Raw genomic sequence first — 57,671 nt, forward strand, 5'->3', positions numbered from 1 at the left:
GCCGGAGCACGGCGGCGGGGACGCGGGTGCAACCGCAGCCGCAGCCGAGATGCTGCGGCTGCGGGGGCTCCTGCTCTCCGGCGGTGCGCCGGAGAGCCCCACGGCCTCGCTGCGCCGGTCGGCCGAGGCCCCTTCCAGCCCTGACGCAAGCGGGCTGGAGGCGGGGATGAAAGAGCTGCGCAAGCTCATGGAGGCTTGGGCAGCCTGGCGTCAGCGGCTCGAACGGCTGACGCAGGAGCGTGATGCCAGACGGGCAGAGCTGGAAGCCTTGACCGGACAGGAAGTGGTGCTGGCAGAGGCACTGGAACAGGCGGAGCGCTCATTTCAAGAGACAGCTGAACAATACGAACGGTGGCTGCAGGAACGTTGCCTGCCGGAAGGACTCTCCCCTGACGGACTGCCTGACATTTTCCTTGCTGTTGAGCAGGGGTTCGAGCTGCTGCGGCAGGAGAAGAAGCTGTCGCTGCGGATAGCAGAGATGGAAGAGGAATGCCACGCGTTTGAAAGGGAATGCGATGAGCTGGCAAAGCAATCGAATACAGGGATTGATCCGGGTTCAAGGTTAACGTGGCTGGAGGCAAGAAAAATAGCATGGGATCAGCTCAAAGCAGGGATGTTGCGCCGGGAGGATCTGAAGTCAAATGTGCTGAAACAGGAAGAGGAGCTTGCAGTCAGCCGCACGGAATTGAGCCGTTTGAAAGAGAGTCGCGAGGGACTTCTTCAGGAGGGCGGAGCAGCGAGTGGGGAAGATTTCTTGCGCCGGGCGGCTGCCGTTCAGCAGCGAGCCGAGCTGTTACGGTCTATCCGGCAATGGGAGCTTGCCATGTTCACCGGTTTGGATGCTGAAGGAACATCAGATGTTCTGGAGCTTCTGGACAACGGGGATCTGACCGAGCTGAGCCAGCAGCTTTCGATTCAGGAACAGGTTGTTCAAGGGGCAGAGGATGAATGGAACCGGCTGCTTCAGCTTCGCGGCAAGCTTCTGCAGGAGCAGGCGGGACTACAGGAACGCTGCCTCGAAGATTCACCGCTCCAGCAGCTGGAGGAACAGCGTGCTGCCCTCCGGGAGCTTGCGGAACAATATGCGATAACGGCATTGACAGCTGAATTGATCGGAAAGACCCGCCGGATTTACGAGCAGGAGAAACAGCCGCAGGTTCTGCTGCTGGCTTCATCCTTCTTCGAGCAGTTGACGGGAGGGGAATACCGGCGTGTTGTGATGACGCTGGGGGCTAAAGAGCTTAAAGCAGAGCACCGGACCGAAGGGTTGCTGAGCAGCGGACAGCTTAGCCGCGGAACTGCGGAGCAGTTGTATCTTGCACTTAGGCTGGCTCTGGCCGAGACGATGACACGGCAGGCACCTTTGCCGCTGCTGTTTGACGATTTGTTCGTGAATTTTGATGAACAACGGCTTCATGCCGCACTTGAGCTAGTAGGTAAGTTGTCTTCCACCCGGCAGGTTGTGATGATGACCTGCCACCGGCATGTAGCTGAGGCGGTGTCGGAGCGGATACCGACAGCAGCCATTATTTCCGTGTAATGCGTGTTGCCGGTTCAACGGGTACATATCTGCCGCTGGTATCCTCAGGGGCGGACGGTAGTCGCGGTGGCGGGAAGAGCGGAGTGCGGATCAGCATGAAAGTCCACACCAGTGACAACCCGCCGAAAATCGGATAGAACAGCGATAGCAAGGAGCTGAAGCCGAACTGGCTTAAAGCATAGCAGATCAGCATCACGAGTGGAGTAATCAGGGCCGGAGCGATCGGGAGATGCTGCTTAACCTGCATCGTGACTCCATAAATATCGGCTACAAAGGTACTGAAGATCTCAAGGAATATAAGCAGCAAATACACGGTCTGAACTACAGTTCCGAGTTGAAAGGCAATGCTTCCCATCGGAATCTCGAATTGAAGAATCCCCGGCATCTGTGCACTCATCGCAAAATGTGCCGTCAGCAGCATGAAACCGATACCGATTCCACCTAATATGCCTCCGAGCTTCAAAGCCTTAACGTTTCTGGTCTGGCGGGCAAGGGGAACAAGTACGGCTTGTGCCATTCCCAAATTAAACGCTGTATACAGCAGGGGCGACATCCAGGTTCTGAACAGGCTCCGTTCGGTATCCAGCAGCAGAAAGCGGCCTGCCTGCGGAAGATGAAGTGTATTAAATACAATAATGAGAGACAGAGTAAGCATAAGCGGTACAACAATGCTGTTCATTTGCAGAATTCCGGATATTCCCCTTTTTAAAAGCAAGTAGGCACCAGCCAGGGTTAGCAGCAGACCGGTCTGAAAATGAAGTCCAAGATGCTCCTCAAAAATTGCTCCTGCACCAGCGAGCATGATGCTGTTGACGCCGATCAGGATGACCAAGGTAAATAGGCTGATCACCCTGCCTGCATTCTCGCCAAACAGATGCCGGTTGAAATCCTCATAGGAGTCAGCCTCGATCCGGTGTGCGACAAGCATCATTTTAGTTCCCAACCAGATAAACAGTATCGTAGAGAGCAATATGGTCAGAACTGCCCACCGCCCGTACTGCGTGAAGAATTGGAGAATCTCCTGACCTGTGGCGAAACCGGCTCCTACAATGGTGCCGATATAAGTAAATGCGATTTGCAAGGTGCGGATCGAAGTCTTCATAGCATGGATCTCCTCCTTAAAGTATTCGCAGGAATGCCTTGTGCAGTCCGTATAGTACAGGTTATGATGTTGGACAGAAGGACATGACTTCCGTCTGTCTCATTAATCGGAAGGTCTGCAATTATAAAGGGTATTGGAGGTTTGGATTCATGGAATTATTAAAACAGCGGATTCTCGCAGAGGGAGTCGTCATTTCGGATCAAGTGCTGAAGCTTGATGCTCTGCTCAATCATCAGGTTGATCCTGCGCTTACAATGGAGATGGGACGGGAGTTCGCCCGGAGGTTCGCGGAAAGCGGGGTTACCCGCGTAGTGACCGTAGAGTCCTCGGGTATTGCCGTAGCATTTGCCACTGCGTTTGTATTGAATGTTCCACTAGTGTTTGCCCGCCGCAAGAAGACCTTGCTGGCCGATCCGGATTCGTTATGTGAACGTGTACCTTCCTTCACCAAAGGGATTGTGACGGATATCATGTTATCCCGCCAGTTCATTAACGAAGATGACAAAATCCTGTTTATTGACGACATCATTGCGAACGGCGATGCCGCTCGTGGCTTGATCAAGATCATCCAGCGTTCGGGGGCAGAGCTTGTGGGCCTCGGGGTGGTTGTTGAAAAAAGCTTCCAGGCAGGAGCACGCACCATCAGAGAGCAGGGCATCCGTCTAGAGTCGCTGGTACGGATTATGTCCCTAACTGATGGGACTATTGTCTTTGATGAATAGGGACTGGTAATCATCAGAATATGGCCTATTTTCGAAACAACTGCTTTTCACCCTCTAACTTTTCCTTTATAATAAAAGGTAGACAGAAGAGAGGAGGCGTCACAATGGGGAATGAACCGGTGACACAGCAATTTTTTATTGATAAATTAACCGAGGCCAAGGATCACTTTGAGCGCGCGCTGGACTGCAAGCACACTGAATTTGATGACCTTTATCCCTATATGATTGAACATCCTCAGTTCTTTTGGTACAAACGCTATGTAGCCTGGTCTGAACTGCTGACCATTAAAGGGCTTTGTGAGGAATTGTCCTTCTCTTGGAGAGAGAAGTTTACAACCAAGCAAGTGGAGTATCTGGAGCAACGAGTGATGTCTGCTAAAGTTCTCGATTTTTGGTTTGAGAAGAATGAAGCGTTGATATAGGAGAGCCGGGGAAGAGAATATGATCTCTTTCGTTGATTACATGAGACCCAATGATTACTCATTGTGGTCTTTTTTATTCTGGACAAGATAAGTGTAAGGGGGTATATATCATGATCAGCGATGAACAACTGAATGCCTACCGGATCTCCGGAGAGAAAATACGTGTGGTGCGCGATGGACTGGAGAGCAATGATGTCAAAGGAATTGTGCTAGCCTGGGATGAAAACCAAGTGATGATTCGCCGTCCGAATAAGCGGGTGGTGAAGCTGGACCGGAATTATATATTTCAGCCCTTTAGCGAACCTAGACCAGATATCCTAACGTAGTTGGTATGGAATAAGCAAAATTAGCTTTCTATATGCTGTCTGTTGCACTCTGTGCAGCAGAATAAGCTTGGAACACCTGATTTTCGCTATCTGTTGCACTTTGTGCAGTTGAATTTCAATAAATGGGTCATATGGGCGTAATCTGCTGTATAAATTGCAACAGAATCGCCAAATGGGCGGATATCCCGCCAATCTATTGCACTAAATGCAATCAGCGATATCGAAGCCTATAGCCGACTAAAACTAATGAATGGTTAGGCGATTTTGGCCGATAAATAATGGTTAAAAACATATCAAACCACAACAGCTCACCGCCGTATGAATAACGGACAGTGAGCTGTTGTGGTATGAAATGCCTGAATTTAGTTACAGGGACAAGGACAATTGTTCTACATGCTCATCGCGGCTTACGATGGAGAACTCGGTTGCAAGACCGAGGTATGCACGCATCCGCAGCATCATCTCCCGGCGGAATCCGGGCCACTGTATGTTCAGCTCACCGGGGATGCTTCTGCAGGAGTATTTGGCTTCCACACCATGCACATCCTGAGTAATAGTTGTAATTCTCAACTTGTGGGAATCCAGTTCACGCTTGACTTCCTGAAGCATGACGGCGGTCTTCTTGGCACCGCCCGAGATCATCTCCATGTACAGCTGTGGAGTCTTGAACAAGCCGCTTTGGCCGATGACACGGCAATCGCGTTCAAATACTTTATGGATAAATGTAAGCAGCAAATAGCTTCTGACAAGGGACAGTTCTTCTTGGGATACATGTTGTGCTGTATCTGGAGTTTTTATTGTGGTAGTCGCCATACAAATCACCTCGTTATTTAGTATGCGAACCTTTGTTCTTATTATACATGGAAACCATGTATGAAAGCAAGAATTATACAGAAAAAAGTTTAAAATAAAAAATATTGACGATTGTATCTGTGGGTGGTATGATATATCTTGTCGCCGCCAAAAGCGGAGTATTAAAAATATGCGGTCGTGGCGGAATTGGCAGACGCGCACGGTTCAGGTCCGTGTGGTAGCAATATCGTGGAGGTTCGAGTCCTCTCGACCGCATTACATTATCAATAACAGGTTTCTGAACTGCTTCCGGGCAGATTGGAAACCTTTTTTATTTGTTCAACAAATTCCACAAGCCGATACATAAAACATCCCCTCTTTATTANTACATTATCAATAACAGGTTTCTGAACTGCTTCCGGGCAGATTGGAAACCTTTTTTATTTGTTCAACAAATTCCACAAGCCGATACATAAAACATCCCCTCTTTATTATGAAATAGCTGGTAATTCATCAGCACTTCACATGAAGGGTGGATGTTTTTTTGATAACGCAGATGTCCGTGAACTCTTTGTTAATAGTTGGACGAAGCTGATTCACATAATAACTTTTTCCTAGGCAAACAATGAGAACAGATCATTTAAGGGGAGTTGAGCTTATGTTGAGAAGAGATGTACTACAAAGGGCGGCTATCTGTTGCATGGGAATGATCGCTCTGTTGATGGCATCCGTATCACCAGTTACGGGAGTAAGCGAGGCGGAGGGGGTTAATACTGTCAGCCCACAGGCATCTAAAGGAGACAAGCAGCCCCCGGATAATGAACGTGTAACGGTAGATAAGGCACATTCCCCACGAAGCCGGGTCGCTGTAATCATTGACGACTTTGGCAATGGCATGCGGGGTACGGATGAAATGTTCAAACTTCCGGTTAAGCTCACGGTAGCCGTTATGCCGTTTCTGTCCACAACCAAGGAGGATGCAATTCGAGCACACAAACGCGGAGACGACGTGCTGCTGCATCTTCCGATGGAGCCGCGCCACGGCAAACCTGAATGGCTGGGTCCGGGGGCGGTATTGTCGCAGATGAGTGATGATGAAGTACGCAAGAGGGTGGAGGCAGCCTTGGATGATGTTCCATATGCTATCGGTATTAATAATCATATGGGCTCGAAGGTCACCAGTGATGAACGAGTGATGGATATTGTGTTATCGGTCTGTAAGGAACGGGGATTGTTTTTTGTGGATAGTAAGACGAGTTACCGCTCTGTGGTAGGCAAGTTGTCTGCTCAGAAGGGACTGCCGCGCGTGGAGAATCAAGTCTTTCTTGATGATAATCACACCGCGGGTCATGTACTAAAACAAATGCACCTTGTTCATGAAAAAGCAATGAAATCCCGCTACTGCATCACGATCGGTCATGTCGGCATTCAAGGCAAAGAGACTGCCGCCGGAATCCGCGGCGGCATTAATGAAATGAAAGACAGTGTTGAATTTGTGGGAATTTCTGATCTCCTCAAAGAAGAATTGAAATGGAAGGCGGATCCTACACTTCCGTAAGATATACTCTAATGCCTCTGGAGATCGCCTCGGCTATTGCCTGTTGTCCGAACGGTGAGCATAACTTGGCCCGGTCCGCCGGACTGCTGATAAATCCCGCCTCGACGATTACTGTTGGGGCGGTTATTGTATTGAGCAGATAAAAGGGTTTGCCGGGTTTGACTTCGCCTTTTACACCATACAGACCATTTAGTTCACCTTGAATTGCCTTAGCGAGCATGAAGCTACGCCCTTCCTTTTGGCGGTACAATACGATCGGCCCGTGCGGTGAAGATGAGGGCGCCCAGTTCACATGAATGCTGACGACAACCGTTGTCGGCAGAGTTTCTGCGAGTTCTTTACGCTGGGCAAGATCGCGCATATGGCGTGAAGAGCTGCGCAGCCAGCGGTTATCATCACTAGGCGCATAGTCTCCGAAGCGGTTTAGAACTGTGTTGAAGCCGTCACTGCGCAGCAGAAGGTACAGCTTGCGGGAAATATCAAGCGTCAGGTCCTTTTCCAGCAATGTACCGTAAGAGGTGCCGCCATCAATGCCGCCATGTCCGGCATCGATAAGGATCACACGTTGTCCCTGCCCCAGTATAGTATGGGGTGCATGGGGTATGCTTACTTCCTTTAAAGCGGCTCCATTAACACTTGGTGTGAAGCTCATATAGGCCAGCATTCCGGACGTAATACATAGAAAGCTCAAGCATCTTAGAGGAATATGCTTTCGCCATATTTCTTTTATCTTCACATGCAACGCCTCCTGTATCGGTGATATTTTGTTAGCGTGTGTGAATGTGGTTTAAAGTATACAAACTAGAGGTGTTTGTTTAGATAGAGGCCAATTGGTGCAGACTAATTACATGGAAATCGGGAACTGAAGTTTGAAGTAAAGACTCGATTGGAGGTGGGGATATGGCTTCGGGTGGAGATGAACTTGTGAAGTATATAACGGAGAAAGTTGTAGTGTATATAGAGAGTCCGCGTGACCAGCGAAAGCGTGACGAGGTACCAAGACAACCCTGGTCCCAAAAATGGTTCGGTATGATGCCTCTCGGGATCTCAATCTGGCGGAGTAAATGGAGCCGGAACAAGAAGGATTCACTTTAGAATTGCAAATAACCCTCCACTGCCTTACAGGATGGAGGGTTATTTGAGTTGTCTGATGTTTAATTAAAATCCTCTATGTTGTTCTTGTCTGAAGATGGTGCTGCGTGCAGCGAGCCTTTCTTCTGCAGTAGAGAAAGAGGCAGGAAGCGATTGCCCTGCGGTCCTGCGGCTGCATAGGCAATTACCTTTGTTTGACTTTGTGCTGACTTCAGTCCCTGGGCATCCCCTGGTGTGACCCATAATTGATAACCTGTGAGTGTCAACGGGGCACCAAAGTCTTCGTTAGCCGCTGAAGACTTGAATACAAATCGTCCAACGTGCTGCAGTAGCGCCGGATACAGCTCATCCTTAATTAACGGCTGCTTAGGGCTTGTCAGCCACAGCAGATTATCATAAGGATCTGAGGAGATTCCACTCCGATAAGCCGCTTGTGGCATGGACAGGTTCTGTATTGGCGCGATTTCAGTTTCTTTGTCCGCACTGTGGAGCATGAGTTCCACTTTGCTGGTATTCCATGGTAACACTTCAGGCAGAGCGGCGTTCATATATACTTTTTTACCTTTTATTACCACTTCCCATAGTGGAAGCAGCGGTAAATATAGAGGTGTCAGTTCAATAGATCCTGAATAATTGGATGTTATTATTCCTGACTGCACCAGAGTCTGGCGCAGATCGGTCAGGCTGTATGGAAGTCCCTCATTACCAGCCCCGTATTCGCTAACAACATATCCCCCGTCTTCTTTTGCGGCAATAATGAGATAGCCTATCCGCTGTTCTCCCTTCATAACATTAACAAGCCAGCCATGAGTGCCTGGACCAAGAGGGTAATAACGGCCTTCAGCACCATTCCAGTTCTTGAATAGAGAATCTTTGGACAACTTCTCCATTGTAAGTCTGACAAAGCTCTCAAGGGTGTCCGGAGCAGCCGATGCTCGCAGCTCTAATCCGGTAGTAGCAACTTTGGGAATTAGTGGGGAGGCACCAGTTGCGTCCAGTCTGGATGGAAAACCTAACCCGGAAACAGCAATCACCAGACCAAGAAGCAGAAGGGGCAATATTTTTCGCCCGTTACCGGCCCTCTTCTGTCGAGTCCTTATTGTCATTTCAGACATTCACCTCACATTTATTTCTCACATATATTGTATGGGACAAGCGCCAAAAAGGGTGTTGCTTGCTGTCGCGCTTCTCCCATGTGTTTCTCTTGTTATTTTGCCTGCTTTTAGCGAGCGGGGTCAGATCTTACGTATTTCATGTGCTTCGCAGATGGAATAAACCGTAGGTCACTGCAGAAACTGTAATTCTGGGTTCGTATTGCCAGATGGTTTCGTTGCGGCGTCTGGTGTACTGCTCCTGTACGAGCTGACGTTTCTCTTCATCGGGTTCTTTCAGAAGATCCTCATAATACACGTCGATAATGGCCAGCTCTAACTGTAGGCGTTCCCGTGCTTCCTCAGCCCAGGAGAAATCCATTTCGGAAAGGCGGGAGGTCAGGTGTTCTTCCAGCTTGTCTGTACCTGTTGTGAGCGAGAACTGATAGGGCTGAATGTGCACGTTCTCCGGCAGACGGGGGGTAAGCTGTAAGGTATCTGCTCCGATTCTACCTGAGAAATCCTCGATGATTGCCCCGCTGGCGAGCGATATCCCGAGAAAGTTCAACTGCTCACATTTCAAGTCACAGCTCATCTCGACCTTAAAGCATACACCCAGCCATGGTTCATAAGATGCGGAGAATAAGGTGTTTCGCTGCCGGCTTGCAGGGACCTCGAAGAGATGGAGACATTTGCCCTCTTCCCGCGCAGCCGACCAGATTTGCCGCAGCCGTCTGCTTCCATAGGTCACATCCTCCCGGCGGACGAGGCCCGGGCCGATCCTGGGAACCATAGGGGTAACGCCAAAATAACGTGCCAGAATGCCATCCTGCGGATTCGGCAGGGCTCCGGGCAGAGAGACATTAGGTGATGAAACATTGGGTGATGCGCCAGCAGGTGGCGCCAGCACCGCTGAATCCGTCGGTTGCCGTATCCGGGCAGCGGGATCGTCATATTGCTCCGGATCAAATACAAAAGTAAATGACAACGTCTCGGGTTCCACTCCGGTCCGCTCTACAAATCCCCAATAATAAGGACGATCCGTCAGCATGCGGTCCGCACGCGGTGACAGCTTCACCGTTACATGATGAGGGGATTGCTCCAGTATGGTGCTCTCGGTAGCTTCAAGATAATCCACTACTTGCGTGCGGATTTCTTGCAGGGATAAGGTCATGACGAAATATCACTCTCCCGTTGTATGCCTTCGGTTAGCTCACTCAGAGACTGACCGATGTCATCGACTCTGCTGCGGAGCTCTTCATCACTACTTGCTTCCAAAATGATTTTATAGAGGCTTTTCTCCAGAGATTCCTTTTTCTCGAATTTCTCCAGAATGACATCCAGTCCGCCAATGACCATTTCGAACATGTTGATCTTCTCGTGCAGCAGATGCAGGATATGTTCCTCAATGGTGCCCAGGGTGGACAGATTTGTGATGATGACATCATTCTCCTGACCCAGCCTGTGTACGCGTCCGATCCGCTGCTCTACCCGCATGGGGTTCCAGGGCAGATCGAAATTGATCATATGGTGGCAAAATTGCAGGTTGATGCCCTCACCGCCTGCTTCTGTCGCTATCATTACCTGTGCACGACCGCGGAATAAATCCATCATCCAGTCTTTTTTGCCCCGATTCATTCCGCCGGAATATGGCACGCTCTGTAGTCCATGCTCCCGGAAGAAATTCATTAAATACTCCTGGGTCGCGCGGTATTCGGTAAAGACGATTACCTTCTCATTGAGCTCTTTAATAAGTGATAGTGCTGTCTCGGCTTTAGTATTGGTTTTAACGGTCCGGATCAGCTGTAACAGCTCAAACATCCGCTCCCGTTTGGGCGAATCCTCCGGCAGCTTTTTCATCAGATTGACCAGTGTTACAAATACGGCATCCCGGCTGCTACAGACCTCGCGTTGCAGGGTAACGAGAGATAGCATACTGGTGAGATTGCCGCCGGATTCCTGATATTGGTCTTTGACAAAAGAAGTGACGGCATCATATAATACCTTTTCCTCTGAAGAAAGCGTGAGCGGGATATTACGGACCTTTCGTTTGGTGAATACCATCTCGCCTTCGCCGCGCCGGTTGCGGATCATGACCTTGGACAAAGCGCCTTTAAGCTGCTCTTCATTCTTAGGAACCCGTTTATCCACAACAAAGTTCGCGGCGAAATCGTTTTGATTCCCGAGTTGCCCCGGCTTCAGCAGCGTAATCAGATTAAACAGCTCCCCAAGATCATTCTGGACTGGCGTTGCGGTCAGCAGCAGGCAGTATTTTTTGCGAAGCTGTTGGACAAACACATAGTTCGTGGTCTTCTTATTCTTCAGCTTGTGTGCTTCATCGATAATGAGCATGTCGTATTCATTGCCAAGCAGCATCTCCTTGTGCGGATCGCGTTTAGCCGTATCCATAGATGCCACAACGATGTCGCTTTCCCAGGAATAAGCCTTTTTCTGGGCAATGGCGGAGATTCCAAATTTGGAGTTCAACTCGCGTACCCACTGCAGCACGAGAGATGCTGGGACTAGGATCAGAACCTTGGAGACCAGTCCGCGCACAAGATACTCTTTTAGAATCAGCCCTGCTTCAATGGTCTTGCCGAGCCCAACCTCATCTGCCAGAATAGCCCTGCCCGACATTTCGAACAGCACCTTATGCGCGGTATCAATCTGGTGGGGGAGCGGAGAGAGGCCTTGGAGATGCTTCATGCACTGAAGCTCGGAGAAGCTTGTGACAAGCGCGGACCGTTCACCCTCAATAGCAAGGCGTGATAGTCTTAAATCTCCCCAGGGCCCGCCTTTATTCAGCCTGGACTCCAAATCCTCAAGCCAACTGCGGTCAAAAGATAGCGGAACGGGTAATATAGGGGCTGGATTCCCAGCGTTTCGGGGTGGAGAATTACGGAATAATTGCGTCATGCAAGGGCCACCTCCAGTGCTTGAGTACATACCAATACGTAGAAGTAGTATGCGCGAAAACGAGAGGATTCATAACTTAACTTTTCTTTTAATCTAATAAAAAAGGAAGTAAGAGTGAGAAAAAGGGAGAAGAATTAATGATATTTGGGCAGGATGGCCCTATTCTTCAAAAACACCTGTGATACAATATGTGGTATAGTTTAAAGGCTGATGTATACAATATATTGTGACAAATGTTCAAAAACTTGATTTGAAACGTGGTTTTTAGGGTTATTTGTTATTGACAAGAGAGAAGCGTTAATTACAATCGCGGGAGGTTATTTGATTGAGTACAGTAGAACGGAAGCAGCGCCTCGAGGGCCTGAGTGAGAAAATATTCCTGGACCGTTATGCCTGGAAAGATGCGGACAGCAACAATGCCAAGGTAGGCGATGTGGTTCTCGTACTGACCAAGGATGATCCTAAATTTCCGACTAAGGAAGTCGGCGAGATTGTAGAGCGGAACGGCCGGATCGTAACAGTAAAAACACGTCGCGGCGAGTACGTGCAGTCTGATGTCGAGAAACTTACGCTTAATATAGAAAAAACACCTGAGGAAATGTGGGACCGCTTGGCGGCTGCCATGGCTTCGGTGGAAAAAACTCCTGAGCTACAAGAGGAGTGGACGGGTAAATTCCGCAGCATCCTGGATGACTGGAAGCTCGTGCCGGGGGGACGGATTGCAGCAGGTGCCGGAGCCAGTGAAGAGCTTACACTGTTCAACTGTTATGTAGTACCTTCTCCTAAAGACAGCCGTGGCGGCATCATGAAGACCTTGTCTGAAATGACCGAGATTATGGCTCGCGGCGGCGGTGTAGGAATTAACCTGTCGTCGCTGCGTCCACGCCGTGCGATTGTTCGCGGGGTTAACGGTTCTTCCAGCGGCTCCGTATCATGGGGCGGATTGTTCAGTTATACGACCGGACTCATCGAGCAAGGCGGCAGCCGCCGCGGTGCTTTGATGCTGATGATTAACGACTGGCATCCGGACGTGGTGGACTTCATTACCGTGAAGCAGACCATGGGACAAGTAACCAACGCGAACTTGTCCGTTTGCGTAAGCAACAGCTTTATGAAGGCGGTCAAAGAGGATCTGGATTGGGATCTCGTATTCCCGGATACTACAGACCCGGATTACAATGAGCTCTGGGACGGAGATCTCGATAAGTGGAAGGCCGATGGCCGGAGTGTGATCCACTATCGTACGGTAAAAGCCCGCGACGTGTGGCACACCATCATCGAATCGGCATGGAAATCGGCTGAGCCGGGTGTCGTATTTATGGAATACTACAACCAAATGTCCAATAGCTGGTACTTCAACCCGATTATCTGCACGAATCCTTGTGGTGAGCAAGGTCTGCCGGGCTGGGGTGTCTGCAATCTGTCGGCTATCAATCTCTCCAAATTCTATGACGAGCAGAATCATGATGTGGATTGGGCAGAGCTGGCAACAACGACGCGGTATTCCGTTCGTTTCCTTGACAATGTTATCGATAAGACGCCTTACCACTTCCCGGAAAATGAAGCTAATCAAAAGCTGGAGCGCCGTGTAGGTCTCGGTACGATGGGACTTGCTGAGCTGATGATCAAGCTGAATATCCGTTACGGCAGCCCGGAATCCCTGGAGTTCTTGGACAAGCTGTACGGGTTTATGGCCCGTGAGGCTTATCTGGCTTCTTCCGAAATTGCCGGTGAGAAGGGTTCCTTCAAAGCTTTCGATACCGAGAAATATATGCTGAGCGGATTCATGAAGAATATTGTTGATGTATATCCGGAAGTCGGAGAATCCATCCGCAAGCACGGAATGCGCAACGTTACCGTTATTACCCAAGCACCTACAGGCAGTACGGGAACAATGGTGGGAACCTCCACCGGTATTGAGCCTTACTTCGCTTTCAAATATTATCGTCAAAGCCGTCTCGGCTTCGATGAGCAGTTCGTGCCAATTGCCCAGGAGTGGCTGGAAGCCCATCCGGGTGAAGAATTGCCAGAGTATTTCGTAACTTCAATGGATTTGTCAGCTAAGGATCACATCCGTGCGCAAGCCGCCATTCAGCGCTGGGTGGACAGTTCCATCTCTAAAACAGCGAACTGCCCTTCCGACTTTACTGTGGAAGAAACTGCAGAGCTGTATGAAATGGCCTTTGATCTGGGCTGCAAAGGTGTAACCATCTACCGTGACGGCAGCCGTGACGTACAGGTTCTGCAGACCGATAATAAGGAAGAGAAGAAGGACGCACCCGCCCAGGAAACGGCGGCGGTTGAAGCTATCGAAACAGCTGCTCCGGCAGTGGCTGACACTTCCGTTGCAGCCGCACCAGCACCGCAAGCAGGCTCGAATGTGCTGGATAAACAATACAAGAAACGTCCGCAGATTCTGCGCGGCGCAACCTATAAGATTAACACGCCATTCGGCATGGCTTATATCACGATCAATGATCTGGACGGCACTCCGGCCGAAATCTTCCTGAACGTAGGTAAAGCCGGTTCTGACGTATTCGCCATGGCGGAAGCCCTGGGCCGTGTCTGCTCGTTGTTCCTGCGCTACGGGGATCACGGCGAGAAGGTCGAACTCCTGATCAAACACCTCAAAGGCATCGGCGGCTCCGGCGCCATCGGCTTCGGCGCGAATCGCGTAGAATCTATCGCGGACGCAGTAGCGAAAGCCTTGGAAACTCATGTCCTGAACAATGCGCAGGATGACCATGTTCCTGCTCCAATCGCAGCTACACTGGAGCTTGAGGATTTCAATGATGCGTTGAATGCTGAACTGAAGGCCAGCCTGCCGGCTGCTGACAGTCACGTTGGTCATGGCGCACACAGCCATGCGAAAGCTTCCCGCGACCTCTGCCCATCCTGCGGCAGTGCCTCGCTGGTGAACATTGAAGGATGTAAGACTTGTAGCAACTGCGGATATAGCCGCTGTGGATAATAATTAAGGGAGCCCATGGGGCTCCCTTAATTTGTGATGGATCATGAAAACTGCGAAATTATATGCAAAAGAAAGCAGTGCCTATAATTAATTGAATTGGTGGACAAAACCCTAATTAGAGCGTCTCAACCAATTTCTGAATCTTAGAGTGGGAAATTAAATATATAGGACCCATTGTGTCTATTTTGCCGTCCTTTACACGCATAGCGCTCTCCTGTTCTGCTGCATAAACATCAATCTCTTCAGACAAGGGGAATAGGTAGCCTTGAACAAACGTGGCGTAGTCGCGTTTAGCATGAGATTCATAGGCAAAATGATTAATGCCAATACCATCATAAATAGTACTTGTTTCGACTTCATAGCTAGTGTTTTTCAAGCTTAACCATTTTGCAGCCATATTTATAGCACCGGCGCTGGCACCCATTATAACGGCATTGCTATTCTTAATAACATCTGATAATTCATATTCCGCCAAAAAATCGTTCTGCAAAACAGGATCTCCACCGCATAAAAAAATGACAGAAGCGTTGTGAATGAATCGCTGGGCCTCTTCCTTTTGAATTCGGTAATCAATGAAATGATATTCATCAAAAATAATGTTAGCCTCTGTTAACCATGTTGCTTCAGAAACATCATCAATGTTAATTTGCTTACCTTTATAACCAGACGGTTGAGCGCTAATCAGAACTAGTGATTTTCTATCTTTTATATCCTCATGCAACCATTGGACCAGCTTCTCTGGAAAAAAATCATTAAACCAACTGAGATAGTAGTGAGTACTCAAACTTAATTACCTCCATATGTATTATTTATTCAACCATTTCGCTTACATTCCCTAGTACACTTTCATAATGCTCAATATAATTATTCAAATGAAATTTCTTGAAATATGCCTTCATTAATTTATCAGCAATAAAAAGTGCATTATCTCTAGTATCAGCATTTCCGGTTATTAATGTGGGGTGCTCTTGATTGCGAACTTCTATTGTGATTGTTCTGAAATCTGAATCGGCAAACAGTCCACCATAAAGCTCATTGTAAGTTATCATACTCATAGGATCGACCGTTGGATCAGAAGAGTTCCTAGAAACGAATGTATTAAAATCCATATGATAAGACATAAGACCGTCACCGCTTTTATGAAGTAACATATTAAGTTCTGTTCCGTTTTGAGCATCATTTGGCGCGCCATCACCAGTAATTTCTTCAGTTCCAACATTATATTGTAGCCCTTTCAACGTGCGTTCGATTTGTTTTGAATGAGGCCGTGTGATAATCAAACTGCAGCCACCCCATATTAAAGCGATAACACAACATACAACAAGCCATTTTTTCATGACTATACCTCCGGCTAAGATGTAGATCGGAGGGATTATATCATACTTCTTTTTATAGGCAAATGATCCCGATGATGAATGTCATTGGGATTTTCTATTTCAATAATAGAAGGAAGTTAATGCCATCCAGCGAATAGGTAGGATACTGAACTGATACATGAAACGAGGACGAAGATAATATGACCATTCGACAAGCAATTACGAGTATCTTAGCAGCTGCGGTATTCTTTTCCTGTCTGTTCCCATTAAGTACTTACGCAACTTCATCAACGGCCAGCGCTTCAGCGTCTTCCTATGTTGGCAAATGGGTTGACAAAGCGCTGGTGGAGAATGAAGAAATCGACGGAGTTATTGTTATTGAGATGGATAAGAAGACAGACACTGTTAATTTGAAGTATGAGATCATAGACTGGGACGCACCAACGATTGAATCGGTAACCCCGATCGTTATTGACGGACAAAAGCCTGTGAAATTCACCTATGAATATGATGCATATAATGAGGACGGAAAGGTGTACAAGGCTCTGGGTGAAGGAACTATTCATTTCAAGAGTGGATTAATTCTACTTCAATTGGGAACACTTCCGGATTACGTCAACCCGATTTTTATGCAAAAGCGAAGTTTTATTCGTGATCCGTATGAAGGGAAGGAAAGAAAGCCGGGAGATGATCTGAAGGTTCTGTCCAAAGTCTGCGGTTGCAAGGAATCCGCTCTCGTGAAATTTGATTATCCCGTTGCAGACAATGAAGGAAGCAAGAATTGGATTTCCTATGTGAGCGTCTTTGTAAGAGGTGTTTTTATCACAGAATATAAAATAAATCTTCATACCAAAACAGCGATAAATATGAAAGATTCGTGGTCGAATGCCTACAAGTCTTACAAGGAGTTCAAAGTGTCAACAATCACGGCAACATCTACTCTGGCTAAATCGAAAGCAGCCTCCTATACGACAAACCAGTTGATCGATGGTGATACTGCTTCATGCTGGTGCGAAGGGGTTAAAGGGAACGGAGTGGGTCAGAGCTTTACCATTCAATTTGCAAAACCCGTTGAAATCACTACTCTAGATATTTTACCGGGCTATGGTAAATCCGTATCTTCTTACTTAGAGAACAACAGTGTGCGTAAAGCCAGAATTACTTTTTCCAACGGTACATCGATGATTGCCGATTTCACGAAGGATACAGAATTTAGTTTGCCGTTGCCAATAAAAGCGACCAGCCTGACGTTTCAGATATTGGAAGTTGTACCGGGCACCAAGTTTAGTGACACCTGTGTATCGGAACTGGGCATCACTTAAATATACTAAGATTTTTAAATAACTGACGAATATACCTTGCCTAATCTTCGTGTCAGGCTGTAAGCTATGATAAAAATAGACTTGGGTCTCCATTAGATCTATGTCGAGTTCCGCCATAATCCAGTATAAACTTGTGGCGGTGGCGTCTTTAAGAGCGCCGGGGTATACGAATCGTTCATTAATCCAAATAAGTGGGGGCTGAAGATGCAGAAGGCAAGAGAACGCAAACCCGATTGGTTAAAGATATCGCTGAATACCGGGGACAGCTATAAAGAGATCAATACAATGATGCGTGGACGCAAGCTTCACACCGTCTGCGAAGAGGCAAAGTGTCCCAACATCTACGAATGTTGGAGCCAGCGGACCGCGACCTTTATGATTCTGGGGAATATATGTACACGCGCCTGTCGTTTCTGCGCCGTTACCTCGGGTTTACCGACGGAACTCGATCTGGAGGAGCCACGGCATGTAGCGCAATCCGTCAAGGAGATGGGACTTAAGCACGTCGTTATCACTTCCGTTGCCCGTGACGATCTGCTCGATCACGGAGCATCGATGTTTGCCGCGACGATTACGGCGGTGAGAGAGAGTGCTCCGCTAACCAATATCGAAGTATTGATTCCGGATTTGGGAGGGGAAGCGGAGCGGCTTGCCCTTGTGCTGGCGGCGAAACCTGATGTTCTGAACCACAATCTGGAGACAGTAAGCCGCCTGTCGGACAAAGTTCGGGCGAAAGCGAAATACCAGCGATCGTTGTCCGTGCTGCGCCTGGCGAAGGAGCTGCGTCCGGAGCAGACGACGAAATCCGGCATGATGGTCGGGCTAGGCGAGACAATGGAAGAAATCATCGAAGCGATGAGGGATTTGAGAGACGCAGGCTGCGACATTCTGACGATCGGGCAATACTTGCAGCCTACCTTAAAGCACTTAGCAGTTAACCGTTATTATCATCCGTCGGAGTTCGCTGAGCTGAAGCGGGAGGGGATGGCGCTGGGTTTTGCCCATGTCGAGGCAGGTCCGCTCGTCCGCAGCTCCTATCATGCACGGGAGCAAACGGAGAGTGCGAAGGCATCTGCAGCAGGTACGGAAGCCGCTGTGCTTGAGAGCTGAGGAGAGTATTCCAGATGCAAACGGATGAAACAGAGCAAGGCCGCGAACGCGGCAGGTTATAAATCATGAGTAGAGGGCAGGGTGTGATGTCAATGTGGAGGTTTGTACACACGGGGAACCGGACGCCTGCGGAGAACATGGCGATCGACGAAGCGATGCTTACCGCGCATGAGCGGGGGCTTGTGCCGCCGACTGTGCGATTCTACGGCTGGAACCCGGCGACGTTGTCCATCGGGTGCTTCCAGCAGGCTGCTAAGGAAGTGGACTTCGATGCCCTACGCGAGCGCGGCCTCGGTTTCGTGCGGCGCTCGACTGGTGGCCGGGCGGTGCTTCATGACCAAGAGCTCACCTACAGCATCATCGTCTCGGAGAATCATCCCGGTATCCCGGCAAGCGTAGTGGAAGCATACCGCGTGCTAAGCATGGGGCTGCTGTTCGGTTTCCGTAAGCTAGGACTGGATGCACATATGTCGGGCGTGGAATCTACGGAGGCACAAACCTTGGCAGATGAGCACAATCGCAGTTCCCAGCGTGGAAGGCCGATGTCGGCAGCTTGCTTCGATGCTCCATCCAAATACGAGCTCGTCGTCGAAGGCAGGAAAATCGCGGGAAGCGCTCAGATGCGCTCCAAGGGAGTCATTCTGCAGCACGGCTCCATTCTTCTCGAACTGGATTCCGATCTGCTGTTCGACGTCTTGCACTTCACCGATCCTACGGACAAGCAGCGGATGAAAAAAATATTCGAGCGTAAAGCAGTGGATATTAATTCGTGCCTGCAACGGAAAGGGCAACCTCCAGCGACGATTCACAACTTAGAAGAAGCCTTTCACTCCGGCTTCGCCGAGAATCTGGGTACGGAGCTAATCCCAGGGACGTTGACCGAGTTCGAGATGGAGCTGGCGACTCAGCTTGCTGCCGAGAAGTATGGTGCGGACAGCTGGAATCTGAAGAAATAAAGGATAATAATTTTAAGACGTAATTTTGGGAATAACGTCAAATTATTTGAACTATATAACACCAACAGAAGCCCTCCACAGTGCATGTGGAGGCTTCTGTTGTAAGACCATTAATCGGGTGATGAAGCAACCTTTCTTAATTTACTAATTTTGCATAATCATTTGAATAAGCTTGCTGTAAGTGTCGTCGAATACGGCAATTGGTTGTCCGTCCATTTATGTCGGCTCCATCGTAAACTTCACGCCTTTTTTCAATAATCTTTTTGATAGAAATCACAGGTATTTACGAGCAGAAATAAATTTTTATTAATGAGAGGCAGCAGCATATAAGAATGAATTTCAACAGAAGCACCCCCATCGGGAGTGCTCATTCTATTAAATTCTTAAGCCTAGTATCGTGACTGCGTTTCTTTCATGTTGGAATGGTCGCTCGAGACCTTCATTGCACCCAAAAGATATTGTGTTTATTGTAAATATTGAATGGTGAAATTTTGACATTAATTTCTTTCAAAGATTTTTTGAGACGATACCATTGCCTGGATAACTCCACTTGGCATTGAAGATCGCTTCACTTTGTTCCCAATACTGACGTATAGCCTGATCTCGTTCCGGATTCGGGAAATATTCATGATAAATGGTGCTGGCTGGACAGAATAAGACGCGGAAGCCTGAATAATTAGCATTAAAGCAAAAGTCCGTTTCTTCAAAGTAATGAAAGTACTGTTCATCTAACAATCCCAGCTTATCCAGCAGATTCCTCTTTAATAGAAAACATGCTCCGTTTATTGCTAAGCATGCTCTTGTTTCCTCTAGAAGGCCAGGTTCATTGGGACACATAAAATATGGAGCGGTCCAATCCCAGTTTGTTCCCACACCCACCAGTTGGTTCTTGCTATTGATCAATTTAGGTGCTACAACGGCATTCTTTTCGTCTAACCAGAGCAGCTCATGGAGTGGAGTCAGCCATCCGTTTGTAACGAAAACGTCCGGATTCATCACAACGATCGTTTCAGAAACACCGCTCATTATCCCTCGATTGACCGCACTTGAGTACCCTCTGTTACAACCATTCTCTATTAATGCAACTTCATTGCGGCCTCTTATATACTCAAGCGTACCGTCGGTACTTCCATTGTCCACAACGATGATTTTATAAGGAACAGGCGTATATTTTTGGATGTCATCTAAACACCTCTTGATCGTAGAAACAGAATTGAAGGTGACAATAACTAAATCCGTACCCATAGACAAATCCCCCTTTGCTGAAATCGTTCCGGTGATCGTATTCTCTTCAAAATATGAAAATAAGCTCTATAACGATATGGATGAAGGACTATTTGTGTCGAAATAAACAAGCGGGATTAAAATAGGTGAATGCTGCGTTCTTTCTGGATCAGCGGGAATAGACTAAGTGCATAAGAAAAGTGGAGTGTGAGCCAAATGACTTTAACGGTTACTACACCAGTTCTAAACGAAGAAACGTTCTTACCCGGATACTTAGAAAGCTTGTCATCCTATGCAGACGAAATCATCATTGTCGACGGAGGGAGCACGGATCGTTCAGTAGAAATTATCAAATCGTATATGGGGAAATGCAATATTCGCTTATTTATTAGAAAACAGGGAACGCCATACTCCGATGACTGGAATGAGTCGGTTGTGCGAAATTTTATGGTTAACGAAGCCCGAGGGGATTGGATCGCCAATATTGATGCCGACGAAATATTCGATGACGCTATAAAGACTGTATTACCTAAGAAAATGGCGCAAACCAATGCTGACGTATTCCTGTTTCCGATGATAAATTTTTGGAAAGATCCGTGGACCGTGCGCGTTAACGCGCCAAATGATGAAAGATGGTCAAATGATATCGTACGTATGTGGAGAAATAGGAAAGGGATTCGCTACCGGGATCAAAAACATCACTGCACTCTGCATAGTGAAGCGGGTGATGTTTGGTCACTGCCGTCAGAACGAATCAATGTACCGCTTTATCATTATCATTATGCGGTTGGGAAGCGATTCAAGTTTAACGATAACCGGCGAGGAGATGTTAACTTATATAATAATTCGGGTGATCCCAATTGGTCTTATCGTCATGAAGAATACGATGTGAGAACAGTCCCTTATGAGGGCAAACATCCTGAAAGTATTAGGAAATATTTTAACATCTGATAAGGGAGAGACCGATTGGAGAGGTGGGCTGACGTGTATACAAAAGAGCAGCGCAGATTATTAAGAATGCTGAATGAAGTTATTGAGTGGGATAAGAGTAAAAAACAATCGCGTTTACAAAAGAAAAAAATGATTCAGAAGATTCATTACTGGGAGAAAACGAAGAAAAGAAAACCGATTCACCCCAAAGTACCGCCTATTAAACCGAACATAGCGTTACAAAGGAACTTACCTTTACTCGGTGAGAGTGGTATTAATAACAAATATGCAAATCAGATGTATTCTCCCAAATTGATTGAAAAGCAGATTTATGACAAACCAGTGGAAAATGTATATCCTTCACAATGGGTTGAAGAGCCGATTCACGGCAAATCATTAGAAAGCAATCATTATCCTAAATTGGTTGAAGAGTATACGGCGAAATTAAATCAGCCAGGCAGTCCTAGTATCGATTTATTCTGCTTCCCCATCATTGACTGGGATTACCGTTGGCAAAGACCGCAACAAATAAGCCGTCAATTTGCGCAGAATGGCTTCCGGGTATTTTATTTCTACATCGATAGTTTGCCAATAGAAATTCAGAATGCGACGTTTGAAGATATTCAATCACAGATCCAAATAGATGAAGTGGAGAAAAATGTATGGCGCGTGAAGCTCTGCTCATATTCTGTTTTGAATGTATACCGAAATACAATCAACCATTTATTAGACCTTCAATACTTGAAATGGTCTCTAGAGGCTCTAAAGCAAGGGTTCGGTATTACTCATACTGTGTCGATCGTCGATCTGCCGTTTTGGTCGACACTTGTATTCGAATTGAAGGATAATAAAATCATTTATGATTGCATGGATGAACACTCCGGATTCTCAAATACTTCTTCAGAGCTCTTGGCGCTCGAACCTGTTCTTATGGATAAGGCTGATGTCATAGTCACGTCCTCGAATCATCTCTATAACAAAGCTAAACAGCTTAATCCATCTGTGTATCTCGTACCCAATGCAGGAGATTTTGATCATTTTTCGGGCAGAGCAAAGAATCGTCCCGCAGATATTTCGCAGGTGAGTGGGCCTATTATCGGCTATATAGGCGCGATTGCCGATTGGTTTGACATGCAGCTGGTTTACGACCTGGCTATTGGAAATCCTCACTGGAGCTTTGTTCTAATCGGCTGTACGTATCTCAGTGATATAACGGAAATCGAGAAGCTGAATAATGTCTACTTCCTGGGAGAGAAGCCCTATTCTGAACTTCCAGGATATATCCATTCGTTCGATGTTTGTATCATCCCGTTCTTGATCAATGAACTGACAATCGCCACCAATCCTGTTAAAGTTTACGAGTATTTGGCCGCAGGCAAGCCAGTGATATCCTCAGAGCTGCCAGAACTGAGCAATATGACAGATTATGTTAAGCTTGCCAGTGGTGCCAAACAATTCGAAGCTTCGATACGAGAGGCTCTTCAAGAAAGCGACGGAACTAATTGGATAGAGAGACGTAAACATTTCGCAGCCGAGAATACGTGGAAGAAACGTTATGATTCCTTTCAAACGATTATCCAAAAAAGGCTCTATCCTAAAGTGAGCATTATCATCGTAACACATAATAACTGGGAACTGAGTCGTCGGTGTATCGATAGCGTACTCAGCAATAGCAGTTATCCGCGACTGGAAATTGTTATTGTGGACAATGCTTCAGCAGATGAAACGCCAGGGCAACTGCTAAATTACAGCCAAGCAAGAATAAAGCCCATTTTGCTTCCCGAGAACACTGGATTTGCAGAGGGGAATATCATAGGTATAACTAATGCTACAGGGGAATATATTGTTCTGCTCAACAACGATACGATTGTCCCGGAAGGCTGGCTTTCCCGATTGCTCCGTCCTTTCTTTATTGACCACAACATTGGTGCAGTTGGTCCGATGTCCAATCACGTAGGCAACGATCAAAAGCTGGACTTCTTCATTGCTGATGAAATAACTGGCCCTAATCGAATTTGGCTTGACGAGTTCTACAAACTATATGACCAAAGAATACGTTATACGGAATTGCTGGGTTTTTTCTGTGTAGCCTTTAAAAAAGAAGTCGTCGCTCATATTGGTCATCTAGACAAAAATTACGGGTATGGCATGTTTGAGGATGACGATTATTGTTTGCGTATGATTGAAGCGGGCTATCGTCTGGCAGTTGCTGAAGATGCTTTTGTCTATCACCAGGGAAGTTCGGTCTTTAAACAATGGAGTGAAGAGAAATATAAAAGCTTATTTCAAAAGAATAAAGCTTATTTCGAATCAAAATGGAAAAGAAAGTGGAAACAGCCAAATTTGCCTTTGTCACTGTTTATAAACGTATATGACAGCATTAAAATAGCCGAAATAGTGGCCACTAATGGTAAACACGCCATACTGATTTGTTGTCCCAAAGAATGGACTGATTTAAAAGAGGAATGGCACCAAAAGCTTCTGGCCACTTGCAACAATGACCAGCTGGTGGTAATCGCCATTGTGTCAACTTACCTATCCGAACCGGTACATGGCTTACGTAAGCTCGGACCGAATCTTTATCTGACCAATAACGAGCAGTTTATTCAGCATACGAAATTCGACCAAGTATATTCCTTTACGGGAGGTGAGGGTAGTGGTGAACCAGGCGGATTATTTACGAGCGGCCAGTACCAAGGAGTACACGGATATATTTGACCTGGAACGACCTCTTGTTACGGTTTGTATACCGACATTCAATCGAGCCGATTTCTTGCTGACTCGCAGCCTGAAATCGGCTGTTCTGCAAACCTACACGAATCTGGAGATCCTGGTTATCGGAGATGCCTGCACAGATCATACAGAGGAAGTTGTACGCGGCTTTAATGATCCAAGAATTAAGTTTGTGAATTTATCCAGCAGGGGTCAATATCCAGATGAACCTGTTCAACGTTGGCTCGTCGCGGGGAGCATTCCAACCAATCAAGCACTGGAAAAAGCCTCCGGCCATTTTATTACTCACCTGGATGACGACGATGAATATACTGCAGATCGTATTGAGAAATTGGTTGAGTACGCTAAGCTTACACGGGCAGACTTGATCTATCATCCCTTTTACTTCGCATATCTTCCCGGGCACTGGGCCGTGAATGATGCTGAACCGCTCATGTGTGCAAAAGTGACGACCTCTTCCATGTTTTATCATCATTGGTTGAAATGTGTGCCGTGGGATCCACAGTCCTATTTACTAAACGAGCCAGGTGATTGGAATAAAGTTCGGCGTATGCTCGAACTCGGGATAAAGACAGTAAGATATCCGGATCCTCTTACTTTCAAGTATTAAGGGATGTGTTTTGTGATGAAGGAGATTCCGTTTTTGCGTCCTCTTGTCGTACCCATGGAGTCGTATCAAAGTTATTTGGCGGAAATTGATGCATCTAGAATATATAGCAATAATGGCCCCCTGAACAGGAGGTTTGAAGAGCGAATTCTACAGGAATATTTCGGTAATGAAGGAGCTGTTGCTACTGTCAATAATGCGACAACTGGCTTAATTTTATCGATAGCTCAATTGAAACGCCCCGGAAAATACGCGCTCATGCCCAGCTTCACCTTTGCTGCTACCCCGTTAAGCGCAGTATGGTGCGGACTGGAGCCATATTTTATTGATATCAAGCCGACGGATTGGTGCATGGATGAAGAGCTGCTCGAGGAGGCTTTGCAGACACTAGGGGATGACGTTGCCGTTGTTGTGCCATACGCAACGTTCGGCACCGAACTAAATCTTGCCTATTATGAATCATTGATTCGCCGGAACATTCCCGTTATCGTCGATGCGGCTTCAAGCTTCGGGTCAATCAAGGAGAAGCATCACCTCCAGGGGTTTGGCGGAGCAGTCGTTTATAGTTTTCATGCCACTAAATCGTTCGGAATCGGAGAAGGGGGGCTCGTATATAGCGGTGCCGCAAATTTGATCCGAAATTTGCGGCAGTCCTCCAACTTTGGCTTTAACGAGGAGCGGGAATCCATGCAATTGGGGTTGAACGGGAAAATGTCTGAATATTCAGCGGCTATAGGACTGGCAACACTGGACGTATTTCATGAGAAAATCGCAAATCGCGAGCGAATAGGGAATTGGTACATGAAGGCATTAGGCAAGCATAAACTACCGGAGTCGGGATGGAGGGTTCAAGCGACGGCAGGTACGGTTAATTATCAATTTTTTCCGATATTGTGTCCCCAAAGTCAAAAAACCGAGCATTATATAAATAAATTGCTAACTTCAGGCATTCAAGCGAGAACTTATTTTTCACCGCCATGCCATAGACAAAAAATGTTTCAGCATTACCCCGCCACCCGGCTTACTGTTACTGAGGACATCAGCCAACGTATCCTGAGCCTGCCTGTTTGGGAGGATATTAAGCATCATCAAATTCAGCGGATTGTAAAGTGTTTGGCAAATGAATAATAAGAAGTTGGTCATTTGGGGATGCGGGGGAATGGGGCGCGAGGTTCTAGCTTTATGCGAGGTACTGGGGCGAGAAGTTGCAGGATTTCTTGATGAACGACCGGAGGTAAGAGGAACTGTTATTGACGGTGTTCCTATTCTTGGAGATATCACAGAGCTTTACAAGTGGAAAGGCAGTGTGGAGATCATATGCGCCGGGGTCGGAGATCCTGTGATTAAGAAGAAATTTGTTCAAAAAACGCAGAAACATGGATTTTGTCTGTCCGGGGCACTTGTTCATCCTTCCGTCTACCTGCCGCGAAGCACCCGTCTGGGTGTGGGTTGTATTTTGTGTGCAGGGACGATAGTTAGCATTAACGTATCTGTCGGTAATTTCGTGATTGTAAATACGAGCGTTACCTTGGCTCATGATGTCTCAATTTTCGATTATGCCACTATTTCCCCGGGCGTAAACATAAGCGGCAATGTTACGGTAGAAGAAGGAGTCTTTATCGGCACAGGCTCAGCTATCCGTGAAAAAGTAACGATTGGTGCGTGGTCTATGATCGGCGGAGGTTCTTTTGTGAAAGAGCATGTTCCGTCAAATGTCCTGTATGCCGGCGTTCCAGCTATATTAAAAAAGGGACTTTCTCATCAGCCATGAATGGGCTGACTGGAAAGTCCCTGCTTTTTGTAACAGGATCATGCAGGTACAATATTGAATCTACTTCAGCTTTCGAACAAGACGAAGGCTATTATAGTCGCATAAATAAGCATAGTTTTGTTGTGCGCATAGTTCATCAACCGCTTTAGTAACGCCTGGCAATTCTGCCCATTCATATCCGGGGGAGTTTTTGTAGGAATAATCGTGAAAGGCAATAATCCCACCGTGTACAACCCTTGAAGCATAGTGAATAATATCGTGTACAACCCCTTCATAGCTGTGATCTCCATCTATAAAGAGCGCGGAGATTGATGGGGGGCAATCGTCATAAGCGGATTGACTGGGCTTTTTTATGGCAGTTACGAAGGACTCAACATCAGCTTTTATTAAATTTATCCTAAAATCCTCTTCATAATTAGCCGGCAGTGCTGGATGAGTGAAAGGATCGATGGTATAAACTAAGCGTTTTTTGCTAGTGAGATATTGGCTCCCAAGAGCCAGAGCAACGGTGCTTTTACCCTTGAAGGAGCCGATTTCTACAATATCCCCGGGAAGATGATTGACAAGTAAGGGCAAATGAAGAAGAGCAAGCATCTCCAGTTCCATCAAAAATCCTTCTGTGCCGCGAACCTGCTCAAGCATTGCCGCTATATTAACTTCATTATTAGTATACATTCATGTATCGTGCTCCTTTACTGGTATATCTCCATGATCAGAAATTAAGCCCATATTCATCCAGATGTCTCTTGAGAAGAGATAAATCAATACCCCTGCTGAACGATGAATCGGATAAACTGAGCTTGCATCTATCGTGGTAATAAGCTGCGAATTTCTCACGCATTTCCTCTTGATATTCTTGAATAAAACGGACACGATTCTCTTCAAATCCGGATAGATCCGCAACTCCGCAGTCATGAAGCGCCCAAGGAGTATCTTGAAAAGCGACCCCTATCTCGTAACCGGCTCTGCTGAACTCCATACACTGGGAAATATCGTAATAGTGCCACCCTGGGAACAAATCCTCGCGCCATAGAATGTCTGCTTGAGTAATCATTAGCAACCCGTCCACAGCTGTAACTCTTTGGCAGGCATTTCCGGGTTCGCAATTGTTAAAAGCCAGAAGCTCCATAGTACCCGAATGGCTCCCGAATACTTGACCATAGTTATCAGCAGATTCCCACCACATTCCACTGGATGGCAGATAGCGAGATCCAATCACCCCGAATAACCCTAATTTTGCATTCTGTTGAAAAATATTCAACACATCCACAATAAAATTCGGATTTAGAATATAAACATCCTGATGAAGGTACACCTTGTACTTTGCGTTAGTTTTACTCAAGGCTTCATTGTATCCTGAAGCCATGCTTTTGGCGTTCGCAATGGTCAATACCTCAACATTGATGCCTTCAGGGATAAAAAGAGCTGAAAGATACTTCATCGATTCCTTCAGTAAGTGGAACTGATTAACACAATAGATGAAACAGATTTTATCAGAGTCCATAAGAAGCTCATTCACCTCTACTTGAGACATTTTCTTATTGCTTGCTCTCGTACACCTCATAAGAACAATAATTATCATGGACAAACAATTGATGAAGATTCATCTGTGATTTCCATTGCTGGTAAGGATGATTGCTGTCGGCATAGACATCCCATGTTAAATGAACAGCATTGCTGATCTTGGTTTTACCCCACCGTTTACCAAGGATCCTGTAACAAAATTCATGCATCATAACATCCAGGATTGTATAATTCATTTGTTTGCTATAGATCAGGTAAAGCATAAAGTCCTCTGACCGTATTAAGGTTAGGTGAGCGCCTGTTAGGGTTTCGATGTAATCTTCAAACACAGTTATATCATTCGGGATCCACGTGTTAGCTTCAGGATAATTATTTAGTGGAAGGTTATCGGTGCATAAACTTACCCCGCAGGCAAATAGCTCCGGATGGGAATCCATGATATGGATTTGCTCGGATAAAAAATCGGCGTTATTTACAATTAAATCCCCATCGGTTATCATCACATATTTGCTGTCGGAGAGGTTAACCAGCCCAAGATCGAAGGTCATCCGTAACGCATTCATTGTAATATTCTCATTAAATAGGACGTATCGGGAAATCTTCCTCTCCTCAACAAGTTTTAACAGATAGGGTTTGATAGTGGAATCAGTGTGAATACTCTTGTTCTCAACGACCGTGAAATCTAGCCTGTCTGAGTATTGCTGCAGAAAATCCATGGTTTTGGCAATAATATCGGCATTATAAAAGACTAATACTACACACGGAATTTTAGGACTCAATTTGTCCACCTCACTTTGCTCTTGATGCGTACTATTCTTGATAAACTATAATATTCCGGTTTACGCTGATGGAGAGGGCAGTTAAGCAAATCTAGTTCATCTTTGGACCGCTAATGAAATATCTATATTGGCATGCAATCTCTGTTCTCAAGGGCCGATGAATGTCCCATTTCCGTCTGATTTGAAATCGATTAGAATAGTACCTATAACCTTCCGGATGGAGGAATAGAGATGGGGCTTTTTACGAAGATAGAATTTACTGATAAGCAGGGCAGAAATATCACGATCCGGGCAGCTACTGGAGAAGACGCAGATCAGGTTCTGGCTTATAACACCAGTATTATAAAGAATGAGCCATATTTGCTCACCACTGCGGAAGAATTCAACCTAACGGCCGAGGATGAGCGTTCCTGGATTGAGAAGGTACAGCGGGAGCCGGATAATCTGGTCCTGATAGCCGAACATCAGGGAGAAGTGGTTGGTTTTCTGGATTTGCAGTGCGGGCACAGACGGCGGATTGCTCATACGGGTACGATATCGATTAGTATTGGAAGGGAATACCGGGGGAGCGGAGCGGCCAAGGTACTGCTGCTGGAGCTGATTCGTTGGGCTAAGGCGAACCGCCGGATTGAGAAAATTATTCTCTATGTGTTCTCTTCCAATGAGCCGGCTATCGGGTTATACCGTAGCGTGGGGTTTGTACAAGAGAGCCTGCAGCAGAAGCAGATTAAACTTGAGAACGGGGAATATCTTGATCTCATCGGAATGGGATTGTTCTTGAAACCGGAGGAGGAAAAAAACAATGATTAATATCAAATTGCCGAAAGAAGAGAAGGCGGAGCTGGTACGCAGCATTCAGGCCTACTTCGAGGAAGAGCGTTCAGAGACACTGGGGGATCTAGGAGCAGAGCAACTGCTGGATTTCATGCTGGGTGAAATTGGACCGTATGTCTACAATAAAGCGGTATCGGATGCCAGAACCCTGGTCGGACAAAAAATGCTCCAGATCGAAGACGAAATGTATGCACTTGAGCAGCCAATGCAGCGCCGCACAAGATAATTAGCGTAATGAACAGCGTTGCAGAATAAGGGGCAATCTCCAAAGTAGATCATTCTACCAAGGAGACTGCCCCTTTTCTTATTAACAGAGCCTTTATATTTAGTTAAGCGAAAGGAGTGGAGGCCAGTTGAATGCATTGGGTAGGGCAGCTTTCAATGGCTTCCTCCAAATCCTCCAGGAAGTCAACCGCGATATCAATAATTCCCCTGTTGCCGTCACCCGCATAGATAACCTCTGCAATACCGTCGTCATCCAGGTCGAAAATGTCGGGAGCTGCAGAATTGCAGGCACCACAGGCAATACAGGACTCTTTGTCTACAATGGCATATTTACTCATCGTTCGTCTCTCCTTTTTAGTGGCAAGCTGACTACATACTAAATGAATATTCCATCACAACCTATTTTAATCCTCAAAATTCTATAGTCATCTGTTTGACCGCGTGAATACGGCCCTCAATCCAGGACAGGCGGTTCACAATCTGCTCATGTTGTTCATGACCGTGGTCGTGATTATGCGTCTTGTCTTCAGCTTGTGTATGTTCAGAGAATATTCTCATAATATTTCCCCCCTGGGGGGATGCTGTAAATAGATAGGTGGAATAAAATGGGTTTTACAAATAACCTGCCATCTGCACCTAAGAGGTACTGATAACAGGTTATATTAAAGGAATCCAATCAGTTATCCAATCTGAATTCGGGATGAAGTGTGGGCAATGGTGCCATGGTTGATGAAGATTATACGGACATCAGTATATTAAAGAAGCAGCCAAAGAGCAGGAGTTGCGGGTGGCTCCCAGCCTTGCAATGAAGTATGGGCTTGGCGGCAGGAGTAAGATTTTCCGTTATAAGTCACGATATCTCCCACCTTATAAGCTTTACCCGCCACCCAGGCAGAGGATCCCGGTGTTGCTGTTGGAGTAGCTGTTGGTGTTGGAGTCGGTGTAACCGTTGCTGTTGGAGTCGGTGTAGGTGTTGGTGTCGCTGTCGGTGTCACAGTGGGAGTAGGTGTTGCTGTTGCAGATGGCGTCGGCGTAGGTGACACGACTGGACCTCCGAGGTCGGCGTTTAGTTTGTTCTGCAGTGTCCGGTTGCGGTCGCCACTCGTCTCCCAGAACATAGCGCCGGCAAGGCCTTTGCTTTTGATATAACTGGTCTTGTAACCAAAGGATTCGACATCGTCATAGCTGATATAGGTTTGGTTGGAAGGATTGTAGAGATAAGGGACCTTGGAGACATTGTTCCAGTACCGGGTATAGCCGTTTTTGTTGATATAATTGGCTTCCAGATCGTAGAAATCATAGCTTCCTCGTTCCCAGGTTCCCGTAGAGGATATACCCGTGGATACTTTATACTGACCATTGCCGGTACTTGGTGCGCCACCCCAGCCGCGGCCGTAGAAAGGCATGCCTAGCACCAGCTTGCTAGCTGGAACGCCAGCTTGCAGATAACTGGTTACTGCTTTGTCTATATTGTAGTTAGCCGGTTCGGTCAACCCGGAATTCGCAGCTGCAGGATCATAATAGAGCGGAGCATTATGCCCGGTCGTGGTGTTCCAGCTTCCATTGAAGTCGTAAGTCATAATGTTAATCCAGTCGACTACGGAGGCGATTCCGGACAGGTTATTATTCTGGACATAGGCAGGACCTGCGCCGGATGCGATGGTCAGTAGATACGTCTTGCCGTCTGCGGCACCTGCTGCGTTCAGTTTTTCACGGATTTTTTGCAGGAGCAGCACGTAATTCTGTTTATCTTCCGGACGATAGCTATTGCCTGCCAGGCCGCCGCTCACCGGATATTCCCAGTCGAGATCAACACCGTCCATCTTGTATTTGCGGATGAAATCGACTGCGGAATTGGCGAACACCTCACGAGTCGCAGACGTTGCAGCCACATCTGAGAACCGGTTGGACCATGTCCATCCGCCGACGGAGATTACTGTCTTGAGATTCGGATTCCGTTCTTTCAGCTTCCACAGCTGTTTCAGATTTCCTTTGATGGGATCATCCCATTTGTCGTCCCCGAAGCTCTTACCTGCGTCGATCCAGGGATCACCAAGCACGATCGTTCCGTTCGGAACATTGATCGTCTGTCCTAGCTCATTCTGGCAGGTCCAGGTCACCGGATTGGGTCCGGTCGGATCGGGATTGCCGTGGATGCCGTTCCAACAAATATCTGCGAACGCATAGTTGATCACATTCATTTTGGTAGGATCGATATCAGAGACGTTAAAAGCTCTTCCATACGCAGCCCATGAGGCATAATAACCGACCAGCTTATAATTCGTTGCCGCATTTGCCGGTTTGACATTAGAACCTAAAGCTGAGATAAGAGTAAGAACCAGTGCCACGACCATTCCGATGGAGAAATTCCTGCGAAATTTGCTCTTCATAACAAACATTCCATTTGGCCTCCTTCGTTCATTCCTGGTTTGAAAACGTTTCAAGCTGGAAACAGGGAGAAGACAACATTGCAAACGGAGATTTAACGACAGCAGCTACCTGCACTCTCCTCATGTGTTTATATCTCGTAATCTAGTCATTTGAAATTCTTACGCCTAAACAGCGCTAACAAATTTCCAGACAGGACAAGAGATAAATCGACAGAGAAGCGATTTGGTTATTTCTATTTTCAGTCAATTTACCATTTTTAGCTAGGGAGAAAATTCCAGAATTTAGGGATAAAATCTTCAACATTCAGTGCTGGAAGCTCGGGTCATTAAGTGTGGTTCGTACTAAGAAACAGCGGTATATCAATGAAAAAGAGATCCGAAGTCCTCGTAACCTTACATGGAAAGTTATGGAAAATTTTTGAAAAATGATTCAAATGTCCTTGGTAAGAAGCAGGACTTGTGGCGGGAATGTAGCTGAAGAACGAGGGGGATTTTGTCTTAAATACACTGCATCGTCATCCATAAATAACATATAAATCCATTTGATATATTTGAGATGTGACGTGATTCTAACTGAGCTTTAAGGAATAGAACAGTATCATTGTCCGGTTTTCCGCAAAATTCATACGAGTTTCATAAATGCATTGAAAAAATCATGAAAACTCTGTTAGTCTGATAGAGTTCAAGGTTTTATATAGAATAGTGTACAAGCGATGAAGGGACTTCGAGGCGAATGAAATTTTCACGGATCATCGTTCAGGTGGGGTTGCTCTACCTGTTTTATTTAGCTGGAGACTATGTTCAAAAGTGGACGCATCTCCCGATACCCGGAAGTATAGTGGGACTGCTGCTGCTGTTTATTCTCTTGTTGTGCAAGGTTGTACCCGTTAGCTGGATTGAGCAGGGGGCTACCGCAGTGCTGGGATACCTGCCATTATTCTTTATTCCGGCTACGGCCGGAATTGTTGACCACTTGTCCCTTTTCAGCGGAAAAGGGTTGCTGCTGATTGTTATCCTGATCCTAAGCACAATACTCACCATGGGAGTTTCGGCACAGGTTAGCCAGTGGCTGGCGGGGCTGGGAAAGAGAAAATCCACTGCCGAAGCTGATCTTAATGGATTGCAGGGGATAAGCATTGTGCGTGAGAAGGGGGAAGAATGTTGACCTTCTTAACTGCTATAGGAATTATACTGATCACTATTGCAATTTATTTGGTAATGTCCAAGATCTATCGGAGATTTCGTCTGCCCGTTCTTATTCCTGCACTCACTGCGACCTTTACAGTAGTGGTGCTACTGCTAGCATTCCATATTTCGTATGATACTTATATGATTGGCGGAGCGTGGATCAACCGGATGCTGGGGCCGGCAGTTGTATCCTTGGCTTATCCTCTATACAGACAGCGTCATGTACTTAGCAGAAATCTACCGGCTGTGCTTGGAGGAACAATCGCCGGACTGCTGGTCGGAATGTTCAGCGGAATCCTTCTATCCATGCTTGCCGGTTTTCCGGATGATGTGATACTATCCATCCTTCCTAAATCCATCACCACGCCAGTTGCGATCCAAATCTCGGCAAGTCTTGGCGGCAAGTCCGCATTGACCTCGGTATTTGTTATGATTGCCGGATTCACAGGCGCTATCGCCGGACCGCTTGTCCTAAAGCTGGTTCGGGTGAAAGATGCTTCGGGTATCGGAATCGGCTTCGGAACAGCCTCACATGCACTAGGTACAGCAAAAGCCCTGGAATACGGCGAGGAAGCCGTTTCAATGAGCTCCGTTGCCATGACCGTATGCGCAATTGCCGGTTCAGTCGTCGCACCGCTGGTGGTGTGGTTGCTGTTTTAGTTATTAGGAAGTAGTGGATGAGTTAAAGGCGGTACAAGTTTTAGAGAGTATATTCCTTGAAGCTAGCAGGCTTCAAAGAAATATATGTAAAAAGGGTAATCCATCAGCCATGGCTGATTCGGATTACCCTTTCCTTTTATCTCCCCAAAACAAGTAAGTGTTTTGGTGGAGATACACGCTAGGCCAGCGGAAGTAACGCAGGGGAATTTTGGAACTGTAGGAGCTTTAGCGTCCGCCCGAAAGCTTTCCCTAGGAAAGCTAGCATCGAAAGCATATGCTGTGTTCAGATTTCAACCGCGAAGAGCGGTTAAATCAAGAAATCTGAACACAACAGCGGCCGAAAGTCCAAACATTCACCGTAGTTCCTTCCGCCCAGCCTAGCACAAGCTCAATCAAATCCTTACTTAAACACCAGCGTCTGAATTGCATGCCCCACAATCGAAGTCTCTGCCAATTGCCCGCGGCAGCGAAGCGTGAACGGAAGTTCATTGTCTGTACGGTTCATGACGACAACGGCAATCGTACCGTCTGTGTTCTTGAATGCAGTAGTTTCCAGCTTGTCGGTATACTTGGAGCTGCCGATGCGCTTTGCACCTGGACGGATGTACTTGCTGAAATGCCCGATGTAGTAGAAGGAGCTTTCAAAAGTGATCTCGTCAGTTTGGGTGTCGCCGATAATTGGCGCATCGCAGTAGTTGCCAACGTGGTTAGGTCCGCCTTGCTCATCCAGCACGATGTTCCAGTCTGTCCAGGTGGACATCCAGTTATTCAAATTGCCCATGATATCATGCCCATAACGTTCACCGGTGTTCCAGGAACCAAGGTGGACGCCGCCTTCTTGACAGCCTTCGCTGAAGAACAGCTTCTTGTCAGGGAATCGGTCATGCACAGCAGATAAAGCTTCGAAATGATCGCCGGAATACCAGTGGAAGCAAATTCCATCAATGTATTTGGAAGCAACCGCATCTTCGAAGGCAACCTTCGCACGGTCATATACGCGTTCTTTGTTGTGATCCCAGATGAACACTTGAATATGGGACAATCCGGCTTTCTCCAAGGCAGGGCCCAGATAATCACGGACGAAATCCTTTTCTTCTTCAGCAGTGTATACACAGGAATCCCAAATTTGTACGGCTTTAGCTTCGTTCTGTACGCTTACACCCCAGACGTTGACACCTTCAGCGATGTAGGCCTGAATGTATTTCACGAAGATATTAGCCCAAGCTTCTCTGTATTCCGGTTTCAGGCTGCCGCCTTTGTTCATCTCTCCGTTGGTCTTCATGAAAGCCGGCGGGCTCCAAGGTGAAGAGAACAGACGGAAATCGGAACCTACCGCATCTGCTGCACGCTTGATCAGCGGCAGAATGGTTTCATGATCGCGGGAGATATTGAAGGTGTTCAGCTCAGCGTCTCCTTCTTCCACATAAGCATAGTTGCCTAGCGAGAAGTCACAGCTTTGAATGTGCGAGCGGCACAGCGTATATCCGATACCATTCTCCGGGTGGAAATAAGCATCAATAATTTCCTGCTGTTTGGCAGGGCTAAGTTTAGCAATAGTAACGGCAGAAGCTTCGGTAAGCGCACCGCCAAAGCCTTCAATTTCCTGATACTCCAGGTCTTCGAAAATATTAATCAGTTCGTTTTCCTTTTCATTTACATCTGGTACGAACGTTAGAGATTGCTTTTCAGATAACCGGTCTCCGGTTTCTTTGGCTGTCTGAATTACGCGAACGATGTCTTTACTCATATGATTTAATAACCTCCTACACATATTTTACATACTCATTATAGAAGGAATACGATATCCTTTTAAAGAAACAATATGGCTAAGAACCTCAACAATCTGGTCATCGAACGAAAAAAGAGAGAGGTGCATTTATTGGAATCCAGCAGTGTACATATTCATCTCAGTGCTTTCTCACGGCATCCACAGCCATTTCGGGCGTTATACCGTGAGGGGCTTGACACCTATATCATCCGGCTTCAGGCGGAAGGGGAATGCGAGGCGCTCATCCAAGGTGAAATGGTTAGCATCGTCCCCGGTGATCTCCTGCTGTTCAGGCCGGGAGATGTCTACGATCTGAGAATCGGAGAGAAAGAGAGTCCGCTTGGTATCAGCGCAGATTACTATGTAATGTGTACAGGGGAATGGGTGGATAGCTGGTGGGAGAAACGGAGCAGACCAACCAAGGTCCGGATTGTGGATGACGGCAAACTGCGGAGTGTGTGGCAGCAGCTTATTCTGGAGACTAGAAGGCTCGATGGCGGCAGCCCGGAAATTCTTGAGGCATTGTTCAGGGCATTATGTCTGCTGCTCGACCGGGCGATCGAAGAAGCACCGGCTACATCATCCGCTTCCCGGTTGCTTGCACTCAAAATGAAAAGTTATGTTGAGGAGCATTCCACCTCTGCCTTCCGTCTGGAGGATGTCGCTGGCCATGCCGGCATCAGCGTAACCAGAGCCGTACACCTGTTCAAAGCTCAATTCGGGTATTCTATTATGCAGTATGCGGGTCAAATCCGTCTGGCATTAGCCTTACAGCTCATGGATAATTCCAACTACACACTGGAGAGGATTGCCGAGGAAACGGGCTTTGGAAGTTATACTTATTTTCACCGGGTATTCCGTGAGCGATACGGTGTGGCGCCAGGGGCCTATCGTAACAGGGAATAAGCTGAGACTTCCAATTAATCACATCTATGCCTCACTCACATCAAATACATGCCGTTTCATCCGAAACGGCATGTATTTGTGCATTACAGCACCTCAGGATCAGACTCTAAGCTTTCAGGTACCGGTATATCGCTTCTTCCCAGTGGTCGACACTATTCTGCCATGACTAGCCCTTCAATCAGCCGAAGTCAGCTCCTGCTGCCAGCGCGATAATCCAATTAAATCCCTGGTGATGCGGTAGGAATGAAAGGAGATTTCATTGTTAAGTAAAACTGGTGGCTCATAGCACAGGGATACACGGATACGAATTCTTTTTCCCTTGCTGACCACTCCTTTTCGATAAAAGCTGCACTAGCAATCATGAGCTATTCTTATCGAAATGTACCGGCTGTCCGTGAAGGGAAATGACCATCAGGTTGTATGATATAATGGGGTAACTTTGTTTTGGGTTTTTGAAAAGGGCTTTGAAAGGGAGAATACTATGGAAAAATTGAAGCAAACCATTAAACAGGAAGTTTTGTCCGCTTTCCGGTTCAGACACGCCACTAAAGAGTTCGACAGCAGTAGAAAGATCAGCGACTCCGACTTTGAATTTATTCTGGAGACAGGGCGGTTGTCACCCAGCTCTTTTGGCTTTGAACCTTGGCAGTTTGTCGTCGTTCAGAACAAGGAGCTGCGTCAAAAGCTGATTCCATACGCCTCTGGTGCCCAAAGACAACTTCCGGGGGCAAGCCATTTTATGCTTCTGTTAACCCGGTTGCCTATAGATATGGTTGCAGATTCCGAATATATCAGACATATGATGGAGGATGTTCAGCAGCTGCCTGCAGAAGTTGTAGAGGGGAAAGGCAAAGTCTACGATACTTTTCTGAAGGAAAAGTTTAGGCTGCAGGAGAATGAACGGGCAATGTTCGAGTGGGCCTGTCGCCAGACTTATCTTGCCCTGGGCAATATGATGACTTCTGCCGCACTGATCGGAATCGATTCCTGCCCGATTGAAGGTTTTGACAAAGTTAAGATCGAAGAAATTTTAGCTAGCGAAGGTCTTCTGGATCCAGAGCATTTCGGAATTGCCTGTATGGCCGCTTTCGGATACCGTTTGGAAGAGCCCCGCGGGAAAACCCGGCAACTGATGGGTGATGTGGTGAAATGGGTATAATATGTTTGCTAAACAACTTATCTGGTAACTATAACTAGGTAACACAATACGCAGACTGTGCAGAGGAGGACTTCTCATGTCAGACAAAGCCCAAGATGAAGCGGAGATCCGCAACAAAGAGAATAAAGACGGTGACTCTTTGATGGAAATCAAGAAGATGGAGAACGGTGTGGATATTGAACCGGAAGCTGATGACTGGGTTTCTAAACCGGCGGAATCGGCGCATCCCGATCCGCTTCCCGGCAAGAAATAGATGATCCGTAAGAACAGGCTGTCCAAACAGGGCAGCCTCGTTTTTTTGTTTAGGTGATATTAGTGTAGCTGGGCGTACAAGTCTTGAGAACCTCACTCTAGATACATTATAATGAAGTTATGTACAACCTCATCACCCTTTAATTCTCGAAGATCGTCGCAGTCTCAGGCAATCCATATTGCGGGGAGGAATTGATATGCGCAGTCGAAATGAGAACGGCCGGTATCGGCAGAAACGCGGTGATGCCATTGCAGTACATCTTGAGAAGAAGTACGGATCGGACTTTGGTGTGCGTAGTGACTTGAAGCTGGAGACGTTAAGAAAGCAAGATGTTGATCAGCCGTTGTTAGCTCATCCTAAAGAATTGCATAAATCCTAAAGGTTTGGAGTTTCCGCGCGATATTATTGAAGACATGACCTATCGGGTCATGTCTTTTTCTGTTCCGGGTCTGACCTTTTGCATAGTTCACATTTTAAGCAGACATACTATATCCCGGGTACGTGCCTACAAGATTAATGGCATACGGGAGGCGAAAGCAGAACATGATTTCACCAATTGTTTCTCTGGAAGGGTACACACCTGTCGCAGTGGCAGGAAGATACTTTTTCTTTTTTCTGAGTTATTCTTTTCTGGGCTGGGTTCTGGAAGGCAGCTACAATAAGTACAGCAATGGGAACTTTCGTAAGGAAGGGTTCCTCAAAGGGCCTTTTAAACCTATGTATGGATTTGCACCTTTACTGCTGTTGATTGGTATGGAGATCGGATTACCGGTACTCCTGCTGCTTCTCCTGGCGCTGATTGTGCCTTCAGGGGTTGAGTATGCGAGTGGCTGGCTGCTGAAGAGTCTATTTCATAAACAGTGGTGGGACTATTCCTCCATGCCTTATCAGTTGCACGGACATATTTGTCTGCGGTTCTCAGTGTACTGGTGGGGACTTGCATCAGCATGCCTGTTCGGACTCCATCCGCTGATGGAACTTCTGTACCGGATTAGTGAGTCTTTGTGGGAGCTGTTGTTTCCGGTAGCTCTGCTTTATTTTATAGCAGATGTGGTTTGGACCTGTTGGACCCGGCGCTTGGGAGATAAGAGAGTGGGGCTAGGTGAGGGGCAAATTTAAGGCATACTTCTGTAGGTGAGCAGATTTGGCTGGTTGCCAAACGCAGTAGGATCTTCTAATGTAATGATATGGAAAATACACCCCATATCAAAGGAGTGCTGCATCTTGCCGATATCTGATTATTACCGCGGATTAAGAGAGAAACTGGGGACAGAATTGCTTATGGTTCCATCTGTAGCGGCGGTCATACGGAATGAGGAGAGAGAAATCTTATTCTTGCGTAAAGGCGGGGAGACTCTTTGGGCCCTGCCGGCTGGAGCGATTGAACCGGGGGAGACACCGCCTCGCACATTGCGGCGTGAGGTGTTCGAAGAGACGGGACTTATGGTTAACCCCGTCAGAATCCTTGGGGTATTCGGTGGCGAGAAATTCAGGTACATATATCAAAGCCGCGATCACGTCGAATATGTGTTCACCGTTTATGAATGCTCGATTGTCAAAGGCAACTTGAGATCAGAGGATGGAGAGGCAGAAGAACTTCGGTTTTTCCGGGATCAAGAATTGCCGGAGTTCACCATTCCCTATCCACTTGAAATATTCCGGCAATTCGATGACACACTAAACCCAGTCATTTATGAATAATTACAATCACACAAACGTGGTTAAAAGATATTACGATAAAAGCATTCGAATCCTCAGACTAAGTTATATTGGTGCAATGCTACTTGTTATTCTACTTGGACTTGGCTCGAGAATTTATGGACAGCATCTGCCGCTCTTCCTAGTGGAACATGCTGGTAATGCCCTCTGGGCATGCATGATCTATTTCTCATTTCGGGTGTGGCTGACCAAGCCAGTTGTATCAGGTGGAATGGATCAACAGTATCCGAGCTACGTTCCCAGGAGGCCTGATTCTCGGTCATGGGTTCCTATGGAGTGATCTGCTCAGGTATGCTGTCGGCATCATTTGCTCGGCAGCAGTTGATCTAGTCTGTTCGAGGAGTTCCCCTAGGGTATAAAGCCGCAGCTTTTCAGGACATTGAAAGAGAAGCAGACGGACAGCCTCTATCTTTTGAACCATTAAGCCTAGATTCGCGTGACTTTCACCTTATTGTATCGATACCGGGATTTGGTTATGATCATATCAACTAGGGTAATAGTATTTGAGAGGATCTTTGCTAGTTTCAAATATTCTAATACATAAAGAAGGTGCTGAGTCTTGAAAGTTCACGTTATGGATCTTAAACCCGGTGATCGTCTTCTGGCAGATACGTTCAACAAGGTAGGTCTGCATGTGCTTCCGCAGGGGACAATGGTAAGAACTGTGGAAATCGCACTTCTGATTCAGCATAGCATAGATTATGTTGATATTGAGAACCGTACGGTTACCGCGCTCAGGGAGAGCGCTACATTTCAGCAAAGTCTGCTTAAGGGGAATTTAGATAGTGCGCTGGAAAGTTACGAATCGATATTTGTAGAAGCATTAACAACCGGACAATTCACTCAATCTATGGTGGATGATGCATTAAAGCCCCTTCTGGAGAGCCTGGACAAACAAAGGGATGTGGTTTCACTTCTTCTTATGCTCGGGTTGGAAGACACAACTATTTACAATCATTCTTTACAAGTCGGTCTGTTGTCCTTATATCTAGCGAAATGGCTTGGATTTACCGGGGAGGAATGCATGGAGATTAGCCGTGCGGGATACTTGCATGATATCGGTAAAAGTCAGGTTGAACCGTCTATTTTGAATAAACAAATCTTAACTCCTGAGGATCAGGAGGAGCTAAAGCGGCATACCAATTACGGGTATGAGGTTATCTTGAAATCGATGAAAGATAAGACTACCGCTCTGGTGGCGCTTCAGCATCATGAATTTGAGGATGGCACGGGTTATCCGAAAGGCATTAATCATCGGGAGATCCATTCATATACCCGCGTAGTTGCCGCAGCCAATATCTATGTTGGCTTAGTAACCTCAAGAAGCTATAAGAGCAAGCAAAGTCTGATTACCGTCTTGAGACAGGTGGAGGAGCTTGGATTCGGGAAACTTCACGCCAAAACGGTACAGGTGCTTATCCGCAACCTGCTGCCAAGCTTTATCGGTAAAAATGTCCAGCTTAGTAATGGAGAAAAGGGAATCATTGTGATGAACAATCCCACTGATCTGTTTAAGCCGCTGGTTAAGGTGGAGAACCAGTTTAGAGATCTGTCAAAGGATCGCAAGATAACAGTTGATGAAGTATTCATTTAATTAATCCGATAGATCGTAATCATAAATGGAGTACAGCGCTGAAAAAGCAGTCTGTACTCCATTTTTTATGAAAAAGAGGTCAGTTAACAATACAAATTCGGCTATTTCATCAGTTGTAATTTTTTGGTTCTCATAATCTTTAAAATTTTGTTTATAAATAACTAAGAATTTTGACGACTTATGTCGAAAAAAGAGTTATAAGAGCAAATCAAGGGGGAGGTATGCAAATGCAGATTAAAAAAGGGCAAAGAAGAAAGTTGAGTCTTACTACGCTGCTTATCGGCCTGGTATCCCTTGCTGTATTGCTGACCAGTTCCATTCTTCTGATTGCTTCTTATGAATCCAAGCGGGAGTCCCTGATCGATACGACCCTACATTTGAACTATTCCAATGCTAATAAAATGAGCCAAACGATTGATTCTTTATTCCGGTCAATGAGGGCTAGTCTGATGAGCTCTGCTGAATTCTTCGCCGAGAAGAGCAGTATGACACAGGACGAAAGAAACAATGCATTAGAAATGATTCGTAATAGCAGCAATTACTTCAATTCGATGTTGATTATTGATGAGAATGGAAAGCTACAAAATGTGGATCCGGGAAACCTGGTAACTGTTGGCGTATCTATTAATGAAATAACAGGGCTTGAAGTGAATATGTTCAAGGAACCCTTTCTTTCCGAGCCGTTCATCGCTTCCACCGGACGGTTAATCGTATATATGAGTCAGCCTATACTGGATAAATCCGGAAATTACTTGGGAGCTATCGGGGGTACGATTTATCTTCACGATCGCAATATATTGACCATGATATTTGGCAGTGACACAAGAGACGAACTTGGATCTTATTATTATGTGGTAGGTTCCAACGGCAACTTGATCTTCCATCCCGATAGCAGCCGTATCGGAGAGGATGTGAACTCTAATAGTGTAGTTCAGAAACTTGTGATGGGTAAAAGCGGTGAGGAGACAGTCATAAACACGAGGGGAGAGAAAATGCTGGCAGGGTACTCCAGTGTTCCCACGAGTGGCTGGGGTGTAGTTATGGTCTCGCCGGTCAGTGTGATGCAGCAGCAATTAAAGATGCACATTAAGTCTATTTTGTGGTTTATGCTGATTCCTTTTGTGATTTTACTGCTGGGTGTAATCTTGATTGCGCGCGAGTTGGCGAGGCCCTTTGCCGATTTGGCCAATCTAGTGAGTAGGATCGATAAAGAAGACATCGTACTTCATGAGAAGAAACCCCACTGGAACCGCGAGGCTGATTTGTTGACTTCAACTGTACTCATGGCTATTGCTGATTTTCAAAAGCATGCGGATCTGTTAACCCAGGAAGCACAAACCGATTCACTAACCGGATTGTCCAATCGGCGTAACCTTGAGAATACAATGAACCAATGGATTGATGACGGGTACTGTTTCTCACTGATCGTAATGGATGTCGACAAATTTAAAGTTCTCAACGATACTTACGGGCATCTTTCCGGCGATGATGTATTAAGGCATGTAGCACGTGTAATCACGGCATCTGTTCGCCCGGGGGATATGTGCTGCAGATATGGCGGGGAGGAATTTGTTATTCTGCTGGCTAATACCACAGCTATGGAAGCCTACAGGGTAGCCGAAAGAATCCGCAAAAAGGTGTCGATAGAAGAGATGGAAGATTTGATGCAAGTAACCGTATCCCAAGGTATCGCCCAATTCCCAGTTCATGCGGAGACCTCAGAATCGTTGTTCCAATTAGCAGATCAGGCCCTTTACCATGCGAAAGAAACCGGAAGAAACCGCACGGTGGTTGCTTCCCTGAGGAATGAGCGTTAAGTCCGGTATCCATAAAAATAACTGTTTTGAAAAAACCTGCACCTGGGCATAAGCGGATACATATCCTATTCCAAACAAGGGCAGCCATTGCCCATTACGGAAGGGTAGGAATGTACCGTGACCTCTTATATGGATTATACTTCACCTCAAACGCAATTCACTTACGATTTAAGCTGCAATACCGTCTTTAAAAAGGATCCCGCTAACTTCTTGAACGAGCTGTCCATCAAACAGCTAAATACACTGGATAACCTCTCACTGCTGGATATTTACCTCAGTAAATCAAATGTGGTCGAGCCGCATTATCATCAGAACGCTTCGGAACTGGTCTATGGGATTTGCGGTTCGGCAGTAGTGTCTCTTCTCAATCCATTCACCAAAGAACTGCTGAATTTCCTGCTATGCCCGGGTCAGGTTGTGAACATACCGCAGGGCTGGTGGCATTATGAAGTGGCTACAGTGGATCATACGCATTTACTGGCGATCTTCAATGCGCCTATTCCCGAGACCATCTATGGCTCAGATATCCTGAGTTTAACACCAGCTAATGTACTTGCTCACACCTACTGCCTCGATGAAACCAAGGTAAAGGAAGCCTTAGCACCGATTAAAGAAACCACTGTAATCGGCCCACCTGTAGGCTGTTGTGAACCAGGTAAGGCACACGGCGCAATGAATGCAATGCCAATGGGTGCAATGAATGCAATGCCACAGCCTTATTATATGATTCCGCAAATGACAACAGGGTATGGATATGGAGCGGCGTCTATGCCAGGCTACTTTGCTCAAGGTTATGCCCAGCAATACCGGCAGCAGCCTTATGTCCAAGAGCCGTACCGCTCGAATCCAGGTGATCCAGAACAATAAACAGAAGCCTCCCGGCTACATGCGCCTAATGCGCAGGCTGGGAGGCTTTATTTACTTTAGAGGAGAGGCATTATTCTGCACCATTGACCCGGACAAGAATCCGGCCAAGTGTCTTGCCTTCCAGAATATCCGCCAGTGCCTGCGGCAATTGTTCCAGTGTAACCTCACGGTCTACGAGAGTTTCAAGCCGCTCAGGCTTCAGATCGCTAGCCATACGGGTCCATACCTGTTGTCTAGTCTCGGCGGAACAGTATACAGTATCGATTCCAAGCAAATTCACACCGCGAAGAATAAACGGCATCACTGTCGTTGGAACTGAAGTTCCTGCCGTTAAGCCGCTTGCGGCAACAGAGCCTCCATAAATAATTTTGCTTAACACTGCAGCAAGAGGGCTTCCGCCAACGGAATCGACGGCTGCTTGCCAGAGCTGTTTATCCAGAGGTTTAATGGCAGTCCCGGTAACCTCTTCTCTGGAGATGATTTCTGCTGCTCCCAGATTAGTCAAGTATTCGGCAGCTTCCGAGTTACCGGTGCTCGCAACTACGTCATAACCTTTTGTGCCAAGCATGGCAATTGCCGCTCCACCGACACCGCCGGTTGCGCCCGTTACTAATACCTTGCCTTTATCTGCTGCCAGACCATGCTCCTCAAGTCTTTGAATCGATAAGGCGGCAGTAAAACCGGCAGTTCCATAGATCATGGCCTCTCTTAGAGTCATGCCCTCCGGAAGCGGTAGTACCCAATCAGCCGGAATACGTGCATATTCACTATAACCCCCGAAATGGGAAACGCCGATTTCATTCCCGCAAGCAATTACTTTCTGTCCTTCATGGAAGCGGTCATCGCTGGACGAAATGACGATGCCTGAAATATCGACACCGGGAATAAAGGGATAGGTTCGAAGAATTTTGCCGTTTGGAATGCTGGCTAATCCGTCTTTATAGTTGACGCTGGAGTATGCTACTTTAATTACAACTTCTCCGGCAGGCAAATCCTCAAGTTTAACGGACTGAAGGGCGACTGAGAAAGTTGAATCTGTCTTATCTACTACCAAGGCTTGAAATGACTCTGTCATGAAGGAAGCTCCTTTTTACCAAATAGTGTGTAAGTTCTTTATATAGTATTTATTCTGACTGGTCAACTTTTTTCTGTCTATGATATAATGGACATTATTGACATAAATAGCGGAGGTATTATGGTTCGGTACAAGAAATCCGAGGAAAAACGCAAGCAAATTCTGTTTGCCGCTTTTGAGGCGCTTTCCACGCTCGGGTATGATTCTGTAACCCTGCAGGTTATTGCCGACCATGCGAAGGTCAGCAAAGGTGTGGTCCATTATTACTTTGAGAACAAGGAAGCGGTACTGGTGGAGCTGCTGGAGTGGCTGACTGCCAAAATATTCGAGAAGGAATATGCTGCAGTGCAGAAACAAACTACAGCAACCGGCAAGCTTCGGGCGTATATCGATTCCGCTTTTGTATCACCCGAGAAGAACAGGTCCTTTTACAGGGTGTACTTGGATTTCTTAGCCAAGGCGAGCCGAAATGAGGTCTATAGGGAGATCAATCAGCGGTTCTATGATAACTGTGCAGCGATAAGCAGGGAAGTTCTCAAGCTAGGGCAGGAAGAAGGAATTTTCTCCAAGGAATTGCTGCCTGAGAAATCGGCTCCAACCATCCGCGCCATTATTGATGGCTGCCTGATTCAGTGGCTGATGACGGAACAGGATGAGCTTCATGCCGATTTTAAAGAATCATGTTTCACAGCTATAATGAAGGTACTGTGCGATTAATCACTTTTATTTCCCAGAAAATAATAGTTAGCGGAGAATATTATTGTTGTCGAAAGGACCGATCATGAAGTCGAGAATACATATTTTGGGAGCTTCTGGCGTGGGGACTACGACTTTAGGCAAGGAGTTAGCCAAGATGTTGCCTCATGTTCATGTAGACAGTGATGATTATTATTGGGAGCATAAATATACGCAGCCTACAGAGGTTGAAGTGAGGCTTAACCGGATTCAACGTGATTTGCGTGACCGGGAGCCCTGGATTCTGTCCGGTGCGGTTTGCGGCTGGGGAGATGGTCTACGCCCCCTTTTTGATCTTGTTGTCTTCTTGTGGATTCCGCAAGAGATCAGGCTGGAACGTTTACGGGCAAGAGAATATGAAAGATATGGCGAAGATATTCTGCCGGGCGGAAGCAAATATGAAGAGGGACAAGCTTTTATGGAGTGGGCTGCTTTGTATGATACGGCCGGGCTTGAGGTCAGAAGCAGGACGCTGCATGAGGAATGGATGTCCCGGCTGGAATGTCCTGTTGTGCGCTTAGAGGGAGATTTCAGTGTTATGGAACGTGTCCAGGCAGTGCTGGATTGTGTGAAGAAGGGTTAGAGTTAAGCAGGATACTACAACTGAAGGAAGGGTTATATTCATGATCACTATTCAGGAAGTTGGACTTGAGTCGCTGGAAGCGCTAAATGATTTGTACAGTGAGTTGATTGACAGACGTACGGATCCCTTGAAACTGGAAGAAGCTTTTAAGAGTATCAAGGACGATGCCCGCTACAGTGTAATTGGTGCCTTTGTCGATGGTGAACTGCTGGGCTCTGTCATGGGCATTGTATGTCAGGATATCGTCGGCGATTGCCGGCCGTTTATGGTTATTGAGAATGTGGTGGTTTCATCCCGGGCACGCCGTCAAGGTGTTGGCAAGCTCTTAATGAGAGCTATCGAGCAGATTGCTCGGGATAAAGATTGTTATTACATCATATTGGTCTCCAGTGAACGCAGGAAGGATGCGCATGTCTTCTACGAGTCCTTGGGTTTCCGGGATGAGAAGGTAGAGGGTTACCGCAAGCATTTGATATCTCATTAGTACATAGCGATCATAACAGGATGGGATAGGTAGATATTCAGGGCTCCGCAGATGCGGAGCCTTTTTCATTTTCACACACTTTTCATACAAAGTTGTCCCTTTTTTACTATATTCTCTTCCTATACTTGGGCTGTAAGAACACAACAACTGAAGGAGAGAATGACGATGAAGAAGAAAATTGCGGCAATGATGATTGGTTTTATGATGGTTGGGGGAATGGGGAGCGCATTCGCGGCGGAAACGGCTACGGTGCCAGTCAAATCCAAAGTTGAGGAGAAGGCGACGATTAAGAAGGAAGCGGCTGTGGTGAAAGTGCGCGAATATAATGCAGATCTGCATATTATCAACGGCTTGCGTGCCGAGCGTCTCCAGTATAAATCACAAGTAGTTGCTAAACAGGATGTGATTCTGGATTTGACCCTGGCTGCAAAGGATAGCGGCAATGATGAAGCGCTCGAGGCTGCTAAAACGATTCAGGCTGATATCAAAGTGTTGAATCAGGCGAACGGAGATCTGATGGAACAATTTGCGAGTCATTTGTCTGCATTCCGGACGGCGAACAAGGATAATGATACAGCTCTCGCTCACAATGAGCTAAGTGAAGCAAGCGCGGTGCTCTCGGAGGTTAACGCAAATTTGAAGCAGAAGATTGAACTTATGGATGAAGTGATCTCTGTATTGGAATAAAGGATAGCTTGTATTAGTACAACAGTGTGGTTAAAGGGAGCAGACGGGTTTGGCGGTCGGCTTCCTTTTGTTAAATGTAGAATCTAGTTTGTTCACATATTATTTATCCTTGAGAGCGGCATCCGATGTAGTGATATAATATTGGATATATGGGGGGATGTTGCCGTTGAAGCATATTTTTGTGGTCGATGATGAGAAAAGTATACGAGATATTTTGTGCAAATATATAGAGAATGAAGGTTATAAAGCAACGGTATTTATGAACGGTGAGACGGTACTTACAGAGCTTGGACGGCTTCGTCCGGATCTGCTGGTTCTCGATATTCAGATGCCTGGCATCAACGGAATTGAGCTGTGCAAGGAAATCCGGCGTACCAGTGATATTCCGATTATTTTTGTTACAGCCAAAGGGGAAGAAATGGACCGGGTCCTGGGACTAGAGCTTGGGGCCGATGATTATATGACCAAACCGTTCAGTCCGCGGGAGTTGGTGGTGAGAATCAAGAATATTTTACGGCGATTGGATAAAACGGTTCCCTCCACAGCCATTCAGCTGCAGGATTTAATGTTGTATCAGGACCGCCGCTTTCTGGAAAAGGATGGCGCAGAAATACGCTTAACCGTGAAGGAGTACGAGTTGTTCGAATTTCTTGCGGTTAACCGTAATTTACCCTTTACCCGTGAACAGCTGCTGACGAGGATATGGGGATATGATTCCGTTATAGAGGACCGTCTGGTGGATGACCTGGTGAAACGGGTCCGTAAGAAGTTAGCAGCTGCCGGGTCTACCGTCCAAATAACTACAGTTTGGGGGTTCGGCTACCGTCTTGATACGTAACCTGAGAATTAGTACGAAGCTTCAACTGAGTAATCTTGTCCTTATTTTGACTCTGGTCGTTGTAACAGCAGTGTCCTTTCGTATTCTATCCCAGCGTTATTTGATTCAAGAGGCAAGGCAGCAGTTAACACAGGAAGTTAATCAGCTGTTCAGTTCCTTGTCAGCGGGTGACTTATTGTCAGTAAACAGCTTAGCGGAGCGTGTGGAGCGGAGAAAAGAGTTCCGGCTAGCTGGAAGACTACTCGATACCAAGATTATTGTGCTTAACAAAGCTGGACGGGTGCTCTACAAGAACACCACTCTGAATGATTCCGATATGCTCGACATGCGGGCAGGAAGGATACCGGATGGTTATCTGATTGAGCGTAAAGTGATACAAGGGGCTAACGGGGCCGTAAAAGGTGAAGTCGTAATGGGCATCCAAATCGCCGATATTACGGGGATTAATGGTTTATTTCTCCGCGCTCAACTGGTCAGTATGGTTCTTGGGGGGCTGCTCGCTCTTCTGATCGGTTATGTACTCGGGAAAAGTCTCTCCAAACCACTGGCCCATCTGACCGCAGGCATGAAGAACTTCTCCGTGAAACGGGAGCAAAATGATCTTGCTTCGGAAGTGAACAGCGGGGATGAGATCGGCGAGCTGTCAGCGTCTTTTATGGATATGGCTGAGAAATTACGCAGCAATGATAAATTACAGACTGACTTTCTTCAAAATGCCTCGCATGAACTGAAGACGCCGCTGATGGCGATCCAGGGAAATGCAGAAGCGATAAAGGATGGAATCGTCAAGGACGGTGAGATGAATGCCAGCCTTGATGTGATCATTCATGAATGCCAGCAGCTCAAAACTTTGGTGGACGAAATGATTTATCTGACACGGCTGGACCGGGTGAAGGATGTCTATCATTTTGAGCAGGTTGAGATAGGTGATGTAATTAGTGAAGTTACTTCAGGACTCGAGGGACTCGCGTTACAGGAAGGAATCAGCTTATCGGTAAAAGGCGACCTTGCAGCGGTATGTACTGCCGATCGTGATAAATTGAAGCGGGTCTTCGTTAATATTGTGGGTAATGCAATCCGTTATGCGCGTTCCAAAGTACAATTGAAGGTGATTCCGCAGGGTGATAGGGTTGTGATCACGTGTACCGATGACGGTAAGGGGTTTAAACCTGGTGAGGAGAAGCTGGTGTTTGAGCGGTTCTACAAAGGCGAACAAGGTGGCACCGGCATTGGCCTTGCGATTACGAAGGCTATTGTACAGGGGCATGGTGGAACCATCGAGGCTTCGTCACCGCTTACCAGCGGGGCTAAGTTTGAAATTATACTTAGAGTTTGAAATCGTGCTGAAACGTGAAATCTAGTTAAAAACAGCTGGCCTTAAACAGTTGCTCTTGGGGGACTGCCCTATAAGGCGGCTGTTTTTTTGTGCTGCAAGACGCGGAGAGGGGTAACCGCAAGTGCCTTTGAAAGGTAAAAGTCCCGTTCATTTCAGTGGGCCAGGCTGTGTACCAGGAATGATTGCTGAAATCTGCACTCACCAGACGCCGGGTTGACCATCGCCGCCATAGCACACTATAATCCCATCATGACGATGAAAGCGCATTATGCCAGAGATACAGAAAGCGGGGGTTACCTGTGAACCAGCTACATCAGTTGAATCAGCTGTGCAAGGTTATTATTGTCGATGATGAAATTTTAGTCCGTCAGGGCATCAAATACGTGCTGGATTGGGAGCGCGAAGGCTTCAGAATTGTCGGTGAGGCGTCCAACGGCCAGGAGGCACTGGATCTGATCCGGAGTCTCAAACCCCACATTGTTATTACCGATATCGTTATGCCGGTGATGGATGGCGAAGAGCTGACGCGGATCGTCAAGAAGGACTTTCCGGAGATCGAGGTCATTGTCCTTAGCAGTTTCAGTGAATTCCATTATGTCCGCTCCACCTTTCAGAACGGAGTGGCCGATTATATATTGAAACCGAAGCTGGAGGCCGAGAGTCTGCTTAACGTCCTGAAGAAGACTATGGGCAGAATCCCTAGCCTTGCTCTGAATGAATCCGCTGAAAACGTGGAGCAAGCCCTATTCTCAGTAGATTCTGCGCTTAGCAGAGTTGTCTCTGGTTATGATACGAAAGCCGATTACGAAGTGCTCCGCGGCCATTTTCCGCATGAGTTGTTTTATTATTTCGGTGTTGATCTGAGACTGCCGCCATCCTCTGACGGAATGTCCTTAGAATGGCTGAAGGGAACAGTCACAAATGAGCTTGGGCAGCGTCTGTCAGGTACAATACTGCAGTTGATTCCAGGTGAACCGGGTAAATTATTGTTCCTGCTGAATCTCGCAGAGGCCTCGAAAGGAGAAGCCTCAATAGCTATCAGGGAGCTGGCTCAAGACCTGTCAGAGAGTGAGACTGAACTACGCTGGTCACTCAGTCGAGTCTTCCGGGATTGGGGTGAGGCCGCTAACGTGTATCAGGAGAGTTATCAGAAGCTGCAGCAGTACCGGTTCTTTTTCCCGCACAGCGTGCTTTTGATCCACGATGATCTACCGAAGCAGCCCTCCATGGAGGTTGACCGGTTCCAGATGGCTCACTTCACAGAGCAAGTCAAGCGACTGCAGCTGGAGGATGCGTTCTCCGATTTAAGAGCCCACGTAGACATGATGTCCCGGCAGTATGAAAGCGATGTCTTCCAGTTTAAATCCTTCCTGGGGAATATCATCTTTAATGTGACGAACCAGTTTAACCATATCAAGGCGCTGGAGGAGTCGAAATATGCGTGGTTCCGGGCAGTCGACGAGGCGCAGGATGTGGAAGAGGCAATTAACATACTGGATTCGTTCATGGATCAGGTCATTCAGCACACGAATGCGGTCAGCGGATCCCAGAGCGGCAATGCGAACATGAAGCGCCTGTTGGATTATATGGAGGAGCATTATGCAGAACCGTTGAGTTTGACGGAGCTTGCCCGCCATTTCCACTTCAACCCGTCGTATTTATCCAGCCTCTTCACCGCGCAGAGCAAGGAAGGCTTCAAGGAGCATCTGAATAAAATCCGTACGGATAAAGCGGCCGAGCTGCTGCGCGGAGACGATGCCCCGATTTCGGATATCAGCAGTATGGTCGGATATGGGGACCACAGCTATTTCTGCAAGGTGTTTAAGAAATACACGGGGCTGTCACCGAGCCACTACAGAAGGCAATATTACGGTCAGGAGTAGACTGCCATGAAAGCTTTTATGGAGCGATACAAATTCCACAGCCTGTTCATCAAAATATTCATTGTCATGGTGATCAGCATTATTGCCGTCGCGATTTCTGCTTCCTGGACGACCGTCCGCATGTCGGAGCGGCTGTTCATGGAGACCTTCAGCATAACAAACTCCAAGGTAATCAATCAGATTAAGGCTAACTTTGAGTCGTTTCATTACTCCATCGTCACCGCGACCAACAATACGCAGCTAAGCGGTACGATCAAAAGCTTCCTGTCGGAACAGGATTCCAATTCTTCCCGGGTGCTGCGGACCTACTACAATATGACGACCCAGATGAAGCGGATCCAGTCTAATGTGGATGCGTATCAGGTTGGCGTCAAGATCATGGGGGAGAACGGGCGGAGTTACTCCACCAACACAAATAACTTGCTGCTGACGGACAATAAGCTCAAGGAGCATAAGCTGACGTTAAATACCCTTGCGGAGCCGAAAAGGCTGATGTACCAGTTCTATCAGGAGAGCAGCACGAAATCCTCCACCAAGGAAGCTGTGATTGTGGCCAGTAAGGCATTGATGGAACGGACGACAGGCGATATCTACGGCACCCTGTATATCACCATTCAAGAGCAGGCGTTCCGTTCGTTCTACTCCAGTATCTCCAGCAACGGCAACGATGTGGCGATCCTGAACAAGGAGGGTCTTATCGTGTCCAGCAACCGGGATGATCTTCTGGGACAGCAGGCCGGAGATTTGCTTCAATATGCCAAAGAGATTGAAGAGGGCGGACTCGATTACAAAAGCGTCGATTTTCAGGATAAGGACGTCATTGTTCTCGCAGATTATCTCTCCTCTTATGATTTCTACATTGTGAACATTATCGATAAGCGGACGGCGCTCGGGCAGATGATCAACACCCGGACGGTAGCGTTAATCTGTTCGGCCATTGTACTTGTTGCGCTCATCGTTGTATTCCTTATTTCAAGAAAGCTTACTCGTTCCCTGACTTTGCTCACCCGCCAGATGTCCAAGATTACGGAGCGCAATTTCCATAACTACATCACCGTCACCGGAAGCTTTGAATTTCAGGAGCTTGGACATGCTTATAATTATATGCTCGATGAATTGAACGATTATGTGGAACAGCTGGTGACGACGCAGAAAGAGCAGCGCAATGCCGAGCTCGCCGCACTTCAACAGCAGATTAACCCGCATTTTTTATATAACACATTGACTTCAGTTAAGTTTCTGGTTCAGCAAGGCAGTAAGGATAAGGCGGTACACACGATTCATGCCTTGATCTCTCTGCTGCAGAATGCCCTCAGCAACGTCAGTGAGACGATTACCGTATCCCAAGAGCTGGACAATCTGAAATCCTATGTGTTCATCAACCATGTGCGGTATGGCGAGCGGATTAAGGTCAATTTTTTTGTAGCCCCGGATACGATTCAATACCATGTACCTAAGCTGATCATCCAGCCGTTTATTGAGAATGCCTTCTTCCATGCCTTTAACCGGAAAAATGAGGGGTATATCCATGTGCTGATCTCGCGGGACAACGGGTCTCTACTGTGCGAGGTAGTCGATAACGGGGACGGGATGGAGAACGGGAACGCGGAAATTCAGCTCTCCGGGCCGGAAAGCAAACTCCAGCTGTTCACGGGAATCGGGATTAAAAATGTCCATGACCGCATTGTTCTCCTCTATGGCGAGGAATACGGGGTAACCATCGTCAGCCGCTTGAATGAAGGGACGACCATCCAGATCCGCCTGCCATTAATCCTAACGTGAAAATAATACAAATTTCAAAAGAAAGAACAAATGAGGCAAAGCGAGCGCTTACAAAGAGGCGATATTATGACAAATGAGCATAAAGTTCGTTCTAACGATGCCCCATTTCGCGATGGTAAGATGAATATGTAATCAGGAAGCGCTTACAGTGCCATCCGATCAAGAGTACAAAAGGGGAGGAAAACAATGAAAAAGAGCTTTGCACTATTACTGATTTGCATCTTGCTCCTTACCGCCTGCAGTTCGAATTCAGGGAATTCCAACACGGCGAACAACACCTCGAATTCCGGCAATTCGGGATCGAAACCCGCCCAGGCCAAAGAAATTACCATATGGGCTTGGGACCCGGCCTTCAACATTGCTGCGCTTGAGGTGGCTAAAGAGGCTTATGCCAAAATTAATCCGGATGTCAAAGTGAACATCATCGAGTATGCCCAGAACGATATCATCCAGAAGCTGAATACCGGACTGAACTCCGGTACAACCAAAGGACTTCCGAACATCGTACTGATTGAAGATTACCGCGCACAAAGCTTCCTTCAGTCCTATAAAGATTCCTTCTATGATTTGAGCAATTCCATTAAAGGCACTGACTTTGCAGATTATAAAAGCGGCCCGACGAGCCTTGACGGCAAGCAATACGGCGTTCCGTTTGACTCCGGCGTAACCGGACTGTATGTCAGAACCGACTATCTGGAACAGGCTGGATATAAGCTTGCCGATCTGCAGAATATCGATTGGAAGCAATATATTGAAATCGGCAAAAAGGTCAAAGAGAAAACAGGTAAAGCCCTGATCACTCTCGATCCAAATGACCTTGGCATCATCCGCATGATGATCCAATCCGCCGGCACCTGGTATTTGTCGGAAGACGGCAAAACACCTAACATTGTCAATAATGCTCCGCTTAAGGAAGCTTTCGAGATTTATAAAGAGCTGACAGAATCTAATGTAGCCAATGTCCATGCGGACTGGAGCCAATTCGTGGCTGCACTGAACAGTGGTGATGTGGCTTCCGTGCCTACCGGTAACTGGATTACACCTTCCATCAAGGCAGAAGCTTCCCAATCCGGCAAATGGGGCATTGCTCCAATTCCAACACTGACAGTTAACAAATCTGTACATGCAACCAACCTTGGCGGCAGCTCATGGTATGTGCTGAATGTAGATGGCGCGGAGACTGCAGCTGACTTCATGGCTAAAACCTTTGGTTCCGATACCGAAATGTATCAGAAGCTTCTGACAGACATCGGAGTGATCGGCACATTCAAAGCAGCAGCAACCGGCGAAGCTTACAGCCAAGGCAATGAGTTCTTCGGCGGCCAAAAGATTGTCAGTGACTTCGCAGCATGGACCGAGCAAATTCCTAGCGTGAACTATGGTATCCATACCTATGCGATCGAGGATATTCTGATCGTTGAAATGCAGAACTATCTGAACGGCAAAGATATTGACAGTGTACTCGCCGATGCGCAGGCACAAGCGGAGTCACAGATTAAATAAGCGTAATCTCTCACAGCAAACCTTGGGCGTAATCAGCTACTCCGGTGGTCGGGGAAGGCGCGGCGTCCAAGGTTTTTTTACAAATATCTGAAGGGGTTGGGCCGGTGTGAAAAATACAAATTCAAGCATGAGTATCCGCCGTAAACATGCACTAACCGGATGGTCCTTCGTCCTGTTATCCGTGCTTCTGATCGTAATCTTCTATTTCTACCCGATGATTCAGGCGTTCATCATGTCGTTCCAGACGGGAACCGGCAGCAATCTGGAATTTACCGGCTTTGATAATTACAAACGGCTGTTCGAAGATGCAATGTTCCTTACCGCAGTAAAAAATACGTTTATCTACCTGCTGGTACAGGTACCAATCATGATCATTCTGGCGCTGTTTATCTCCGTACTGCTCAATGACAGCAAGCTGAAGTTGAAGGGATTCTTCCGTACGGCGATCTTCCTGCCTTGTGTAACCTCTTTGGTTGCGTATTCCGTAGTATTCAAATACTTGTTCGCAGGCAATGGTCTGGTGAATACATTTTTGATGAATCTGCATCTCATTGATACTCCCATCGGCTGGATCACCGATCCGTGTTGGGCCAAAATTACGATTGTTATTGCGATCACCTGGCGGTGGACCGGATATAACATGATTTTCTATTTGTCGGCACTCCAGAATATTGACAGTTCTATCTATGAGGCAGCCAGAATTGATGGGGCTTCAGCCACGCGGCAGTTCTTCGGGATTACCGTTCCATTGCTCAAGCCAATCATCCTGTTTACCTCCATTACGTCAACGATCGGTACCTTGCAATTGTTCGATGAGGTCATGAATATTACCAAAGGCGGGCCGGGTAATGCCACGCTTACGATCTCGCAATATATTTATAACTTGTCCTTTAAATATTCGGCGGACTTTGGGTATGCCGCAACGGTATCCTATTCGATCGTCATCATGATTGTCTTGCTTTCGTTCCTCCAGTTCAAAGTGGCAGGTGATAAAAATGGCTAAAAGCAAACGGTTTTTTACCTATCTGTTTCTGAGCATCATTGCTTTTGTATCGATTTTTCCGTTTCTGTGGATGGTCATCAGCTCCACGAACAAGTCGGTGGATGTCACCCGGGGCCGTCTGCTGCCCGGAACCTATCTAATCGAGAACTTGCGCAAATTGCTGGATACGACTGATCTGCAGCTGTCTCTAATCAACTCGGCAAAAATCTCGATCACTACCACCGTATTGGCGCTGCTTATTGCCTCCCTGGCCGGATATGGATTTGAGGTCTTCCGCAGCCGTTCCAAGGACATCGTGTTCAATATTCTGCTGCTCTCGATGATGATTCCTTTTGCAGCGATGATGGTGCCATTGTACCGGATGTTTGCTCAGGTATCTGATGCTATTCCGTGGATAGGAATCGATACCATGGGTTCCGTTATTTTACCTACAGTGACCACAGCGTTCCTGATTTTCTTTTTCCGGCAGAGCACAAAGATGTTCCCGAAAGAGCTGCTGGAAGCTGGACGGATGGATGGGCTGGGTGAACTGGGCATTTTCTTCCGCATCTATCTTCCTACGATGAAGACGACATACGCCGCAGCTGCGATTATCACCTTCATGTCCAGCTGGAACAACTACTTGTGGCCGCTGATTGTTCTTCAATCGCCGGAGACGAAGACGATGCCGCTGCTCATTTCGATTTTGGGTTCGGGGTACGCGCCGGACTACGGCATGATCCTGATCGCCATTGTCATCGGCACCCTGCCGACCGCTCTCGTATTCTTCCTGATGCAGAAGCAGTTTGTGGCTGGTATGATCGGGTCGGTAAAATAAGCGTATTTTGTTGTTAGCGTGCTGGGTGAATCGCTGAAGGAATCATTGTCAGAGATTAACTAACTTAAGTCAAAAGCATCTGCTCAACATGGTCACTACACGGTAAATTTGGACTTACGATCGCTGTTATCTTCGGATTTCCTGAATTACCCTTTTCAAGGGTGAAATCCGAAGATAAAGGCGAACGCTGACGCTTCTCCAGTTCCAAATTCCCTCTTCGTTCCTTTGTTGAACCATTAGTTATAGAATAAGTACAAGAATCTTAAACATCGTAAACTGCAGCAAGTGCTGGCAGCACGCTAAAGACGAAATGCCTTATTTTAAATGTAAAATAAGTTGTGAAAAGATTAAATAAGAGACGACGTGAGTGACGCAGGGGAATTTTGGAACTGTAGGAGCGGTAGCGCCCGCCCGAAAGCTTTCCGAAGGAAAGCTCGCATCGGAAGCATAAGCTGTCTCCGGATTTCAACCGCGATTAGCGGTTCAAATCAAGAAATCTGGAGACAACAGCGGCCGGAAGTCCAACATTCACCGGAGTTACGATTTAACCGTCTATAAGGATTTTATGAGATTCACACTATCAGCAGGGAGGGAATCAAGTGGCAGAGAGAGTACCCAGCCCGGAGTGGCTGGAGGATTTGAGTGTATTTGCAGTGAACCGCCTGAAGGCGCATTCGGATCATAAATATTATGAAAGCGTGCAGGAGGCGGAGCGGGGAGGGGCTATGGCTATGCGCCATAGTCTTTATGGCAGCTGGAAG

58 protein-coding genes and 1 tRNA gene (1 of these 59 running past the window's edge) are annotated in these 57,671 nt (G+C 46.8%); 42 read left to right on the plus strand and 17 right to left on the minus strand.

Translation table 11 applies throughout. The features are described 5' to 3' along the window. A partial coding sequence (locus tag ACAN55_RS15785; protein ID WP_379134643.1) for an ATP-binding protein occupies positions 1 to 1,540 on the plus strand: 1,540 nt, incomplete at its 5' end. Here ACAN55_RS15785 and ACAN55_RS15790 read toward each other — a convergent pair. Continuing rightward, complete coding sequence (locus tag ACAN55_RS15790; RefSeq protein ID WP_379134646.1) at positions 1,527 to 2,642, minus strand: YkvI family membrane protein; 1,116 nt, start codon at positions 2,640 to 2,642, stop codon at positions 1,527 to 1,529. The genes ACAN55_RS15785 and ACAN55_RS15790 overlap by 14 nt on opposite strands. 149 nt (positions 2,643 to 2,791) lie before the next feature. Here ACAN55_RS15790 and ACAN55_RS15795 point away from each other — a divergent pair, with 149 nt between their 5' ends. The 3 genes from ACAN55_RS15795 to ACAN55_RS15805 all read left to right on the plus strand — a co-directional run bounded on the left by ACAN55_RS15795 (position 2,792) and on the right by ACAN55_RS15805 (position 4,112). Continuing rightward, positions 2,792 to 3,364: a xanthine phosphoribosyltransferase gene (locus ACAN55_RS15795; RefSeq protein WP_379134649.1), complete on the plus strand. Its 573-nt coding sequence runs from the start codon at positions 2,792 to 2,794 to the stop codon at positions 3,362 to 3,364. A gap of 104 nt (positions 3,365 to 3,468) precedes the next feature. Then, positions 3,469 to 3,786: a hypothetical protein gene (locus tag ACAN55_RS15800; RefSeq protein ID WP_379134652.1), complete on the plus strand. Its 318-nt coding sequence runs from the start codon at positions 3,469 to 3,471 to the stop codon at positions 3,784 to 3,786. A gap of 110 nt (positions 3,787 to 3,896) precedes the next feature. Further along, positions 3,897 to 4,112, plus strand: a complete 216-nt coding sequence (locus ACAN55_RS15805) for a hypothetical protein (protein WP_379134654.1) — start codon at positions 3,897 to 3,899, stop codon at positions 4,110 to 4,112. Positions 4,113 to 4,478: 366 nt separating this feature from the next. Here the strand turns inward: ACAN55_RS15805 and ACAN55_RS15810 are convergent, their stop codons facing one another. Beyond that, on the minus strand, positions 4,479 to 4,925 hold the full coding sequence (locus ACAN55_RS15810; protein WP_379134658.1) for a YhjD family protein: 447 nt from the start codon (positions 4,923 to 4,925) through the stop codon (positions 4,479 to 4,481). Between the two features lie 171 nt (positions 4,926 to 5,096). Here ACAN55_RS15810 and ACAN55_RS15815 point away from each other — a divergent pair. Together ACAN55_RS15815 and ACAN55_RS15820 are read left to right on the plus strand one after the other, a co-directional pair. After that, positions 5,097 to 5,180, plus strand: a tRNA-Leu gene (locus tag ACAN55_RS15815). 382 nt (positions 5,181 to 5,562) lie between these two features. Further along, complete coding sequence (locus tag ACAN55_RS15820; RefSeq protein ID WP_379134661.1) at positions 5,563 to 6,462, plus strand: divergent polysaccharide deacetylase family protein; 900 nt, start codon at positions 5,563 to 5,565, stop codon at positions 6,460 to 6,462. On the opposite strand, the gene ACAN55_RS15825 is transcribed toward ACAN55_RS15820, so the two are convergent. Beyond that, positions 6,449 to 7,198, minus strand: a complete 750-nt coding sequence (locus ACAN55_RS15825) for an N-acetylmuramoyl-L-alanine amidase family protein (protein WP_379134664.1) — start codon at positions 7,196 to 7,198, stop codon at positions 6,449 to 6,451. The genes ACAN55_RS15820 and ACAN55_RS15825 overlap by 14 nt on opposite strands. Before the next feature lie 164 nt (positions 7,199 to 7,362). Between ACAN55_RS15825 and ACAN55_RS15830 the strand changes: the two genes are divergently transcribed. Then, positions 7,363 to 7,557, plus strand: coding sequence for a YqzE family protein (locus ACAN55_RS15830; protein ID WP_379134666.1), 195 nt, complete (start codon positions 7,363 to 7,365; stop codon positions 7,555 to 7,557). Between the two features lie 59 nt (positions 7,558 to 7,616). Here ACAN55_RS15830 and ACAN55_RS15835 read toward each other — a convergent pair whose 3' ends face one another. The 3 genes from ACAN55_RS15835 to ACAN55_RS15845 all read right to left on the minus strand — a co-directional run bounded on the left by ACAN55_RS15835 (position 7,617) and on the right by ACAN55_RS15845 (position 11,561). Continuing rightward, entirely contained in the window at positions 7,617 to 8,660 is a 1,044-nt protein-coding gene (locus ACAN55_RS15835) for a hypothetical protein (RefSeq protein ID WP_379134669.1), read from the minus strand. Positions 8,661 to 8,805: 145 nt separating this feature from the next. Continuing rightward, on the minus strand, positions 8,806 to 9,819 hold the full coding sequence (locus ACAN55_RS15840; protein WP_379134671.1) for a YqhG family protein: 1,014 nt from the start codon (positions 9,817 to 9,819) through the stop codon (positions 8,806 to 8,808). After that, positions 9,816 to 11,561, minus strand: coding sequence for a DEAD/DEAH box helicase (locus ACAN55_RS15845; RefSeq protein WP_379134675.1), 1,746 nt, complete (start codon positions 11,559 to 11,561; stop codon positions 9,816 to 9,818). The genes ACAN55_RS15840 and ACAN55_RS15845 overlap by 4 nt, the downstream gene beginning before the upstream one ends. A gap of 325 nt (positions 11,562 to 11,886) precedes the next feature. Here ACAN55_RS15845 and ACAN55_RS15850 point away from each other — a divergent pair, with 325 nt between their 5' ends. Further along, positions 11,887 to 14,532 carry an adenosylcobalamin-dependent ribonucleoside-diphosphate reductase gene (locus tag ACAN55_RS15850; RefSeq protein WP_379134678.1) on the plus strand — a complete coding sequence of 882 codons (2,646 nt, stop codon included), beginning with the start codon at positions 11,887 to 11,889 and terminating at the stop codon, positions 14,530 to 14,532. 115 nt (positions 14,533 to 14,647) lie between these two features. Here ACAN55_RS15850 and ACAN55_RS15855 read toward each other — a convergent pair whose 3' ends face one another. Continuing rightward, entirely contained in the window at positions 14,648 to 15,316 is a 669-nt protein-coding gene (locus ACAN55_RS15855) for a Type 1 glutamine amidotransferase-like domain-containing protein (protein WP_379134681.1), read from the minus strand. 25 nt (positions 15,317 to 15,341) lie between these two features. Continuing rightward, on the minus strand, positions 15,342 to 15,869 hold the full coding sequence (locus tag ACAN55_RS15860; RefSeq protein WP_379134684.1) for a hypothetical protein: 528 nt from the start codon (positions 15,867 to 15,869) through the stop codon (positions 15,342 to 15,344). Between the two features lie 179 nt (positions 15,870 to 16,048). On the opposite strand from ACAN55_RS15860, the gene ACAN55_RS15865 reads away from it, so the two are divergent. The 3 genes from ACAN55_RS15865 to ACAN55_RS15875 all read left to right on the plus strand — a co-directional run bounded on the left by ACAN55_RS15865 (position 16,049) and on the right by ACAN55_RS15875 (position 19,236). Next, entirely contained in the window at positions 16,049 to 17,170 is a 1,122-nt protein-coding gene (locus tag ACAN55_RS15865) for a discoidin domain-containing protein (protein ID WP_379134687.1), read from the plus strand. Positions 17,171 to 17,374: 204 nt separating this feature from the next. Beyond that, a complete protein-coding gene (lipA, locus tag ACAN55_RS15870; RefSeq protein ID WP_379134690.1) occupies positions 17,375 to 18,280 on the plus strand; it encodes a lipoyl synthase in 906 nt (301 codons plus the stop codon). Between the two features lie 86 nt (positions 18,281 to 18,366). Then, positions 18,367 to 19,236: a lipoate--protein ligase family protein gene (locus ACAN55_RS15875; RefSeq protein ID WP_379134921.1), complete on the plus strand. Its 870-nt coding sequence runs from the start codon at positions 18,367 to 18,369 to the stop codon at positions 19,234 to 19,236. 507 nt (positions 19,237 to 19,743) lie between these two features. Here ACAN55_RS15875 and ACAN55_RS15880 read toward each other — a convergent pair. Beyond that, a complete protein-coding gene (locus tag ACAN55_RS15880) occupies positions 19,744 to 20,481 on the minus strand; it encodes a glycosyltransferase family 2 protein (RefSeq protein ID WP_379134693.1) in 738 nt (245 codons plus the stop codon). Between the two features lie 195 nt (positions 20,482 to 20,676). On the opposite strand from ACAN55_RS15880, the gene ACAN55_RS15885 reads away from it, so the two are divergent. The 5 genes from ACAN55_RS15885 to ACAN55_RS15905 are packed head-to-tail and all read left to right on the plus strand — an operon-like array spanning position 20,677 to position 26,501. Further along, the gene (locus ACAN55_RS15885; RefSeq protein WP_379134696.1) at positions 20,677 to 21,411 is read left to right on the plus strand and encodes a glycosyltransferase; all 735 of its coding nucleotides are present in this window, start codon (positions 20,677 to 20,679) and stop codon (positions 21,409 to 21,411) included. A gap of 33 nt (positions 21,412 to 21,444) precedes the next feature. Beyond that, positions 21,445 to 24,108, plus strand: a complete 2,664-nt coding sequence (locus ACAN55_RS15890) for a glycosyltransferase (protein WP_379134699.1) — start codon at positions 21,445 to 21,447, stop codon at positions 24,106 to 24,108. Next, positions 24,047 to 24,733 (plus strand): glycosyltransferase family 2 protein, encoded by a 687-nt coding sequence (locus ACAN55_RS15895; RefSeq protein ID WP_379134702.1) that lies wholly within the window; start codon positions 24,047 to 24,049, stop codon positions 24,731 to 24,733. The genes ACAN55_RS15890 and ACAN55_RS15895 overlap by 62 nt, the downstream gene beginning before the upstream one ends. Positions 24,734 to 24,748: 15 nt before the next feature. Then, on the plus strand, positions 24,749 to 25,858 hold the full coding sequence (locus ACAN55_RS15900; RefSeq protein WP_379134704.1) for a DegT/DnrJ/EryC1/StrS family aminotransferase: 1,110 nt from the start codon (positions 24,749 to 24,751) through the stop codon (positions 25,856 to 25,858). Continuing rightward, positions 25,851 to 26,501, plus strand: a complete 651-nt coding sequence (locus ACAN55_RS15905) for an acetyltransferase (RefSeq protein WP_379134708.1) — start codon at positions 25,851 to 25,853, stop codon at positions 26,499 to 26,501. The genes ACAN55_RS15900 and ACAN55_RS15905 overlap by 8 nt, the downstream gene beginning before the upstream one ends. Positions 26,502 to 26,561: 60 nt before the next feature. Here the strand turns inward: ACAN55_RS15905 and ACAN55_RS15910 are convergent, their stop codons facing one another. Genes ACAN55_RS15910 through ACAN55_RS15920 form a run of 3 tightly spaced genes read right to left on the minus strand, consistent with a single transcriptional unit; the run spans position 26,562 to position 28,804 of the window. Then, a complete protein-coding gene (locus ACAN55_RS15910) occupies positions 26,562 to 27,176 on the minus strand; it encodes a class I SAM-dependent methyltransferase (protein WP_379134710.1) in 615 nt (204 codons plus the stop codon). A gap of 37 nt (positions 27,177 to 27,213) precedes the next feature. Then, the gene (locus ACAN55_RS15915; protein WP_379134712.1) at positions 27,214 to 28,035 is read right to left on the minus strand and encodes a glycosyltransferase family protein; all 822 of its coding nucleotides are present in this window, start codon (positions 28,033 to 28,035) and stop codon (positions 27,214 to 27,216) included. Positions 28,036 to 28,039: 4 nt separating this feature from the next. Then, a complete protein-coding gene (locus ACAN55_RS15920; RefSeq protein WP_379134714.1) occupies positions 28,040 to 28,804 on the minus strand; it encodes a glycosyltransferase family A protein in 765 nt (254 codons plus the stop codon). Positions 28,805 to 29,035: 231 nt separating this feature from the next. Here ACAN55_RS15920 and ACAN55_RS15925 point away from each other — a divergent pair, with 231 nt between their 5' ends. Both ACAN55_RS15925 and ACAN55_RS15930 read left to right on the plus strand, forming a co-directional pair. Further along, the gene (locus tag ACAN55_RS15925) at positions 29,036 to 29,614 is read left to right on the plus strand and encodes a GNAT family N-acetyltransferase (protein WP_379134717.1); all 579 of its coding nucleotides are present in this window, start codon (positions 29,036 to 29,038) and stop codon (positions 29,612 to 29,614) included. After that, the gene (locus tag ACAN55_RS15930; RefSeq protein WP_379134719.1) at positions 29,607 to 29,864 is read left to right on the plus strand and encodes a DUF2164 domain-containing protein; all 258 of its coding nucleotides are present in this window, start codon (positions 29,607 to 29,609) and stop codon (positions 29,862 to 29,864) included. The genes ACAN55_RS15925 and ACAN55_RS15930 overlap by 8 nt, the downstream gene beginning before the upstream one ends. Positions 29,865 to 29,967: 103 nt before the next feature. On the opposite strand, the gene ACAN55_RS15935 is transcribed toward ACAN55_RS15930, so the two are convergent. The 3 genes from ACAN55_RS15935 to ACAN55_RS15945 all read right to left on the minus strand — a co-directional run bounded on the left by ACAN55_RS15935 (position 29,968) and on the right by ACAN55_RS15945 (position 32,262). Then, entirely contained in the window at positions 29,968 to 30,201 is a 234-nt protein-coding gene (locus ACAN55_RS15935) for a ferredoxin (protein ID WP_379134721.1), read from the minus strand. 73 nt (positions 30,202 to 30,274) lie between these two features. Further along, complete coding sequence (locus ACAN55_RS15940; RefSeq protein WP_379134724.1) at positions 30,275 to 30,421, minus strand: hypothetical protein; 147 nt, start codon at positions 30,419 to 30,421, stop codon at positions 30,275 to 30,277. A 197-nt stretch (positions 30,422 to 30,618) separates the two neighbouring features. Next, positions 30,619 to 32,262 carry a glycosyl hydrolase family 18 protein gene (locus ACAN55_RS15945; RefSeq protein ID WP_379134727.1) on the minus strand — a complete coding sequence of 548 codons (1,644 nt, stop codon included), beginning with the start codon at positions 32,260 to 32,262 and terminating at the stop codon, positions 30,619 to 30,621. Between the two features lie 724 nt (positions 32,263 to 32,986). Between ACAN55_RS15945 and ACAN55_RS15950 the strand changes: the two genes are divergently transcribed. Further along, positions 32,987 to 33,418 (plus strand): CidA/LrgA family holin-like protein, encoded by a 432-nt coding sequence (locus ACAN55_RS15950; RefSeq protein WP_379134730.1) that lies wholly within the window; start codon positions 32,987 to 32,989, stop codon positions 33,416 to 33,418. Then, positions 33,412 to 34,101, plus strand: a complete 690-nt coding sequence (locus ACAN55_RS15955) for an LrgB family protein (protein ID WP_379134732.1) — start codon at positions 33,412 to 33,414, stop codon at positions 34,099 to 34,101. Before ACAN55_RS15950 ends, ACAN55_RS15955 begins: the two co-directional genes overlap by 7 nt. A gap of 400 nt (positions 34,102 to 34,501) precedes the next feature. Here ACAN55_RS15955 and ACAN55_RS15960 read toward each other — a convergent pair whose 3' ends face one another. After that, a complete protein-coding gene (locus ACAN55_RS15960; RefSeq protein ID WP_379134735.1) occupies positions 34,502 to 35,848 on the minus strand; it encodes a glycoside hydrolase family 30 protein in 1,347 nt (448 codons plus the stop codon). Positions 35,849 to 35,923: 75 nt separating this feature from the next. On the opposite strand from ACAN55_RS15960, the gene ACAN55_RS15965 reads away from it, so the two are divergent. From ACAN55_RS15965 to ACAN55_RS16010, 10 genes are all read left to right on the plus strand, one after another. Continuing rightward, entirely contained in the window at positions 35,924 to 36,775 is an 852-nt protein-coding gene (locus tag ACAN55_RS15965; protein ID WP_379134737.1) for an AraC family transcriptional regulator, read from the plus strand. A gap of 481 nt (positions 36,776 to 37,256) precedes the next feature. After that, positions 37,257 to 37,934, plus strand: a complete 678-nt coding sequence (locus ACAN55_RS15970) for an NAD(P)H-dependent oxidoreductase (protein WP_379134739.1) — start codon at positions 37,257 to 37,259, stop codon at positions 37,932 to 37,934. 76 nt (positions 37,935 to 38,010) lie between these two features. After that, positions 38,011 to 38,187 carry a hypothetical protein gene (locus ACAN55_RS15975; RefSeq protein WP_379134741.1) on the plus strand — a complete coding sequence of 59 codons (177 nt, stop codon included), beginning with the start codon at positions 38,011 to 38,013 and terminating at the stop codon, positions 38,185 to 38,187. A 196-nt stretch (positions 38,188 to 38,383) separates the two neighbouring features. Further along, positions 38,384 to 38,566, plus strand: a complete 183-nt coding sequence (locus ACAN55_RS15980; protein ID WP_379134744.1) for a hypothetical protein — start codon at positions 38,384 to 38,386, stop codon at positions 38,564 to 38,566. 164 nt (positions 38,567 to 38,730) lie between these two features. Then, entirely contained in the window at positions 38,731 to 39,306 is a 576-nt protein-coding gene (locus ACAN55_RS15985) for a putative ABC transporter permease (RefSeq protein WP_379134747.1), read from the plus strand. 105 nt (positions 39,307 to 39,411) lie between these two features. Then, positions 39,412 to 39,888, plus strand: coding sequence for an NUDIX domain-containing protein (locus tag ACAN55_RS15990; protein WP_379134749.1), 477 nt, complete (start codon positions 39,412 to 39,414; stop codon positions 39,886 to 39,888). A 224-nt stretch (positions 39,889 to 40,112) separates the two neighbouring features. Next, the gene (locus ACAN55_RS15995) at positions 40,113 to 40,265 is read left to right on the plus strand and encodes a DUF2809 domain-containing protein (protein ID WP_379134752.1); all 153 of its coding nucleotides are present in this window, start codon (positions 40,113 to 40,115) and stop codon (positions 40,263 to 40,265) included. Between the two features lie 200 nt (positions 40,266 to 40,465). Beyond that, positions 40,466 to 41,500: an HD-GYP domain-containing protein gene (locus ACAN55_RS16000; protein ID WP_379134755.1), complete on the plus strand. Its 1,035-nt coding sequence runs from the start codon at positions 40,466 to 40,468 to the stop codon at positions 41,498 to 41,500. A gap of 227 nt (positions 41,501 to 41,727) precedes the next feature. Then, on the plus strand, positions 41,728 to 43,317 hold the full coding sequence (locus tag ACAN55_RS16005) for a sensor domain-containing diguanylate cyclase (RefSeq protein WP_379134758.1): 1,590 nt from the start codon (positions 41,728 to 41,730) through the stop codon (positions 43,315 to 43,317). A 129-nt stretch (positions 43,318 to 43,446) separates the two neighbouring features. Further along, positions 43,447 to 44,184, plus strand: coding sequence for a cupin domain-containing protein (locus tag ACAN55_RS16010; RefSeq protein WP_379134761.1), 738 nt, complete (start codon positions 43,447 to 43,449; stop codon positions 44,182 to 44,184). Between the two features lie 70 nt (positions 44,185 to 44,254). Here the strand turns inward: ACAN55_RS16010 and ACAN55_RS16015 are convergent, their stop codons facing one another. Continuing rightward, on the minus strand, positions 44,255 to 45,259 hold the full coding sequence (locus ACAN55_RS16015) for an acrylyl-CoA reductase family protein (RefSeq protein ID WP_379134764.1): 1,005 nt from the start codon (positions 45,257 to 45,259) through the stop codon (positions 44,255 to 44,257). 120 nt (positions 45,260 to 45,379) lie between these two features. Here ACAN55_RS16015 and ACAN55_RS16020 point away from each other — a divergent pair, with 120 nt between their 5' ends. The 12 genes from ACAN55_RS16020 to lacZ form a co-directional block, all read left to right on the plus strand. After that, the gene (locus ACAN55_RS16020) at positions 45,380 to 45,976 is read left to right on the plus strand and encodes a TetR/AcrR family transcriptional regulator (protein ID WP_379134767.1); all 597 of its coding nucleotides are present in this window, start codon (positions 45,380 to 45,382) and stop codon (positions 45,974 to 45,976) included. 64 nt (positions 45,977 to 46,040) lie between these two features. Then, positions 46,041 to 46,577: an ATP-binding protein gene (locus ACAN55_RS16025; protein ID WP_379134770.1), complete on the plus strand. Its 537-nt coding sequence runs from the start codon at positions 46,041 to 46,043 to the stop codon at positions 46,575 to 46,577. 40 nt (positions 46,578 to 46,617) lie between these two features. Next, positions 46,618 to 47,061, plus strand: coding sequence for a GNAT family N-acetyltransferase (locus ACAN55_RS16030; protein ID WP_379134773.1), 444 nt, complete (start codon positions 46,618 to 46,620; stop codon positions 47,059 to 47,061). 165 nt (positions 47,062 to 47,226) lie between these two features. After that, a complete protein-coding gene (locus ACAN55_RS16035) occupies positions 47,227 to 47,748 on the plus strand; it encodes a hypothetical protein (protein WP_379134776.1) in 522 nt (173 codons plus the stop codon). Between the two features lie 166 nt (positions 47,749 to 47,914). Next, positions 47,915 to 48,586 carry a response regulator transcription factor gene (locus ACAN55_RS16040; protein WP_379134779.1) on the plus strand — a complete coding sequence of 224 codons (672 nt, stop codon included), beginning with the start codon at positions 47,915 to 47,917 and terminating at the stop codon, positions 48,584 to 48,586. Next, positions 48,576 to 49,922, plus strand: coding sequence for a sensor histidine kinase (locus tag ACAN55_RS16045; protein WP_379134781.1), 1,347 nt, complete (start codon positions 48,576 to 48,578; stop codon positions 49,920 to 49,922). The genes ACAN55_RS16040 and ACAN55_RS16045 overlap by 11 nt, the downstream gene beginning before the upstream one ends. Positions 49,923 to 50,221: 299 nt before the next feature. Continuing rightward, entirely contained in the window at positions 50,222 to 51,805 is a 1,584-nt protein-coding gene (locus ACAN55_RS16050) for a response regulator transcription factor (protein WP_379134784.1), read from the plus strand. Between the two features lie 6 nt (positions 51,806 to 51,811). After that, entirely contained in the window at positions 51,812 to 53,587 is a 1,776-nt protein-coding gene (locus ACAN55_RS16055; RefSeq protein ID WP_379134786.1) for a sensor histidine kinase, read from the plus strand. A gap of 186 nt (positions 53,588 to 53,773) precedes the next feature. Further along, positions 53,774 to 55,090, plus strand: coding sequence for an ABC transporter substrate-binding protein (locus ACAN55_RS16060; protein ID WP_379134790.1), 1,317 nt, complete (start codon positions 53,774 to 53,776; stop codon positions 55,088 to 55,090). A 127-nt stretch (positions 55,091 to 55,217) separates the two neighbouring features. Beyond that, positions 55,218 to 56,093 carry a carbohydrate ABC transporter permease gene (locus tag ACAN55_RS16065; protein WP_379134793.1) on the plus strand — a complete coding sequence of 292 codons (876 nt, stop codon included), beginning with the start codon at positions 55,218 to 55,220 and terminating at the stop codon, positions 56,091 to 56,093. Then, a complete protein-coding gene (locus ACAN55_RS16070) occupies positions 56,086 to 56,910 on the plus strand; it encodes a carbohydrate ABC transporter permease (protein WP_379134795.1) in 825 nt (274 codons plus the stop codon). The genes ACAN55_RS16065 and ACAN55_RS16070 overlap by 8 nt, the downstream gene beginning before the upstream one ends. 599 nt (positions 56,911 to 57,509) lie before the next feature. Beyond that, positions 57,510 to 57,671 carry the start of a beta-galactosidase, LacZ type gene (gene lacZ, locus ACAN55_RS16075; RefSeq protein WP_379134797.1) on the plus strand. It continues 2,895 nt past the right edge of the window, so only the first 162 of its 3,057 coding nucleotides appear in the window; the start codon lies at positions 57,510 to 57,512; its stop codon lies beyond the right edge, outside the window.

This window comes from Paenibacillus oryziterrae (assembly GCF_042610485.1).
GTDB lineage: Bacteria > Bacillota > Bacilli > Paenibacillales > Paenibacillaceae > Paenibacillus_AQ.

Coding starts and splice junctions, on each gene's coding strand:
- ACAN55_RS15790 (WP_379134646.1), bottom strand. CDS start 2,642: ATGAAGACTTCGATCCGCACCTTGCAAATCGCATTTACTTATATCGGC.
- ACAN55_RS15795 (WP_379134649.1), top strand. CDS start 2,792: ATGGAATTATTAAAACAGCGGATTCTCGCAGAGGGAGTCGTCATTTCG.
- ACAN55_RS15800 (WP_379134652.1), top strand. CDS start 3,469: ATGGGGAATGAACCGGTGACACAGCAATTTTTTATTGATAAATTAACC.
- ACAN55_RS15805 (WP_379134654.1), top strand. CDS start 3,897: ATGATCAGCGATGAACAACTGAATGCCTACCGGATCTCCGGAGAGAAA.
- ACAN55_RS15810 (WP_379134658.1), bottom strand. CDS start 4,925: ATGGCGACTACCACAATAAAAACTCCAGATACAGCACAACATGTATCC.
- ACAN55_RS15820 (WP_379134661.1), top strand. CDS start 5,563: ATGTTGAGAAGAGATGTACTACAAAGGGCGGCTATCTGTTGCATGGGA.
- ACAN55_RS15830 (WP_379134666.1), top strand. CDS start 7,363: ATGGCTTCGGGTGGAGATGAACTTGTGAAGTATATAACGGAGAAAGTT.
- ACAN55_RS15835 (WP_379134669.1), bottom strand. CDS start 8,660: ATGACAATAAGGACTCGACAGAAGAGGGCCGGTAACGGGCGAAAAATA.
- ACAN55_RS15840 (WP_379134671.1), bottom strand. CDS start 9,819: ATGACCTTATCCCTGCAAGAAATCCGCACGCAAGTAGTGGATTATCTT.
- ACAN55_RS15845 (WP_379134675.1), bottom strand. CDS start 11,561: ATGACGCAATTATTCCGTAATTCTCCACCCCGAAACGCTGGGAATCCA.
- ACAN55_RS15860 (WP_379134684.1), bottom strand. CDS start 15,869: ATGAAAAAATGGCTTGTTGTATGTTGTGTTATCGCTTTAATATGGGGT.
- ACAN55_RS15865 (WP_379134687.1), top strand. CDS start 16,049: ATGACCATTCGACAAGCAATTACGAGTATCTTAGCAGCTGCGGTATTC.
- lipA (WP_379134690.1), top strand. CDS start 17,375: ATGCAGAAGGCAAGAGAACGCAAACCCGATTGGTTAAAGATATCGCTG.
- ACAN55_RS15875 (WP_379134921.1), top strand. CDS start 18,367: ATGTCAATGTGGAGGTTTGTACACACGGGGAACCGGACGCCTGCGGAG.
- ACAN55_RS15880 (WP_379134693.1), bottom strand. CDS start 20,481: ATGGGTACGGATTTAGTTATTGTCACCTTCAATTCTGTTTCTACGATC.
- ACAN55_RS15885 (WP_379134696.1), top strand. CDS start 20,677: ATGACTTTAACGGTTACTACACCAGTTCTAAACGAAGAAACGTTCTTA.
- ACAN55_RS15900 (WP_379134704.1), top strand. CDS start 24,749: ATGAAGGAGATTCCGTTTTTGCGTCCTCTTGTCGTACCCATGGAGTCG.
- ACAN55_RS15905 (WP_379134708.1), top strand. CDS start 25,851: ATGAATAATAAGAAGTTGGTCATTTGGGGATGCGGGGGAATGGGGCGC.
- ACAN55_RS15910 (WP_379134710.1), bottom strand. CDS start 27,176: ATGTATACTAATAATGAAGTTAATATAGCGGCAATGCTTGAGCAGGTT.
- ACAN55_RS15915 (WP_379134712.1), bottom strand. CDS start 28,035: ATGTCTCAAGTAGAGGTGAATGAGCTTCTTATGGACTCTGATAAAATC.
- ACAN55_RS15925 (WP_379134717.1), top strand. CDS start 29,036: ATGGGGCTTTTTACGAAGATAGAATTTACTGATAAGCAGGGCAGAAAT.
- ACAN55_RS15930 (WP_379134719.1), top strand. CDS start 29,607: ATGATTAATATCAAATTGCCGAAAGAAGAGAAGGCGGAGCTGGTACGC.
- ACAN55_RS15935 (WP_379134721.1), bottom strand. CDS start 30,201: ATGAGTAAATATGCCATTGTAGACAAAGAGTCCTGTATTGCCTGTGGT.
- ACAN55_RS15940 (WP_379134724.1), bottom strand. CDS start 30,421: ATGAGAATATTCTCTGAACATACACAAGCTGAAGACAAGACGCATAAT.
- ACAN55_RS15945 (WP_379134727.1), bottom strand. CDS start 32,262: ATGTTTGTTATGAAGAGCAAATTTCGCAGGAATTTCTCCATCGGAATG.
- ACAN55_RS15950 (WP_379134730.1), top strand. CDS start 32,987: ATGAAATTTTCACGGATCATCGTTCAGGTGGGGTTGCTCTACCTGTTT.
- ACAN55_RS15955 (WP_379134732.1), top strand. CDS start 33,412: ATGTTGACCTTCTTAACTGCTATAGGAATTATACTGATCACTATTGCA.
- ACAN55_RS15960 (WP_379134735.1), bottom strand. CDS start 35,848: ATGAGTAAAGACATCGTTCGCGTAATTCAGACAGCCAAAGAAACCGGA.
- ACAN55_RS15965 (WP_379134737.1), top strand. CDS start 35,924: ATGGCTAAGAACCTCAACAATCTGGTCATCGAACGAAAAAAGAGAGAG.
- ACAN55_RS15970 (WP_379134739.1), top strand. CDS start 37,257: ATGGAAAAATTGAAGCAAACCATTAAACAGGAAGTTTTGTCCGCTTTC.
- ACAN55_RS15975 (WP_379134741.1), top strand. CDS start 38,011: ATGTCAGACAAAGCCCAAGATGAAGCGGAGATCCGCAACAAAGAGAAT.
- ACAN55_RS15980 (WP_379134744.1), top strand. CDS start 38,384: ATGCGCAGTCGAAATGAGAACGGCCGGTATCGGCAGAAACGCGGTGAT.
- ACAN55_RS15985 (WP_379134747.1), top strand. CDS start 38,731: ATGATTTCACCAATTGTTTCTCTGGAAGGGTACACACCTGTCGCAGTG.
- ACAN55_RS16005 (WP_379134758.1), top strand. CDS start 41,728: ATGCAGATTAAAAAAGGGCAAAGAAGAAAGTTGAGTCTTACTACGCTG.
- ACAN55_RS16010 (WP_379134761.1), top strand. CDS start 43,447: ATGGATTATACTTCACCTCAAACGCAATTCACTTACGATTTAAGCTGC.
- ACAN55_RS16015 (WP_379134764.1), bottom strand. CDS start 45,259: ATGACAGAGTCATTTCAAGCCTTGGTAGTAGATAAGACAGATTCAACT.
- ACAN55_RS16020 (WP_379134767.1), top strand. CDS start 45,380: ATGGTTCGGTACAAGAAATCCGAGGAAAAACGCAAGCAAATTCTGTTT.
- ACAN55_RS16025 (WP_379134770.1), top strand. CDS start 46,041: ATGAAGTCGAGAATACATATTTTGGGAGCTTCTGGCGTGGGGACTACG.
- ACAN55_RS16030 (WP_379134773.1), top strand. CDS start 46,618: ATGATCACTATTCAGGAAGTTGGACTTGAGTCGCTGGAAGCGCTAAAT.
- ACAN55_RS16035 (WP_379134776.1), top strand. CDS start 47,227: ATGAAGAAGAAAATTGCGGCAATGATGATTGGTTTTATGATGGTTGGG.
- ACAN55_RS16055 (WP_379134786.1), top strand. CDS start 51,812: ATGAAAGCTTTTATGGAGCGATACAAATTCCACAGCCTGTTCATCAAA.
- ACAN55_RS16060 (WP_379134790.1), top strand. CDS start 53,774: ATGAAAAAGAGCTTTGCACTATTACTGATTTGCATCTTGCTCCTTACC.
- ACAN55_RS16065 (WP_379134793.1), top strand. CDS start 55,218: ATGAGTATCCGCCGTAAACATGCACTAACCGGATGGTCCTTCGTCCTG.
- ACAN55_RS16070 (WP_379134795.1), top strand. CDS start 56,086: ATGGCTAAAAGCAAACGGTTTTTTACCTATCTGTTTCTGAGCATCATT.